This window comes from Streptomyces sp. NPDC030799 (assembly GCF_055572255.1).
The window spans coordinates 516,112-571,491 of record NZ_JBVIDS010000003.1; the positions used below are offsets into that span (position 1 = coordinate 516,112).

A 55,380-nucleotide genomic window follows, 5' to 3' on the forward strand; every position below is an offset into this window, starting at 1 on the left:
AGCATCGAAGTGGATGACGTGGACGCGGTCTACGCGGTCGTGCGGGAGACCGGCGCGGAGATCGTTCATCCCCTGCAGGACGAGGAGTGGGGTGTACGGCGCTTCTTCGTCCGTGATCCCAACGGCCGGGTGGTCAACGTGCTGAGCCATCGCTGAAGGCGGGCGGGAGCGTCCGTTCGTGGACGGGCCCTCACAGGCCGGGGCGTGGAACGCGGCGATCCTGACGCGAGCGTCGGGATCGCCGGCCATGGCGACGAGTTCGCCCATCGACTCGGTGTCGACCAGGTGGTCGAGCAAGCGGCAGCAGCCCTCCCGTACGGCCGGTTCCTCGGCACGCAGCCCGGCGCGGATGGCGTTCAAGGCGGGCTTCCACCTCACTCGCCATAATTCGCTGCCGCCGGTCCGACCAAAGCCCGTGAGCGGGCTGAGCCGGCAGGGTCTCAGGCGAGGCGCTCGTCCCGTGGGGGCGGGGCCGCGCCGGGCGCGCGGGGCCCGACGGGCAGGAGGGTGCGGCCGTGGGACTCGTTGATGACGGTCGCCGCCGATGTGTACCAGGCGACAAGTCCCGTGGCGATGCCGAACCATCCGCCCACCTGGGTCATGGCGTGCGGCTCCGCTCCCGTCTGGAAGGCGCCGATGGCCAGGAAGAGGTAGGTGGGCGCGAGCAGCGCCAGTATCAGCAGGACGGCGAGGCTGACCCGCAGTGCGGCGACGGCCATGTAGGCCGTGAAGATCGCCCATCCGAGCAGGAACAGACCGAGCGCGTTGTGTGCGTCACCGGCGAGTGCCAGGCGCGGTGCGAGCCACCAGTAGGTCAGCCAGAAGGCCCCGTACGAGACGAACGCCGTCGCGCCGAACGTGTTGCCGCGGCGGAACTCGAACAGACCGGCGGCGAACTGGGCGAGTCCGCCGTAGAAGGCGGCCAGGCCCAGGACCGGCAGGATGGCGGCGGTCTCCTTCAGCAGGTGGGTGTTGACGATCGAGAGCAGCAACGTGGTCAGGGCGAAGCCGGCCAGGCCCAGTGGGGCCGGGTCGCCCGCTACCGTCGGGCGCGGGCCGTCCGCGAGTGGCCGCTCCGGGTGGAGGCTCCTCGTGTCCTCGTTCATGTCCGGCATCCCTTCGACCAGAGCAGAGGACCAGCAGCCGACGCTCGCCGAGCCCGTGAACGTGCTGGTCGGAACCCCGAGGCGGGCTGACGACACTCGTGTGTCGCCTGCGTCTACCTTTACGGAAAGTACCCATTTGTCGTATTCGTTAGGCCTTTCCGGGGCTCGTTTGTCGGCCCGGGCCGGACGACGGCGAGCACCCGGCGCGGGTTTCCTGCGGGTCCGGTGGTGCAGCTCAGCGATCTTCCACGAGGTGGTGGGGGTTGGCGGCCGTGCCCTCGGTGCTCAGCAGCACGACCACCGAGGTGGTGTCGAGCCCCAGCGCCGTACGGCGGGCATCGGCGCCCGCTCCGGTGAGCACGAGACGAAGGCCGGCGAGTGCCGCCGCCCCGCAGGGGCCCGAGGAGACGCCGAGAGCCGCGAGACGGGTGGCAGCCCGGGCAGCGGCGGAGTCCGGGACGGCGACGGCGGCGTCCAGTCCGCCGTGCAGGTACGGCCAGGCCAGGCTCGACGGCGTGCCGCAGTTCAGCCCGGCCATGGCGGTCTCGCCGGTGGTGACGCCGACGGCCTCGCCCCGGGTGAGGCTGGCGAGGACACAGGCCGCGGCCTCGGGCTCCACTGCCAGCAGCGCCGGAGCAGGCCCGAAGCCGCGGCTGCGGTAGTGGGTGATGACGGCCTGGGCCAGGGACCCCACGCCCACCGGTACGCAGACGAGGGCGGGCTCTTCCGTCACCCCCTGGACCGCCAACTGCTCGTCGATCTCCGCGCACAGGGTGGAATACCCCTCGACGATCCACTCCGTGATCCGCTCGTGCCCCGGCAAGGCGGTGTCCTGGACCAGGACCGCGTCGGGCGCGGCAGCCGCCTCGGCCGCACGCCGTACCGCCTCGTCGTACGGCGCCGGAACCTCGGTGACCTTTGCCCCTTCGTCGACGATCGCCGCCACCGCCCGCGGATGCACTCCCTGGGGGACGAAAACGTGGGCGTGCTGCCCGTGCCTTCGGGCCATACGGGCCACCGCGCGACCGTGGTTGCCGTCGGTGGCGGCGACGAAGGTGACCGGGTCCGGCTGGATGCCGTCGGCGGCCCGCTCGGCAAGGACGCGGTGGATCGCCCACGACGCCCCGAGCGCCTTGAACGCGGGCAGCCCCAGACGGCACGACTCGTCCTTCACGAAGACCCGGCCGACCCCCAATTCGACGGCCAGCGCCGGGAGTTCCGTCAGCGTTGTCGGTGCGTAGTCGGGCAGCTCGGCGTGGAAGGCCCGTGCCTCGGCGGATGCGGGCGCACAGTGCCAGCCACCGGCGTCCGGGCGCATCCACCACCGCAGGGCCGGGAAGGAGGAGAGGTTCTGGGACACACGAAGAGGATCCGTCGGTCTCGTACGATCGGTCCAGCGAATGTTTCCGACCTATAGTCGTCGGAGAAGCCGATCGTTCGCGACGTCCTCGGCGGCGACGAGGAGGGTGAGCCGGCGATGTTCGACCTGCACCGGCTGCGGCTGTTGCGTGAACTCAAGCACCGCGGCACCCTGGCGTCCGTCGCCGCCGCGCTGTCCTACGCCCCCTCCTCGATCTCCCAGCAGCTCTCCCAGCTGGAATCCGAAGTCGGCGTCCCGCTGCTGGAACCTGTGGGGCGGCGGGTGCGGCTGACCGAACAGGCCGAGATCCTCGTCGCCCACACCGAAGCGGTCCTGGAGCGCCTGGAGCGCGCGGAGGCGGACATCGCCGCCTCCCTGACCGATCTGACCGGCACCCTGCACATCGCCTCGTTCCAGACCGCCGCCCTGGCCCTGATCCCGACCGCCCTCGGCCTGCTGCGCGAGCAGCACCCGCGCCTGCGCGTCCACGTCACCCACATGGAACCGGAAAGGGCGCTGCCCGCCCTGCAGGCCCGTGACTTCGACCTGGTCCTCGCCGAGGAATACCCCGGCAGCCCCAACCCGCGGCCCGCCGAACTGGAGCAGGAGGACCTGCTCGAGGACGCCCTGCACCTCGCGCTGCCCGAAACCGCCCACAGAGCCGGCCTCCGGGGCCCCTTGGCGGTGCTGCGCTCGCTCCAGAGCCATCCCTGGGTGATGGAGCCCGAAGGCACAGCCGCCCGGCACTGGGCCACGACCCTGTGCCGCAACGCCGGTTTCGAACCCGACGTACGGTTCGAGACCTCCGACCTTCTGCTGCACCTCCGCCTCGTCGAGCAGCACCATGCCGCAGCCTTCCTTCCGGCCCTCGTCTGGGACGGCCGGGCTCCGACCGTGCCCCTGCGGCGACTGCCCCGCGGGCAGCGCACTCGCCGCATCTTCACGGTCGTACGCCGCGGCCGCAGCCGGCACCCCGCGGTCCTCGCCTGCAGGGAGGCCCTGCTCCGTGCGGTCGCCCTGCGCTCCGACCTGCCCTAGCCCGTCGTCGGGCTTCCTCCCCCAGCCGGTCTGGCGCTGCGCGGCCGGTGGTCAGGGTTCGCGGTGTTCGTGGGCCGCCTGCTCCAGTGCCTCCGCCTCGGCCTGGGCAATGCGTGTCTCGGCGGCCACGTCGATCGAGCGGGTCAGCCACCAGTACAGCAACGCGGAGACGGGGAGGCCGATGAACAGGGAGATGTCGGCGCCGCCCAGCGCCTTGGCGGCGGGACCGACGTACAGGGTGCCGACGGAGAAGAAGGGGATCATGACGGCGAAGCCGAGCAGGTAGGAGATGATGCCGTGCCAGCCCCACCGGCCGTAGATGCCGTGCGGGTTGAAGATCTCGGCGACGGCGTAGTGCCCGCGGCGCACGACGTAGTAGTCCATCAGGTTCACGGCGGTCCACGGGATGAACAGGTAGAGCACCAGCAGCAGGAAGTTGTTGAAGTTCGCAAGGAAGTTGGAGGTTGCGGCCAGGGCGCCGACCAGGGAGAGCGCGGCGGTCAGACCGAGGGTCAGCAGGCGTACGCCCAGGGTCGGCCGCACCCGCTTGAACGAGTCGATGCCGCTGATCAGGGTCAGCGAACCGCCGTACATGTTCAGCGCGGTGACGGACACCAGGCCCAGTGCGGCGAAGAGCAGCACGACCGCGCCGAAACCGACGAACACCTTGTCTCCGGCCGCGTTGATCGACTTGATGGTGTCGAAGTCCTTGCCCGCCCAGGCGGCCAGCAGCGCACCGAGGACCATCAGCCAGATGCCGCCGAGCGCGGAGCCGAAGTACGTCCAGTAGAAGGTCTTGCGGACGGTCACGTCCGGCGGGAGATAGCGCGAGTAGTCGGAGACATAGATGGCCCAGCTGATCTGGTAGCCGGCGACCACGCCGAACTGGGCGAGGAACGGGGTCCACTTGAAGGCGCCGAGGTCGAAGGAGCCCGCCGGATACTGCAGGGTCACGAGGACGCCCACGGTGAAGACTCCGAAGATGATCAGGAAGGTGTACGTCAGGAACCGCTCGGCCTTGTGGATGATGTCGTAGCCGACCAGCGCGATGACGAGCGCGACCACGGTGACCACGACCACCCACAGCTTGACGCCGCCGTGCAGGGTGGTGTGCAGGGACTCCGCGGCGAGGATGCTGTTGAAGACGTTGAACCCCGCGTACTGCACATAGGCGAAGAGCCACACCAGGAGGGCTCCGACGTAGCCGAACTGGGGGCGCGACTGGATCATCTGCGGCAGGCCCAGCTGGGGTCCCTGCGCCGAGTGGAAGGCCATGAAGAAGGTGCCGATGACCGTACCGGCGACGATGGCCAGCAGGGACCAGATCAGGTTGCCGCCCTCGGTGATGCTGATCAGTCCCACGGCCAGGGTCGCGATCTGGGCGTTGGACATGAACCACAGCGGTCCCAGATGCCAGAGCTTGCCGTGCCGCTCGTCCAGGGGAACGTAGTCGATGGACCGGACCTCGAGGCCGGACACCCTTGGCTCAGCTGATGTGCTCATGACGCCTCCCGGCGGTCCGGTCTCCCTCTGGGACACATTGTTGTCCGCCGGGGACGGCGTGACGAGCGGTGTGTACGGAGATATCGGGAGCGGAAGGGGACGGTGAGGTGGCGACAGGACCGCTGTAGGCGGCTCGTTCACGCTGAGCGATGGATGATTGCGCCGGGTGGGCACCGTCGCCCGCAAGTCCCACGGGCCGGGCGGCCTCAGGTCTGCTCGGTCCCGGGGGCCGTGCCGCCGCCGTTGCGGTGGCTCGTGGTGAAGCGGGACGGGGGCATGCCGAAAGCGCGGGTGAAGGCGGCGGTCAGCGCGGCGGGAGAGGCGTAGCCGAGGCGCCCGGAGACCTCGGTGACCGAGGCCGTACGCAACAGCGGCACGGCGGCCAGCAGACGCGCGCGGGTGCGCCAGACCGCCGGACTCTCGCCGGTCTCGGCTCGGAAGCGCCGGGTGAAGGCCCGTTCGCTCATGGCGGTCCGCGCGGCCCATGCCGCATTGGTGACACCGGCGTCCGGGGCAGCAAGATACTCCCGGCAGATCGACGCGAGGTCGGCGGCGGCGGGGACCGCCACGTGGAACGGCAGCGGGGTGCGCGCGGCGATCTCGTGCAGGAGGAGCGCCACGACGCAGCCTTCCCGGCCGGAGAGGCTGTAGTCGGCCTCGAATTCGACGGCAGCCAGCAGGAGTTCACGCAGCAGCGGCGGAACGTCCACGACCGTGCAGGTGGCCGGCCACCAGGGCACGGCGGCCGGCTCGATGTAGAGGCTTCGGGTGCTCACCTCCAGCATGCGGACCCGGTGCCGGGTGGCGGCCGGGATCAGCACGGCTCGCTCCGGCGGAACGGTCCAGGTGCCCTCGGGCGTGTCGACGACCATCACGCCCGTCGCGCCGTACAGGAACTGCGCGCGCCGGTGCTGGTGCCAGTCGAGCACATGGCCGGACGGGTAGTCGGTGCCGATGGGAAGGACGGCCCGGTCCACATGGTCGAGGCCGTCCAGGGAGACGTTCTTCACGCGGCCACTGTAGGGGGCCGAGTCTCGAAAGAATGGTGCCGGGCATCGCATGCGGGACACTCGTCGCGGCTGGTGAGGTGGCCCTGTGAACGACTTGGCGCTTCTTGGCATCGGACTCCTCACCGGGGTCACAACGGTCCTGTTCGGATTCGGCGGCGGCTTCGTCGCGGTCCCCGTCGTGGTGTGGGCGAACGCGGCACTCGGCGCGGACGCGATACGGGTGGCGACCGCCACCTCGGCGCTGGTGATGCTGGTGAACGCGGGGTTCGCCACGGCCGTCACGCCCCGGCGCGTGCTGTCCGCCCTGCGCGGCAGCGGCACGCTGCTGCTCCTGCTGGCGGCCGGGGCCACGGCCGGTGCGCTCGCCACCCGCCACGCCCCGGCCGGCCAGGCCCACTGGGGCTTCGTCGCGTACGTCGCTGTCACCATCGTCGACCTGCTGCTGCGCCCCGGCTTCCTGCGACGGCGCGGACCGGCCGAGGAGAGCGGCGAGGCTCAGGCGGAGCAGACCCGCACGGGACAGGCCGGGGCGGTCCGCGCTGTGCCTCGGGCCCTGCCCGCGGTCCTCGGCGCACCGATCGGCGCGGTGGCGGCCTTCCTCGGCGTGGGCGGCAGCGTCATGACGGTCCCCGCGCTACGACGCGCCGGACACCCGATGCAGGTGGCGACCGCGCTGGCCAACCCCCTCACCCTCGCCATCGCCCTCCCCGCCACCGCGCTGTCGCTGACGGGCACGGACACCGGCTCGGTCGCCGGACACACCCCCCTGCACCTGGTCGGCCTCGTCGATCTCCGTGCCGCCGGGGCGCTGCTCGTCGGCGCCCTGCCCGTCATCGCTGTGCTGCGACGCCGGCCGCCCCGGATCCCGGACCGCACGTATGCCTGGGCGTATCTCGCGCTGCTCGGCGTCGTGGAGTTCGCGATGCTGTGCGCGGGCTGACGCGGGTCCTCACGGCGGACGGCGAGCCGTCGGCGCACATGTCGGCTCCGGAGTCGCCGTCAGGATGCCTTGCGCCGCCGCCTGATCGGTTCTCCCACTCGGTGCATGTGTGTGAGGGCCTCGCGGTAGGACCGGATCAGGCCGGTTTCGTGGTACGGCACGCCGATCGCCGCGCAGTACTCGCGCACGATGACCTGGGCCCGCCGCAGATGGGGTGTGGGCATGCTCGGGAACAGGTGATGCTCGATCTGGTAGTTGAGCCCGCCGAGCATCACATCGGTGAACCGGCCGCCGCGTACGTTGCGGGAGGTGAGGACCTGACGGCGCAGGAAGTCGGGCCGTTCGTCACCGCTGAAGGTGGGCATGCCCTTGTGGTTCGGTGCGAAGGTGCAGCCGAGGTAGACGCCGAAGAGGCACTGGTGCACGGCGAGGAACGCCACCGCCTTGCCGGGCGGGAGCACGAGGAAGAGCGCAGACACATACGCGGCGAGGTGGAGGAAGAGCAGACCGCCTTCCAGCAGCCGGTGCTTCATGGCCGGCGAGCGCAGCGCGCGCACGCTCGCGACGTGCAGGTTGAAGCCCTCCAGGGTCAGCAGCGGGAAGAACAGCCACGCCTGGTGGCCGCCGATGAGACGGGCCGGACCACGGCTGTCGCGGGCCTGGGCGGTGGACCACACGAGGATGTCCGGGGCGACATCCGGGTCGAGTTCCTCGTGGTTGGGGTTGGCGTGGTGGCGGGTGTGCTTGTTCATCCACCAGCCGTAGCTCATACCGATCCCGAGATTGCCGAAGAGCCGGCCCCATGTCTCGCTCGGCCGGCCGCGCCGGAACACCTGCCGGTGCGCCAGATCATGTGCCACCAGGGCGATCTGACCGAACATGAACGCCAGAAAGGCCGCCACCGCCAACTGCCACCAGGTGTCGCCGAGTGCGAGAAAGGTTCCCCAGCCCGCCACCGTCAGCGCGATCACCAGAGCGAGCCGTGCCGTGTAGTAACCGGGGCGCCGCTTCAGCAGGCCCGCCTCGGTGATACGCCGGGACAGCCGGGCGAAGTCGCTGCCGGCTGTGGATCCGGACGGACGGGAACGGGCGGCCGGCAGCTCGGCCGCGACCGAGGTATGAGGGGAAATCGTCATGCCGTCGAGTCTCGGCCCGCCCCTTCGACCGTAACAGCCGGTCAGGCCCCCGACCGGATGGGGGGCTTTCCCCAGGACGCCCCGGGGGCTGCCCCCCCCTGTCCAGCAGCTGACCTCAGCCTTCTCGGGAGGGCTGCCCGGCGAGGAGTTCGAGCGTGTCGATCACACGGTGGGAGAAGCCCCATTCGTTGTCGTACCAGGCGACCACCTTCACATGACGGCCGTCGACGCGGGTGAGGGCGGAGTCGAAGACCGAGGAAGCCGGATTGCCCGTGATGTCGGAGGACACGAGCGGGTCCTCCGAGTAATCCAGGATGCCGGCGAGTGCTCCCTGGGCCGCGGTGCGGTAGGCCGCCAGCACGTCGTCGCGGGTGACGTCGCGTGCGACGGTCGTGTTGAGTTCGACGATCGAGCCCACCGGTACGGGCACCCGGATCGAGTCGCCCGACAGCTTGCCGTCGAGGTTCGGCAGCACCAGGCCGATCGCCTTCGCCGCGCCCGTCGTGGTCGGCACGATGTTGACGGCGGCGGCGCGGGCCCGGCGGGCATCCCGGTGCGGACCGTCCTGCAGGTTCTGCTCCTGCGTATAGGCGTGCACCGTCGTCATGAACCCGTGCTCGATCCCGGCGAGTTCGTCCAGCACGGCGGCCAGGGGCGCGAGCGCGTTGGTGGTGCAGGAGGCGTTCGAGACGATCGTGTGCAGGGCCGGGTCGTACGCGTCGGTGTTGACCCCGTACGCGAGGGTGACGTCGGCTCCGTCGGACGGCGCGCTCACCAGCACCTTGCGCGCACCTGCGTCGAGGTGTGCGCGGGCGGCCTTCGCCGAAGTGAAGCGGCCGGTCGCCTCGAGGACGATGTCCACTCCGAGTTCGGCCCACGGCAACTGCGCGGGCTCCCGCTCGGCGAGCACGGTGATACGACGGCCGTCGACCACGAGGGCGTCCCCGTCGACGGTCACGGGACGGCCGAGCCGGCCGGCTGTGGTGTCGTAGGCGAGCAGCCGTGCCAGGGTCGCGGGTTCCGTGAGGTCGTTCACGGCGACGATCTCGAGGGTGCTGCCGCGTTCGAGCAGGGCGCGCAGCACGTTGCGTCCGATGCGGCCGAAACCGTTGATGGCGATGCGAGTCATGAGTGGTGTCCCTTGAGTTCCTGCGAGCTTCTGCCGGCTTCTGCTGGTTCCTTCGGTGCGTCACCAGCGTCGCGTGCCGCCCGCGCTCATGACCGTGTCGCAAGCGCCATGGTTCGCAAGGATCGCGCCAGCGGGCCGCCGGGCGGCTACTCGCCCCGGGTGAAGGTGCGCCGGTACTCACTCGGGGTGGTGCCGAGGATCCGCTGGAAGTGCGTCCGCAGATTCGTGCCGGTGCCGAGGCCGACGTCGGCGGCGATCTGCTCGATGCTGCGCTCCGAACGTTCGAGCAGCTCGCGGGCGAGGTCGATACGGGCGCGCATCACCCACTGCATCGGCGTGTACCCGGTGTCCTCCACGAAGCGCCGGGAGAGCGTGCGCGGGGAGACCGCGGCATGCCGGGCGAGCACCGTGAGGGTGAGCGGCTCGCCGAGGCGGTGCAGGGCCCACTCACGGGTCGCGGCGAACCGCTCACCGAGCGGCTCCGGCACACTGCGCGGCACGTACTGGGCCTGACCTCCGCTGCGGTAGGGGGCGGCGACCAGGCGCCGTGCTGCGTGGTTCGACACGGCGATCCCCAGGTCCGTGCGCAGGATGTGCAGGCACAGATCGATACCGGAGGCGGCACCGGCCGATGTCAGGACGCTGCCCTCGTCGACGAAGAGCACATTCTCGTCGACCCGGACGAGCGGGTGCTTCGCCGCGAGGGCCCGCGCGTAGTGCCAGTGCGTCGTCGCCCGCTTGCCGTCGAGCAGACCCGTGGCCGCGAGCGCGAAGGCACCTGTCGAGATGGCGGCGAGCCGCGTGCCCCGTGCGTGGGCGGCGAGCAGTGCGTCGACGACGGACCGCGGCGGATCCTCGCGGTCGGGAAACCGGTACCCGGGGATGAAGACGATGTCCGCCCAGGTCAGCGCGTCCAGGCCGTGGGCGACGTGGTACGACAGCCCGTCACCGCCCGCCACCAGCCCGGGGGCCGCCCCGCACACCCGCACCTCGTACGGCATGCTGGCCCGCGTCGTGAACACCTGCGCGGGGATCCCGACGTCGAGCGGCTTCGCGCCTTCGAGGACGAGGACGGCGACGCGTTGCAGACGGGGAGACGGCACGGGACACAGAGTACGAGGCGGGGGCCGTATGACGGCGGGCCTCTCTCGTCGTACGACGGCGGGCCCCGCCGGTGGGAATCCGACGGGGCCCGCTGCCCAAGGGTGTGGGGCGGTCGGCGGTGTCAGTCCGTGCCGGACTCCATCGCGGCACGGTCCAGGACCGCGTCCTCCTCCGAGACCTCCCCGCGGGAGGCGATCGCCTCGGCACCGCCCTGGGGCATCGCGCCGATCAGACCGGTGGAGGCCGCCTGGGCCGCGCCGATCAGCGCCGGGTGCTCGGTGCCGACCATGCCGAGGCCCGCGTACTGCTCGAGCCGCGCCCGGGAGTCCGCGATGTCGAGGTTGCGCATGGTGAGCTGACCGATCCGGTCCGACGGGCCGAACGCGGAGTCCTCGGTGCGCTCCATGGACAGCTTGTCCGGGTGGTAGCTGAACGCCGGGCCCGTGGTGTCGAGGATCGAGTAGTCCTCACCGCGCCGCAGCCGCAGCGTCACCTCGCCGGTGACCGCCGCGCCGACCCAGCGCTGCAGCGACTCGCGGATCATCAGCGCCTGCGGGTCCAGCCAGCGGCCCTCGTACATCAGGCGGCCGAGCTTGCGGCCCTCGTTGTGGTACTGGGCGAGGGTGTCCTCGTTGTGGATCGCGTTGACCAGCCGCTCGTACGCCGCGTGCAGCAGCGCCATGCCGGGCGCCTCGTAGATGCCACGGCTCTTGGCCTCGATGATCCGGTTCTCGATCTGGTCCGACATGCCGAGACCGTGCCGGCCTCCGATCGCGTTGGCCTCCATGACCAGCTCGACCGGCGAGGCGAACTCCTTGCCGTTGATCGTCACCGGACGGCCCTGGTCGAAGCCGACTGTCACGTCCTCGGGGGCGATCTCGACCGAGGGGTCCCAGAACCGGACACCCATGATCGGCTCAACGGTCTCCACGCCGGTGTCCAGGTGCTCCAGGGTCTTGGCCTCGTGGGTGGCGCCCCAGATGTTGGCGTCGGTCGAGTACGCCTTCTCCGTGCTGTCGCGGTACGGCAGGCCGTGCGCGAGCAGCCACTCGGACATCTCCTTGCGGCCGCCCAGCTCGGTCACGAAGTCGGAGTCCAGCCAGGGCTTGTAGATGCGCAGGTGCGGGTTGGCGAGCAGGCCGTAGCGGTAGAACCGCTCGATGTCGTTGCCCTTGAACGTGGAGCCGTCGCCCCAGATCTGCACGTCGTCCTCGAGCATCGCCCGGACCAGGAGGGTCCCGGTGACGGCGCGGCCGAGTGGCGTGGTGTTGAAGTAGGCACGACCGCCCGAGCGGATGTGGAACGCGCCGCAGGCGAGCGCGGCCAGCCCCTCCTCGACCAGGGCCGCGCGGCAGTCGACCAGGCGCGCGATCTCGGCACCGTAGGTCGTCGCGCGGCCGGGCACCGAGGCGATGTCGGGCTCGTCGTACTGGCCGATGTCGGCGGTGTAGGTGCACGGGACGGCACCCTTGTCGCGCATCCACGCGACGGCGACCGAGGTGTCGAGGCCGCCGGAGAAGGCGATACCGACGCGCTCGCCGACCGGAAGGGAAGTGAGGACCTTGGACATAGGAAGAGTATGCATCATTCCGTATGCCCATGCATAGTGCGCTCTCGTGGCGCTCGCCACCGACCGGCTGGCGGGCCGCCCGGACGGCACGCGCCGCGGCCGGGCCGGTGCCAGGACGAGCCGTGCCGAGCCAGGCGGCCCGCGGCGCCTCAACTGCCGGGACCCCAGGAAAGCCATTGACAGGCCGACGCACTCCTCTAGTACGTTCCCTTTCGGAACTTAGTGAGTACCGAAAGGGAACCTACCGTGTCTCAGCAGACGTGGACCGCAGTCGACGACTACTTCAACGGCCTGCTCGTGGAGGAGGACGACGCCCTGCTCGCGGCAGCCGAGAACAGTGACGCCGCCGGGCTCCCGGCGATACAAGTGGCTCCCAACCAGGGCAAGTTGCTGAACCTGCTCGCCAGGCTCCAGGGCGCTCGCCGGATCCTGGAGATCGGCACCCTCGGCGGCTACAGCACCATCTGGCTCGCGCGCGCCCTTCCGGAGGACGGCCGCATGGTCACGCTGGAGAGCGACCCGGACTACGCCGCCGTCGCAACCGCCAACATCGCCCGCGCCGGGCTGGAGCACGTCGTCGACGTCCGCGTCGGCAAGGCCCAGGACTCGCTGCCCCGGCTCGCAGCCGAAGACGCGGGGCCGTTCGACCTGGTCTTCATCGACGCCGACAAGCCCTCCAACCCGGAGTACCTGGAGTGGTCCCTGAAGCTGACCCGGCCCGGCAGTGTCATCGTCGGCGACAACGTCGTGCGCGACGGCGCCGTCACCGACGCGGGCAGCGACGACCCCCGCGTCCAGGGCGTCCGCCGCTTCATCGAACTCATCGCGGGACACCCCCGGCTGACCGCCACCACACTCCAGACGGTGGGCTCCAAGGGCTACGACGGCTTCACGCTCGCCCTCGTGACCGAGTGAGGGGTGAGGGCGCTGAGGGGTGACGGAAGTCCGGCACCCCCGACCCGCCGCCCCCGATCCGGCGCGCCCGCTCATCGCCGCTCACAGGGACCGGGACACAGCCCCGGCCCCAGTGCGGGCGACGCGCGCCGTCAGCTGCCGGTCAGCAGTCGCCGGACCACGTATCCGGCAGAGTCCACACCGGAGCTGCCGCCTTCGACCAGCGCTGCCGCCGCAATACGGGAGTTGTACGCGGTGAGCCAGCCGTTGGTGTGGTCCCCCTCCTCCGCGGTGCCGGTCTTGGCGCCGACGCCCGCCAGTCCGCCCAGTCGCGGAGCCGCCGTACCGCTGGTGGCCACGTTGCGCATCATCGACTGCAGATAGCCGGCTGTGCGAGCGGAGATGGGCCGGGGCGCGGTGTCCTGGTGCTGTCCCGGCAGGATGACCGGCTGCTCGAAGCCGGTGTTGCGGACGGTGGCCGCCACGGACGCCATGAACAGGGGCGTGGCGGTGACCTTGCCCTGGCCGATGAACTGAGCCGCCTGGTCGCCGCCCTGGACGTCCGCCGGGATGCTCGGGTCGGTGGTGGCGACGCCGCCGCCGATGGACCAGCTGCCCATGCCGAAGACGTTCACGGCCTCGTCGTGCAGGGCGGAGGCGTCGCCGTCGTGCACGAGGTGGTGGAAACCGTCCTTGATGAAGGAGGTGTTGCAGGACACCGTGAACGCCTGCGCGAGGGAGGCGCCCGGGTTGGGCCGCACGCCCGAGTCGTTGTGGAAGAGCTGGCTGTTGGCCATCAGGGAGTCCGTGCACGGTGCGGCACTGCTCGGGGTGAGGCCCGCCTTGTCGAAGAGGGCCGCCGAGGTGATGATCTTCATCGTGGAGCCGGGGGACTTGATGCCGTTGATGGCGATGTCGCCGTCGTCACCCGTGTGCGCCAGCGCGAGGATGTGGCCGTTGCGCCAGTCGAGCGCCACGGTCCCGGCGGGCTTCTGCTGAAGGTGGGCGTCCTTCACGGCGCGTTCGGCCACCGTCTGGAGGCCGGCGTCGATGGTGGTCCTGACGGTCGCCGGCCGGCCCTTGCTGAAGACCTTCAGGGTCTTCACGCCCGCGCCGCCGCCGTCGACCACGGCCACGCCCGTACCGGGAGTGCCGCCGGCGGGCTTCGCGTTCTTGCCGATCGTCGCCGCGACGTCCCGCAGTGACGGGAAGTGGGAGAGGTCGGTCTTTCCGTCGCTCGCGACGACCTTCGCGCTGGTCGAGCCGGCCGGCAGCTTGCCCGCGGTCAGCGACTGGCCGTCGCCCAGGCCCGGAAGGAGCACCGAGTTGTTCCAGTGGACCGCCAGCTGGCCGTTCGTGCTCTTCCTTACCGCCACCGCGCTCGGATAGCTCCAGGTGCCGCCCGCAACCTCGGCGGTGACGTCGAAGGTGACCTTGGTGGCCCCCGGCGTCACGGACGAGGGTCCTGCGGCCAGGATGTGATCGAACGACAGCTTCTTCAGGTGCAGGCCGTCGGCGTAGTCGCGCAGCGCCTGGGAGGCGGTGTCCGGTATGTCGGTGTCGCTTGCCGCGCCGTCCAGGTGCTGCTGGGACCAGCTGTCCAGGAACGCTCGGGTCAGTTTCTCCGCCTCGGCACCCGACGGGGGCGTACTCGACACCGCCGAGGGGTCGAAACCGCGCGCTTCCTTGGTCGTGTCGTCACCCGCTGAACCGGAGGTCAGGCCATGCACGATGTTGTAGGTAGCGATTCCCCCGAGGGCGAGCAGCGCGGTGCACGTACCGGCGAGGCCGATCTTCACAGCTCTGTTCATGAGGAGGATCGTATGTACGTTCCATGAAAGCGCGTGCCGAAAATCGGGAGATCGTTACCGGAACGTCAATCCGCCCAGACCGCCGTTGTGGCCGCGCGTCGCCTACGCGCCCGCGGTCACAGCCTTGAGTGCGGTCAGCGACTCCCGGATCAGCTGTCGCATCGGGCGTTCCTCGACCGGTGCGATCCAGCGCTCGAAGGCGATCTTGAAGACGGCTACGGCCGCCTCGGCGGCGAGGCTCGCGGTCGGCTCCGCGACGCCGCGACCGCGCAGGGCGCCGGCGAGCGCGGCCGCCAACGAGGCGAGCTTGATCAGCTCACGCTCCTGGAGTTCCGCGTTCGCCGTGATCACGGCATGCCGCCGACGGGCGAACTCGTGCCGGTCGGCGAACATCTCCGCGACGGCGTCCAGTCCGACCGTCAGCGCGTCGAGCGGCGCCGCGGACCCGGGAGCCCCGGCGACCGCCCGCACGAACAGATCCTCCAGCTCACCGGCGCCGGCGAACAGCACCTCGCGCTTGTCGGCGTAGTGCCGGAAGAAGGTCCGCTCCGTGAGCCCGGCACGCTTGGCGATCTCCGCCACGGTGGTCTGTTCGTACCCGCGCTCGGCGTAGAGCTCCAGTGCGGCCTTCGCCAGGCGTCCGCGCGCGTCCGGCTGCCATCTCCCCATGCGGAGATCTTACGTGATGACAGGGACTGACATGAGGTGTAGCGTCTATGACAGTCACTGACATCGAGTGGTGGGGGCCTTCCCATGCGCATCTTCGTCACCGGCGCGTCCGGCTGGATCGGATCCGCCGTCGTACCCGAACTCATCGAGGCGGGACACCAGGTCGTCGGGCTCGCCCGCTCCGACGCCTCCGCCGCCGCGCTCACCGCGGCGGGAGCCGAGGTCGTCCGCGGCACCGTCGAAGACCTCGGTGTGCTGCAGGACGCGGCCGCCGCGTCGGACGGGGTGATCCACCTCGCCTTCCAGCACGACATCGCCTTCAGCGGCGATTTCCGGGGCGCCGCCGAGGCGGACCGCCGCGCCGTCGACGCCTTCGGTGAAGCGCTCGCCGGGACCGGTCGGCCCTTCGTGCTCGCCTCCGGCATGGCCGGCCTCGCGCCCGGGCGGGTGGCGACCGAGCGGGACATGCCCGCGTTCGACGGCTCCCCGGTCACCATCCGGGCGGTCACCGCACAGGAGGTGCTCGGGTTCGCCGCGCGCGGCATCCGCTCGTCCGTGGTGCGGCTGTCGCCGACCTGTCACGGCGAAGGAGACAACGGCTTCATGGCCATGCTGGTCACCCTCGCCCGCCAGAAGAGGGTCTCCGGCTACATCGGCGACGGCGCCAACCGCTGGCCGGCCGTCCACCGTCTGGATGCCGCGCATCTCTTCCGCCTGGCGGTCGAACGGGCCCCGGCCGGATCGGTGTTGCACGGTGCCGCGGAGGAGGGCGTCACGATCCGTGCCGTCGCCGAGGTGATCGGCCGGCACCTCGACGTACCGGTGGCCTCCCTCGCTCCCGAGGCCGCGGCCGAGCACTTCACCTGGCTGGCAGGATTCCTCGGCTTCGACGTCCCGGTGTCGAGCGCCCTGACCCGCGAACTGCTGGACTGGGAGCCGACGCAGCCGGGCCTCCTCGCGGACCTCGACAAGGGCCACTATTTCCAGACCTCCGCCGCCGCTGCCTGACAGGACCTCCGGCTGACGGCCCGGGAGAAGCGGGCACCCGCGGGCCGCCCCGTCGCCCTGGGCGGGGTACTGGGGTGCCGTCCCCGGCGTTGATCACGGCCGCGTCGGTCCAGCCGGAGCCGGCGAGTCGGGTACCGCGTCGGCGCTGTCGAGGTGGGTCAGATAGGCGCTGAGACGTGTGGCGGCGTGCAGCATGGCGAGGCCCTGGTCGGTGAGTTTTCGTTGCCAGGTGTCCAGGGAGGCGGCCAGCGCGTCCGTGCCGCCGGCCGTGCGGATCTGCTGGACCACGGTGGCGATGTGGTCGAGGAGATGACCCCCGCGCCGCAGGAGGTGCGCCAGTTCGGCGTCACGGATGTCCTCGGCGTGGAAGACGCGGTATCCGGTCGCCTGGTCCCGGGCGGGGCGGAGGATTCCGGCGCTCTCCCAGTTGCGCAAGGTCGCCGGGGTGACGTCGAGTTGGTGCGCCAGTTCGCCGACGGTTCGGGTTCGGTCGTCCGGGGCCGGACCCGGGGCGGCCGGGGACTCCGCTGTCAGGTGATTCACCGCTGTGCGCACGGCTTCCAGCGTGTCCCGGTCGCGGAGCAGCTGGGCGTGGCCGCGGTCGATGATCGTCAGCGCGTCGTCGCGTCGGTCCCGGTGGACGGCGTTCATGATCTGGCCGGCGGCGGCGTACCCGTACGCGGGGACCAGAGAGAGGTAGGCGCGCAGTGCTGCCGCGTGCACCTCGGTGTAGATCCGGTAGCCGCTGGGGGTGCGCTCGGCGGCCGGGATGAATCCGTGCCGCTCGTAGTTGCGTACGGCCTGGGTCGAGATGCCGTGCTCGCGTGCGAGGTCGGTCGGTCGCAAGGTGCTCACCGGTTGAGACTTTATCCCAGGCCTCACCCTTGAAAAAGACCTCCGCGAGCGCAACAGCTCTCCGAAGTCTCAACCGTTCTTTCAAGGATACGATTGAGGCTCATGAGTCAGGACATCCGAGACTTCGTGACCTCCGCATGCGACCTTCTGGCGCTCGGGGAGCCCACCCACCAGGAACCGGCCTTCGGACGGATCCGCAACGAACTGTTCGCCCAGCTGGCCGACCGTGGCTTCCGGTCGATCGCCCTGGAGACCGACCGCGTGGCAGCCCTCACCGTGAACGACTACATCCAGGAGGGAACCGGAAACCTCGACGCGGTCATGCGTGAAGGTTTCTCCCACGGCTTCGGAGACCAGGATCCCAACAGGCGGCTGGTCAGCTGGATGCGCGACTACAACCGGAACCGGCCGCCCGAGGAACGCCTGGCCTTCCACGGTTTCGACGCGCCGCTGGAGAACTTCAGCGCACCCAGCCCCCGGACCTATCTGGAACACACCCGCGACTACCTGGGACTCGACCTCGATCTCGCGGCACTCACCGGCGAGGACACACGGTGGAGCCGGCCGGAGGCGGTCCTGGACCACACCATGTCACCCGGCGCCACAGCCGAGGCCGAGCGGCTGCGGTTGATCGCGGACGACATGCACCTCGCGCTCCACGGACGCGCTCCGGAGCTGATGGCGGCGACGTCCCGCGAGGACTGGTTCAGGACCAGGACACATCTCACTGCCGGTCTGGGCCTGCTGCGCTACCACAAACAGTCGGCCCAGCCCCTCGAACCGGGTTCCCGGGAAGCCTGCCTGCTCGCCACCCGTGACGCGCTCATGGCCCAGAACCTCCTGGAGATACGAGCCATCGAGGAGGACCGGGGCTCGACGCTGGTGTTCACGCACAATTTCCACCTGCAGCGCAACGCGAGTGCCTGGCGCCCGGGGGACCTCGGCGCGCAGTGGTCCGGTGCCGGCGCCATCGTGGCCGCTCTGCTGGGCGACCGGTACGTCTGCGTGGCCGGCAGCCTGGGCCGCAGTGCGACTCTGGGACTCCAGGACCCCGCTCCGGACACCTACGAGGGCCACCTGCAGAGCCGTATCACCACATGGAGCCTGGAACCGGCCGCCGCGGACCCGTCGGCCCGCACGCGGACGGACACACACCCGAGGCAGGGCTACTTCCCGCTCGACCGGGCGACGCTCGGCGCGGTGGATGCGGTCCTGCACATCAGCGACGGCACGACCGCCGGCGCACCCCCGCACATCTGACGCGGCAGGAGGACCGAAGACCACGGCGCCGGGCCACACATGGGGCATGACGATGCGGATGCACACCCGCCGAAACCCCACGCCCCGACGGCTCGCCTGCCCGGAGTGTGGCCGGTCGCGCCGTAGGCTGGGTCCGTGACCGGCGAGACTGATCTGCAGACACTGCTCAGCGGCATGCGTCCCGAGCTGAATCCGGGCCGCTATGTCTTCACCATGGCCGAGGGAGGCGTGCCGTCCGGTGTCACCCCTGTGGTGACGGTCGCCGAGCAGGAGGGCCTGACTCTCGTCGTTCCGCAGGCGGAGGCGGACGCGGCCGGGATGGCGTACGACTACGTGGCCGGATGGATCACCTTGCGGGTGCACTCCGCGCCGGCCGCGGTGGGACTGACCGCGGCCGTGTCCCGCGCCCTCGCCGACGCGGGCCTGAGCTGCAATGTGGTCGCCGGTTTCCACCACGACCACCTCTTCGTGCCCTACGACGACGCCGAGCAGGCAGTGGACGTCCTCCAGCGGCTGTCGCGCACCTCTGCCTGAGTCGCACCGCCGGACTGTGCCGGCGCACGGCATTGTCCTCCGGGGAGGAATCCGGCGCCGGGCGCGTTGCCGCGCCCGGCGCACTCATGACGGGGCATCAGCGCGGGGTGGAGACCGGTTCGCGGAGCATGAACACATCCACCGGGTCCTCGCTCTCCACGGTGAAGCCGTGGCGCTCGTACAGCCGGCGGGCGTTGCTGCCCCGGAGCACGCTCAACCGGAGCCGGGTGGCCTCCCGGTCGCACCGCTCCGCCAGCATCCGCAGCACGGCCGATCCGATGCCCCTGCCCTGCAGGTCCGGGTCCAGGTAGAAGTGCTCCAGCCAGTGTGCGTCGTGCGCCGGCCGCAGCGCCACACATCCGGCGAAGACTCCGCCCACCTCGATCACCTGGGTGTGGGCCGGCACGAACCGGTCCCGCAGCCGCTGGCGCACCCGGTGTGCGTCGTACCGCCCGAGACGCTCCAGATCCGCCCTCAGCACCACGGCCCGCAGTTCGGCCACCGCCTCGACGTCCGCCGCCGACGCGGGACGTATCTCCCAGTCCGCCATGATCGTGAGGCTAGCGGGTCGGCGCTTCGCGCAGGAAACCGGCGGTCGCCGCCACGAACCGCTCGGCATCGTCCAGCCATGGGAAGTGTCCCGCTCCGGGCTGTACGACGAGTTCGGCGTTCGGGAACAGGGCGGCGAACTCGGCCACCGCGGGCGGCGGGGCGCCCGGGTCGACCTCACCGGCGAGCAGCAACGCCGGTGCATCGAATCGGGCGAGCGCGGCGCGGGCGGCGTCCGGGTCGAACGCGCCCTCGGCGCCGAACGCGGCCACGATGCCCGGGTCCAGCTGTTCCTCCTCGGCCGCCTTGTGGGCCCGGGCCGCATCGTCCCAACGACCGTAGGAGAAGGGTGCGATGGCCCGGAAGTTCTCGGCCGTGACCGCACCCGCTCCGATCGCTTCCAGCGCCGCGAACGCCCCCGGGAACCACGGCTCGTCCCGGCGTGGCCGTACGGTCTCGCGCCGGAGCCGGTCGGGGATGACCAGGCCGACGGCCCTGACGCTCGGTGTGATGAGAGCGAGCCGGCCGATGCGTTCGGGGTGGCGGCCGAGGTACCGCACGGCCAGATTGGCCCCGGCGCTGTGCGCGAGGAGGTCCATCCGTTCCAGGCCCAGGTGCCGGCGCAGGGCTTCCACGTCGTCGACGAGCCGGTCACAGCGGCAGGAAATCAGGTCCTGTGGCACGGCGGACAGCCCGGTACCCCGCAGGTCCAGCCTGATCAGCTTGCGGTGCGCGGACAGCCCGCCCAGGTCGCCCAGGTACGTCGACTGCTGCGGTCCGCCGGGCAGACACACCAGGGGCTTGCCGGTCCCGGAGACGCGGTAGGCGAGTTCGGCGCCGTCGTACGAGATGAAGGATCCCATGGCGGCATTCTGCGGGTGTCGGCCGCCGTCGGCCATCGATCGGCTGTGCCGCGCGCTCGCCCGTACCGGAGAGACGGAAGTTCGTCGAAGCCGCGGTTCTGGCGGCGAGTTGCGGCTGCACCGGATCGACGCGACCCGTACCTCCGCGCAACGCACAGGGTTCACTCAGTAGAAACACGTTGGCCCAGCCGTATCATCCATGTGTCGGGACACCCCCGCAGGAAACCTCCCCGCTCTGCCGGGGAACCCGCAGTACAACTCCCGCTCCCCGCTTGCCGCACCGGAGGCAAAGGAGCGCACCCCCACTCACACCCTCGGAGCGACAGATGCCTGAGCCCACCACCCCCGTCACCGAGTTGACCTCGCAGTATGTCAGCCAGGTGACCAGCGACCTCGAGCGCAACGTCAAGGAACAGGAGCGCATCTCCGCCGAAATCGTGGCGCTGCAGGAGCAGTTGACGTCCCTGCAGCATGATCACACCATTCTGACGAGCATGCAGCAGGCACTCGGTGTGGCCTCGGTGGGCGCATCCGCCACCACGGACGGCGCCGTGGTGCCCGGCCCGCGGAAGAAGACCACCGCCACCTCCGGCACACGCCGGGCGGCGAAGAAGGCGACCGCGGAACAGCCCGAGTCCGGGAAGGAGCAGTCCGAGCCCCGGAAGCGGTCCGCCAAGAAGCCCGCGGCGATCAGGCCCGCGACGACGAAGACCACGGCCGCCAAGCCCGCGGCGAAGAAGGCGGCCGCTCAGGCGGCTCAGCCCACGCTCGTCGAGCTCGTCCGCCGCCACCTCGCGGACCAGCAGGAGCCGCGCTCCGCCGCGGAGGTCACCGAGGCCCTCGAGAAAGCACATCCCGACCGGTCGATCCAGACCAAGGTCATCCGCACCACTCTGGAGAACCTCGTGGCCCGCAACAGCGCCCAGCGCACCAAGCAGGGCTCGTCCGTCTTCTACACCCTTCCCACCGGCTCGGAGCCGGCGGCGGCGAACGCGGAGGAGCCCCAGCCCGACGCCGCCCAGTGACCGTGTTCCCCTCGCCCCGTCGTGACCGTACCTGAGCGCCGTTGAGGTGCTTCGGCCCTCAGCCCGCTCGGGACGGCTTCCGGTCGGCACCCAAGACTGCCGCCGAGCCGGGGGACGGGGCCGGTCCGGCGCGGCCGTACTCCTCGCGCCCCGCCTGAAGCCGCCTGAACCGGCACGACGTCAGACACGGTCGCAGCTGCCCAGGGCTTCACAGGACGGCGCCGGCCCTCTGTCGTGTCTGGTCGAACTCGGCCACCGGGTCGCCTCCGGTCTGCCAGGGCCATGGGGTGACGACACCACCGATCGCCTCGAAGACGGAACGCGCCTCGGCGCGCCGGTCCGCGGCCATCAGCGCATAGGCGAGGAGGTTGAGGTCGGCCAGTGCCTTGGCGTGGCGGAGGAACCCGGGCTGGCCCCATGTGTGGGCCACGCGGTCGAGGGCCTGCGCGGCCATCGCCTGGGACCAGTGGTTGCGTGCGACCAGTGCCTCGAATCCGCCGCGGTCGAGGATCGAGTGGTACTGGAGGACCTGGGCGGTGAGTTCGGTCGCGGCGCACGGCGCGTTGGCGGGCATGCGGGCGCCCAGGCTGTCCACGAACTCCAGGACCTGGATACGCGATCCCGCCTCCTGCGGGCTGAGGTAGGCCAGCATGCTCAGATACGCCTCGCGGTTCCAGCGATCGCGGGCGAGCACCTCGTTCCACACCCCGAAGACCTGGGACTGCTCACGGCGTTCCAGGCGTGCCACCGCGAGCAGGACCACCCAGGGAGTGGGGTCGTCCGGAGCGAGCTCGGCAGCCCGCAGACAGGCGTCAACGGCGTCGGCGGGGTCTTCCAGGCGCCCCTGGGTGCGGGCCTGCGCCACCTGGGTCCAGGCGTGCAGGACGAGCGCGTTCGCACTGCGGGGCTCCCGAGCGACCCAGGACCGCGGCAGATGGGATCCGGTGAGGTATCCCGCCAGGACGTCCATGCGATGCGCCCGGCGGTCCCAGTCGCCCGGGTCCTGCTCCAGGAGCCGGGACATCTGCGCCACACACAGCTCGGTGGTCCCGAAGGTGCCGGTCCTGGAGGTCGCCACGAGAGACTTCAGCAGCTTGCCCAGCTCCTGGTCGTCCAGTTCCGGAGCGAGGCGGGCCCTTCTGCGGCGACTTGAAAGAAATGCCATGGCCGGAGGCTAGGACGGATCGGCGAGGACACAAGGGCTGGGCCGAGATCGTTATGGTTTACACGTATCATCCGACATCTGTCCGGGGGACGGTCGGGTTGCCGGTATTCCGGGTGCCGGGCAGGACCCGGGTGACTGCGATCCGGCGGTGTCCAGCGGTACGGCGCAAAAGACCAGCGCCGCTGCGGCCGCCACGCCCGCTGCCGTTGCCAGGGTGCCCGGGAGGGACCAGGCCGCCAGCGGACCGGCGATCGCCGCGCCGGATGCGAAGCCGGTGATCTTCAGGCTTGCACCGGTGGTGAAGATCTGGCCGCGCAGACGGTCGGGAGCCTCCCGGTGGCGTACCGCGAAAAGAGCGGTGAGCTGCGGTCCTTCGCCGATTCCGGTCAGCAGCAGGGCCAGGACGAGCGCGGTGGGGCGGACCGTCGCCGCCAGGGCGAGCGCGCCGGCCTGGACCAGGGCGCCGGCCCAGACGATCGAGTCGGGAGCCATGGACTGGGGGAACCGGGCCAGCACCGCGTTGGCCGCCAGAGCCGAGACGGCCGCACAGGAGAGCAGCAGCGCACCTCTGCCCGCTCCGCCGAGGACCCGTACACCCAGCATCGGGACGCAGGCCGTCAGCATGCCCTGCGCCGCACAGCACAGGACCGAGAGCAGCGTCGCCCGCGCCAGCCGGCGTTTCGTGACGATGACCCGCATTCCGGCGGCCAGCTCGCCGATCAGCGACCCCCGCTGCACTCCCCGCACCCGCACAGGGCGCCCCGGCAGGGTCCACGCGGCGGGTGCCGCCGAGCCGATGAGCGCGGCCGAGACCACGACGGCCCCCGACGCGCCCAGGGCCTCGGCCAGGCCGCCGGCAAGGCTCGGGCCGGCCAGGCTCGCCATGCCGAAGGTCATGGCATCGAGGGCGTTCGCGCGTGGCAGCCGGTCGCCCGCCGCCACGCGCGGCAGCTGGCCCGTCCAGCCGCCCGACAGCGCGGGCCCCAGCGATCCGGTCAGTACGGCGATCATGAGAGTGACCGTGAACGGAAGCCGGCCGAGGCCCACGAGGACCGCCACCAGCCCGGTCGCGTACAGGAGGAGTGCTGCGCCGAGCAGCCGTCCCGGCCGCTGCTGCCGGTCGAGCACAGCCCCGAGTACCGGTCCCCCTGCTGCCGCCGCGGCCGTGATGCCCGCGAGCAGCACCGACGCTTCGGAGGCCGACCCGGCGACGGCGAATCCCGCCAGCATCAGCGCCGGTCCCGACATCTCGTCCCCGGTCCGGGCCATCCCTGCCCCCACGACATAGGAGGCCATCGCGTAACGCCGTGTCACTCGCACGACGTTACGGAGGTAACTCAAAACCTCGCAATATGCGTTACATTGCGCTGGTGTCCTCCCGCAACGCCGACGGCGGTGACTGGTCCACCCGGCACTCCGTCCTGACCATGGCGCGCCGCACCGCCGCCCTCGTCAATGCCCTGGCCGACGACCGCGCCGACCCCGGCGACGTGGCGGAGGTGCTGCGCGCGTACGGCGAGACGGACCCCGTCGACCTCACGGCCCGTGAGGTCGCGCGGATGCGGGACGCCGCCGACCGGCTGCGGGAGGTCTTCGCCGCCGAGCACGCCGACGAGGCCGCCGACGCCCTCAACCGACTGCTGCGCGAACACACCGGGCCGCTCCGTCTGACCTCCCACGGGGGCGGCACGCCCTGGCATCCCCACCTCGACCGCGACGACGACGCCTCCTGGGACGAGTGGTTCCTCGCGTCGTCCTGCCTGGCCCTGACCGTTCTCGTGTGGGACCGGCAGCTCCCGCCCGGCCGGATCTGCGCGTCGGGTGCCTGCCGGAACGTGTTCATCACCCAGGGGCCGGGCCCCCAACGCCGCTACTGCTCCCGGCGCTGCGCGACCCGCGAGCGGGTCGCGGCACACCGGCGCGCCCGCTCCGCACCCTCACCCGGGTGACCGGGGCCCGGCCGCGCGGCGCCGGTTCCTCACGGGAGCGCGCGGATGAGCCGCACCAGCGCACGGCGGTCGTCCGTGGATGTGGTGTCACGCCGGGAGCCGGGAACCCGCGGCAGCCGGCGCCGGCCGTCACGGGTGAGGCCGGCGTCCCGGTCACCGCCGTGCAGCTTCGGCAGGCGCGGTCCGTCCGCTACGCGCGGTTGCCGTCGCACCGCGACCAGACCTCTCGCAGCAGGGCCGGATAGTCCTCGCCGTACGTGGCGATGCCCGCGTACACCGCGTCGAGGGCCGCCCGCAGCGGGTCGGGTTCGGCGGCGGCGAGCAGCGCGGGTACGGCCATGTGCGGCTGGGAGAAGCGCAGGGAGGGGTCCGGCGCGCCGATGGTGACCCGCAAGGTGTGCTTCGGTGCATCGGCGTCCTGGGCCGCCGGCGACTCGGGCGGCTCCGGCGCCGGTGCCCAGTCCGCCGCGGGCCCCGCGATCAGCGCCGTCGAATCGGCCACGGCAATCGGCAGGGACACCTCGTCCGCGCCGGACGGCGCGCCGAAGGGCGGACGCTCGGGCGGCACGGCCCAGCCGACGGTCCGGTCCGGGACCCTCGGGTCGGTGTCGAGGATCTGCCACGCCTGGGCCTCGTCGTCGAGCGGCGGCGGAAGGGGTCGTCCCTCGGTGACGGCGGTGAGTCCGGCGGCGATCCAGTCCAGCTCCGCGAGACCCGCCGCCTCGCACGCACGGCGCGCGGCCAGCAGGGCCACCGCGCGCTGTGCGGCGGGTCCGGCGGCGTCGATGGCGTGCACGAGCGCCGCGTCGAAGTCGAGCAGGCCGCGTACGTTGCCGTCGACGTCGCGCAGTGCCGGGCTCGGCGACCGCCCGCCCCACTCCCAGCGTTCGTAGGCCAGTTCGCGTTCTCTTTCGGCCTGTTCCTGTGCGAGGCGGGCCTGGCGTTCGGCCTCGGCGCGTTCGGCCGGGGTGGGCGGGGCCGGCAGCGTGCGGGCGTAGTCGTGCCAGTACGCCGCCATGCCCGAGGTCTGCTTCACGACACGGTCCGGCAGGGGCGGGGCGGGCCAGAACTGCAGGAGGTAGCGGTCGAGTTGCGGCTCGTCGCGCAGTCGGGTGTCCTCCTCGTGTGCCGCGTCCATGCCCTGGGCGCAGTAGCGGACGCGGTAGTCGGTCTCTTCCAGGCCCAGCTCCCAGGAGCCCTCGCCTCCCCACAGCACGAGCGCGGTACTGTCCGAGACGGGGCGGAAGGACACCTCCACCACGTCCTCCCAGCTCGGGTCCAACGGCGGGGCGTGGTCGTGCACTTCGACCGTGAAGCCGACGTCGCCCGTGTGCAGTCCGGTCGTCAGCCACAGGGTTCCCGGGATCGCCGCGCCGCACAGCCCGGAGGACTGGCCGGCGAACGCCTCGGCGAGGTCCGGGCCGTAGTTGTCCGGATCGCTCTCGACGTAGAGCTGACCGTAGTGGACGTGGACCTCTCCCTCGACCGGCCTGCGCATCATGACCCCCATCGCCTTCGGAACCGTGCCGTGCTCCGCACCCTACGACCCAGCACTGACAACGCCCGCGCGGACGCCACTCACGCATGCCTCTGACTGGCAGTAGGTCGAGGTCCGTTCGCCGCCAGACTTGCGCATGTCCCGCCGGTGAGATGGAGGCATGACTTCACAGGGAGCTCTGAACGGCAGGAAGGCCCTGGTCACCGGCGGCAGCCGGGGCATCGGCGCGGCGACGGCACTGCGACTGGCGCGGGAGGGCGCGGACGTGGCCGTGACCTTTGTGCAGGGGAAGGAGGCGGCTGAGGGCCTGGTGCGGGAGGTCCAGGCGCTCGGGCGGCGGGCGGTGGCATTGCGTGCCGACGCCGCGGACGCACAGGAGGCAGCGGGCGCGGTGGGGCGTGCGGCCGAGGCACTCGGGGGCCTGGACGTCCTCGTGAACAACGCGGCCGTAGGACTGATGCAGCCGCTGGAGAGCATGTCGCTCGCCGACGTGGACCGCCTGATCGCCGTGAACGTGCGCGGGGTGTACCTGGCCGCCCAGGCAGCCGCCGCACTGATGGCATCGGGGGGACGGATCATCACCGTGGGCAGTTGCATCGCCCGGCGCACGCCGGGCCCCGGTGCCACGCTGTACGCGATGAGCAAGTCGGCCGTCGTCGGACTGACGAGGGCGTTGGCCCGTGAGCTGGGCGGGCGCGGGATCACGGCGAACATCGTGCATCCCGGTCCGACCGACACCGACATGAACCCCGCGGACGGGCCGTTCGCCTCCGGCCAGGCCGCGATGACCGCCCTCGGCCGCTTCGGCACGGCCGAGGAGGTGGCGTCGGCGGTGGCCTACCTGGCGGGACCGGAGGCGGTGTACGTGACGGGCGCGGAGCTCTCGGTGGACGGCGGGTACGCAGCCTGAGCGCGAGGGACAGGAGGCGGCGCCCCGGAGTCACGTCTCGTGCAGCCTGCGTACGTCCTCCTCGTCCCACTTCCTGGTGTCGCGAGGCTGGGTGTAGGGCTCGGCCCGGGGCGGATGGCCTCCGGCGACGGCCCGCTGCCGCACCGTCTCCGCGTCGAACTCCAGGCCCAGCAGGATCGCGAGGTTGCTGATCCACAGCCAGACCAGGAAGACGATGACGCCGGCCATGGTGCCGTAGGCCTTGTTGTAGGAGGCGAAGTTGCCGACGTAGAAGGCGAATCCGGCGGAGGCGATCATCCAGATCGCCAGCGCGAGGACGCTGCCGGGGGTGATCCACTTGAAGCCCTTGACCCTGGCGTTCGGCGTCGCCCAGTACAGGATCGCGATCATCACCGTGACCAGCAGGACCAGCACCGGCCACTTCGCGATCGACCACACCGTCAGGGCCATGTCCCCGACGCCCAGGGCCTGGCCGGCGTGGCGGGCCAGGCCGCCGGTGAAGACGACGATCAGCGCGCTGGCCACCGCGAGGACCATCAGGACGACCGTGACGCCGATCCGCACCGGCAGGATCTTCCACAGCGGGCGGCCCTCCGGCATGTCGTAGACGGCGTTGGCGGCGCGGATGAAGGCCGCCACGTAGCCGGAGGCCGACCACACCGCCAGTACGAGGCCGGCGACGGCCATGACGGAGCCGATGCCGGCGTTGTTCTGCAGCTGCTCCACGGCCCGGGTGAGGATGTCCCGGGCGGAACCGGGCGCCAGGTGCCTGAGGTCGGCCAGCACCTTGTCGGTGACCGACCTGCCGGCGACGGACAGCAGTGACACCAGCACCAGCAGCGCGGGGAACAGGGCGAGGACCCCGTAGTACGTCAGGGCCGCGGCCCGGTCGGTCAGCTCGTCGTCCCGGAACTCGCGCAGCGAGCCCTTGAGCACGGCTCCCCAGGCGCGTCTGGGGAGCTTCGCGGGGGTGTCGGGGGCGGCCCGCTCGACCTGCCGGCCGGGCCCGGCCTCCTCCGGTGCCGGTACCCGGGGCGTCGTAGTGGTGTCGCCACCGAGGCGGTGGCGCCGGGGAAGATGCAGCTTCGCCATGCCGGTCGGGTAACCCGGCCGCGCGGCCTCAAGCCCGGGGACCCGCCGGAATCGGCCATGGCACCCGATTGACCACACCGCCGGGGTGGGTTTGGATGTGGCGCATGTCGGGTGCAGCACAGGCAGGCGGGGCACGGAATGCCGCCGATCCGGTCCTCGCCTTCGCCTCGCAGGAGGCGTGGGAGAAGTGGCTGGAGGAGCATCACGCCGACGTGCGGGGCGTCTGGCTGAAGATCCCGAAGAAGGACTCCGGGATCGCCGGCGTCGACTACGCGGGAGCACTTGAGTCGGCTCTCTGCTTCGGCTGGATCGACGGGCAGAAGAAGAAGCTGGACGAGCGGTACTGGCTTCAGCGCTTCACCCCGCGCCGGCAGGGCAGCAAGTGGTCGCGGGTGAACCGGCAGAAGGCCACCGAACTCGCGGAGCAGGGCCGGATGCGACCGGCCGGCCTGCGGGAGGTGGAGAAGGCCAAGGCGGACGGCCGCTGGGAGGCGGCGTACGCGAACCAGAGCGCTGCCACGGTGCCCGACGACCTCCGGGCTGCCCTGGAGGCCGCCACCCCGGAGGCGCGGGACTTCTTCGCCGCCCTCGACAGCCGGAACCGGTACGCGATCCTCTACCGGGTCCAGGACGCCAAGAAGCCGGAGACCCGGGCGGCGCGCATCGAGAAGTTCGTCGCCATGCTCGCCGCGCAGCAGAAGATCCACCCCTGAAGCGCGGCACTCGGGATCAGCACTGGGGGCGTTTCCCGTGATTGGCGGCATGGCCGCGACGTGACTTCTTCTTCCGGCGTCGCTTCGAGGACATGGGAACCTCCTGAGGGAGAGCAAGACGATACGGACGGACTATCCATAAATACGCTATATCCGGACCAATCACCTCTCCACTGTCCGTCCCCGTTGATACGATGCGAAAAATGCGCCACTGGTGAATATCCTCCCCTGGACCAGAGGAGCCGGAATGGCCGGTGACCCGAAGCCGATCAGTGCCACGGCCCGTCACGCGCTGGAGCAGGAACTGGCCGATCTGCGCGACGAGCGCCGCCTCGTGGCCGGGACGCTGCACGACAGCGCCGATGTGGGCGACCAGGCCGACCAGGCCGACGAGTTGCGGCGCGTCGATCAGCTCGACCGTCTGGACCGCCGTATCGAGGACATCACCGAGCGGCTGCGCCAAGCGGACGTGGCCGGGCCTCCCCCTACGGACGAGGTCGGCGTGGGCAGCACGGTCACGGTCCGCTTCGCGGACGGCTCGCAGGAGACGCTCCAGATCGGCGAGGTCGCCGAGGCCTTCGACCAGACCCTGGTCACCTCGGACAGCCCACTGGGCCTTGCGCTGATCGGGCGTCGCGCCGGTGACTCGGTGCACTTCGACACACCGGACGGCCCGTCGAGCGCGGTGGTGGTGTCGATCGGGGACGGCCAGTCCCCCTAGACGGCAGGCTCGCCGGAGCCGCTGCCCTTGCGCACCGTGCAGTGCAGTGAGTCGTGTTGTACGTCGGCGACGATGGTGTCGCCGGGCCCAGCCTCACCGCTGAGCAGCAGGCTGGCGATGCGGTTGTCCAGTTCCGCCTGGATCGTGCGGCGCAGCGGCCGGGCGCCGAACTCCGGCTGATGGCCGTGCGCGATGAGCAGCTTCTTCGCCGCCTCTGTGACCTGCAGCGCCATGCCCTGGGCGCGGACGCGGCGCTTGCTCTGGTCCAGCAGATGGTCCACGATCTTCCCCAGGTCGTCCTCGGTCAGACCGTGGAAGACGATGATGTCGTCGATCCGGTTGAGGAACTCCGGCAGGAACCTGCCCCGCAGATCCTCCATCAACTCGTCCTTCAGCTGCGACACATCACCCTTGTGGTCCAGAATCCGACGGGCGCCGATGTTGGACGTCATGATGACGACGCAGTGCCGGAAGTCGACGGTGCGGCCCTGGGCGTCGGTCAGCCGACCGTCGTCCAGGATCTGCAACAGCGTGTTGAAGACGTCCGGGTGTGCCTTTTCCACCTCGTCGAACAACACCACGCTGTACGGCTGGCGGCGCACCTTCTCCGTCAGCTGGCCCGCCTCCTCGTATCCCACGTATCCGGGAGGGGCGCCGACGAGCCTGGCGACCGTGTGCTTCTCCTGGAACTCGCTCATGTCGAAGCGGATCATCCGGGCCTCGTCCCCGAACAGCAACGCCGCGAGTGTCTTGGCCAGTTCGGTCTTGCCCACGCCCGTGGGACCGAGGAAGAGGAAGGAACCCACCGGCCGGTTCGGGTCCCCCATGCCGGCGCGGTTGCGGCGCACCGCCTGGGACACGGCCGTGACCGCCTCGTCCTGGCCGACGATCCGGGCGTGCATCTCCTCCTCGAGCCTGAGCAGCTTCTCCCTCTCGCTCGCCGTCAACTGTGACACCGGGATCCCCGTGCGGCGCGAGACGACGTCGGCGATGTCCGCGGCCGTGACGGAGACGACGCCCTCACGGCGTTCCTCGATGCCGGCGAGTTCGCCCTCCACCTCGGCGATCTCCCGCTTCAGCTGCGATGCCTTCTCGAAGTCCTCGACCGAGACGGCCTGTTCGAGTTCACGCCGGAGTCTGGCGATACGGTCCTCACGGCTGACCACCTCCGTGGAGCGCCCCACGCTGCGCAGCCGCACCCGCGCACCGGCCTGATCCATCACGTCGATGGCCTTGTCGGGCAGGAAGCGGTCGGTGACATAGCGGTCGGACAGCTCCGCGGCCGCGACCAGCGCCGCGTCGTCGAACCGGACCTGGTGGTGCGCCTCGTAGGAGTCCCGCAGCCCCTCCAGGATCTGCACGGTCTCCTCCACGGTCGGCTCCGGCACCATCACCGGCTGGAACCGGCGCTCCAACGCCGCGTCCTTCTCGATGTGCTTGCGGTACTCGTCGATCGTCGTGGCCCCCACGACATGGAGTTCCCCGCGCGCGAGCGCGGGCTTGAGCATGTTGCCCGCGTCCATCGAGCCCTCGCCGGTCGCGCCGGCGCCGACGACGGTGTGCACCTCGTCGATGAACAGGATGATCCGGCCCTTGGCCGCCTGGACGTCCTCGATGACCTTCTTCAACCGCTCCTCGAACTGGCCCCGGTACTGCGTCCCCGCCACCAGCCCCGACAGATCGAGCGCCACGACCCTCTTGTCCTTGAGGGTGTCGGGCACCTCACCGGCCACGATCCGCTGCGCCAGCCCCTCCACGATCGCGGTCTTGCCCACCCCGGGCTCACCGATCAGCACGGGGTTGTTCTTCGACCGCCGCGAGAGGATCTCGACCGTCTGCTCGATCTCCTCCGCGCGCCCCACCACCGGGTCCAGCTTCCCGGCCCGGGCCTCCTCGGTCAGGTCCCGGCCGAACTCGTCCAGCGTGGTCGCCGGCGTCTTCTTCCGTTCCGCGGACGGTCCCTCGCCGCGGGCGGCCTGGTCGGTCAGGTCCGTCAGTTTCCTGGTGTCCCTGCCCTCGGCGCGCAGCAGCTTGGCGGCGCCCGTGTCGCTGTCGCCCAGCAGAGCGCCGAGGAGGTGCTCGGGGCCGATGTAGGACACACCGGCCGCCTGCGACCGGGCGTAGGCGGCGCCGAGCGTGCGCTTGGCCGCGGGGGTGAGGCCGGGTTGCGAGGACGGCTCGCCGGACTCCCGGGGCAGGATCTCGGCGATCTCCGCCGCCAGCGCGTCGGGGTCGACGCCCACCTGGGAGAGGAGTCTGCGGGACGGCTCGACCTTGGTGGCCGCCCACAGCAGATGTTCCGTGTCCAGGTCGGGCGTCCCGTCCTCGACCGCCCGCTGCGCGGCCAGGTTCAGCAGTTCCTGCGACGACTCCGTCAGCAGCCGGCCGATCGGCACGCGCTGCACCGCGGGAGGCGACGACGCCGGCGACATCCCGAAGAAGCGGTTGAACAGTTCACTGAAGGGGTCCGACGAACCGAACGGTGCACCGAAGGACATCGACATGTCATCACTCAATCGCGCCGTGCACGGCACCGCAAACGGAAGACACACCTTTGTAGCGTGGGGGCATGCGTCACAAGGTGACCGAGGCCGACACGGCGGTGGCGGTCGGCAGCGGTGATGTGCCTGTCCTCGCCACCCCGCGGCTGATCGCGTGGATGGAAGCGGCCACCGTGCGGGCCGCCGCCCCGTTCACCGGGTCCGGTCGGACCACCGTCGGGACGCAGGTGCGGATCCGGCATCTGCGGGCCACACCCGTCGGGGGGCAGGTGGAGGTGAGTGCCGAGACCGCGGACTCCGGTGCGGGCGGGCGGCTGACGTTCGCGGTGCGGGCCGTCGACGCTTCGGGGCGGCTGGTCGCGACGGGCGAGATCGACCGGGCGATCGTCGACCGGGAGCGGTTCCTGGCCCGCGTGCCCGATCCTGCGGCGGATCGCTGACCCCGGGCCCGGCTGGGCTCATGCGGGCGTGTGACCCCGAAGGTATGCGCGTACGGCTGCCGGGAGCACGGCGTCGGCGGTCTCGGGGATCGGCGCCCAGCGCACGTGCTCCGGCGCGAGGCCGGCTCCGTCCGACGGGGACTCGCTCAGCAGCTGACACACCACCGCCGAGGTCTCGGCCGCCGGGATCGTGTCGTGCGGGGCCAGGGACTCGGTGCCGTCGACGAGGTAGCCGGTGAGTTCGTAGACGACGCGTGCCGCGGTGGCCTCGGCCGGTTCGGCAGGCTGAGGCATGCCCGACGGCAGCGTCCATCCGTCGCCGTCCGCCACCAGCAGCAGCCGTCCGTCGTACAGGACGACCGCCTGCACCAGGCCCTCGGCAGGATCCAGCCTCATGACCGACCACCTTCCCCCGGCGCGCCCGGCCGGGTTCTCCTCCCTTACCCATGGCCGGCCCGTCCTGCACCGACGCCGTGTCATCTCCCGTGAGTGAGTGGTCAGTACAGCACCGGCAGGTCTCCGGGACGTACCCGCAGCGTGACCGGGAGGGTGGCATCGACCTCGCCGTCGGCTCCATAGGGGACGGGCCGGTTCGCCTCGATGCGCAGCTCCCTGCCGCGCAGGACGCGCACTTCGGGGCGGTGGATGTGGGCTCCTGTCCTCAGCTCGTTCATGAGGGCGAAGAACAGCCTGCGCGGTGCCTCGCGGATCATCACCACGTCGAGCAGTCCGTCGTCGACGCGCGCGTCGGGGGCGATGAGCCGACCGGAGCCGTAGTAGGGGGAGTTGGCGGCGACGACCGTGTAGCCGCGGTGGGTGTGCTCCGTGCCGTCGACGGTGACGCGGTAGTCGGCCGCCCGCCAGGTGGTGACGGCGCGCAGGCCGCCCGCGTAGTACGAGGCGGCGCCGCGCAGCAGCCGGGCGTGGTTGGCGTGCCGGTTGGCCACGGCGTCCACGCCGGCGTACACGCTGCCCAGGACCACGGTGCGCGGGTGGACGGCCGACTCCACCTCGATGGTGTCGACCGGCCGGGGCTCGGCGTGCAGCAGCAGGTCGGCGAGTGCGGCGGGGTCGGCGGGCAGTTTCAGGGCGCGGGCGAAGTCGTTGCCGCGTCCCGCGGGTACCAGGCCCAGGACGGTGCCGGTGCCGCTCAGCGCGCCGCCGATGCCGCCGGCGATCCCGTCGCCGCCGACGGCCAGCACGATCCGGCCGCGCTCGCCGGCGCGGCGGGCGATGTCCTGGGCGTGGGCGAGGCTGTGGCTGTACTCCGTCTCCAGCTCGGCTCCTGCCTCACGCAGCAGCCGGGCCAGGTGCAGCAGTGTCGCCGCCCCGGTGGAGCCGCCCGCGGTGGGGTTGACGACGGCGGTGAACTGTCGCATCGGTGTGCCTCCGAAGCAGGCGGGTCTGATGGGTCGGCCGGTCGGGTGGATGAGTCGTGTCAGGGGTCAGTCGGTGGGGAGCAGGACGCCGGGGTTGAGCAGGCCCTCGGGGTCCAGACGGCGCTTCACGGCGCGCAGGGCCGAGATGCCGAGCGGTCCGGCCTCGCGGACATACCAGTCGCGGTGGTCGGTGCCGACCCCGTGGTGGTGGGAGATGGTGCCACCGGCGGCCAGTACGGCTTCGTTGGCGGCGTGTTTGGCGGGCGTCCAGTGGGCCACCGGGTCCTCGCCCTGAGCGCTGACGACGGTGAAGTACAGGGAGGCGCCGTTCTCGTAGACGTGGGAGATGTGGCACATGACCAGGGGCGGGGTGCCGGCCTCGGTGAGGGTGTCGGTGAGTGCGGTGCGTACGGCCGTGTAGAGGCCGGGGATGCGGGACCAGAAGGCCGCGGTCTCCAGGGTCTCGGCGAAGGCGCCGACGTCGAGGAGGGCGTCGCGGAGGTACGGCGCCGAGTAGCGGCCGTGGGCCCAGCGTTCGCCCGGTTCCGCTCCGACGAGGGTGCCGCCGCAGGCGGTGAGGACTGCGGCCGCCTGTTCCCGGCGCAGCGCGGTGTCCTCGGCCGTGCCCTCGTAGCCGGTGATGGCCAGGCAGCCGGCCGCGCTCTGCGCCAGGTCACCGCCGATGGCGTCGGGCTGGGCCAGGCCGATGAGGGTCTCGGTCTCGTCGGACAGCCGCAGCACGGTGGGCCGGGGTCCGTCCTGGGCGAGCCTGCGCAGCGCGGCGGCGCCTTCCTCGAACGAGGCGAACCGCCAGCCCTCGTAGATCCGCTTCTGTGGCAGCGGCCGGATGCGTACGGTGACGGAGGTGATGACGCCGAAGGCGCCCTCCGAGCCGAGGATCAGCTGGCGCAGGTCGGGGCCGGCGGCGGAGCGCGGGGCGCGGCCGGTCTCGATCGTGCCCTCGGGCGTGGCGAGGGTCAGGCCGAGGACCATCTCGTCGAAGCGGCCGTAGCCGGCGGAGGCCTGTCCGCTGGAGCGGGCCGCCGCGAAGCCGCCGATGGTGGCCCACTCGAAGGACTGCGGGAAGTGGCCGAGAGTGAAGCCGTGTCCGGCGAGCAGTGCTTCGGCCTCGGGGGCGCGCAGGCCGGGCTGGAGTACGGCGGTGCGCGAGACGGGGTCCAGGTCGAGCAGAGCGTTCATCCGGCGCAGGTCCAGGGCGATGAACGCGGTGCGCTGCGGGGCGAGTCCGCCGACGACCGAGGTGCCGCCGCCGAAGGGGACGACGGCGAGGCCGTGCGCGGCGCAGGCGCGCAGCACGGCGATGACCTCGTCGTGGGAGGCGGGCAGGACGACGGCCTGCGGGACGTCCGCGAAGTCCCCGGTGCGGATGCGCAGCAGGTCCGGCGTGGACTTGCCGCGGGTGTGGCGGATGCGGCTCTCGCTGTCGGTGCGGACGTGGTCGTCGCCGCCGACGGCCTCGGCGAGCGCCTTCAGCGCGGCCGGGGCGGCCGTGGTGCCCGGCAGGCGGATGTCGTCGAGGGCGAGGGCGGGCGTGGTGCGGGGCTTGACGCCGAGCAGGTCGCGCAGCAGTCCGGTCACCGAGTCGGGCAGCGGTGCCGCCTTGGCCGGGTCGCCCCAGCCGTTCCACAGCATGTCCATTGAACGGTCGTCCTCACAGGTCGGTGTGCTCGGTGCGCTCGGTTCGCGCGACGGCCGGCGGCCGTGTCCGGGGCGACGGTGGCTGCTCCGTCCGGCCCCCGGGGCGTTACACTGTGACACATGACGCCTATTCGTCACAACGGTTCGGACAACGATCATGTGCTCGACGCGGTGCGCGACTGCGTGCTGGCCGTCGGCGTCCGCCGCACCACCCTCGCCGACGTGGCCCGCCGCGCCGGTGTGTCCCGGATGACGCTGTACCGGCGCTGGCCGGACCTGCGGACCCTGGTCGGCGATCTGATGACCCGTGAGTGGATCGACGTGGCCACCCGGGCGATCCCCGAGCCCGCCGACGCCATCGACACGCGCACGCGGATCGTGGACGGACTGGTGGCGGGGGTCGAGGCGTTCCGGGCGCACCCGCTCTTCTGCAAGATCATCGACGTCGATCCGGAGCTGCTGCTGCCGTATGTGCTCGACCGGCGCGGAGCCAGCCAGGAGGCGCTGCTGAACCTGCTGGCCGACGCCGTGCGCGCGGGCCACGCGGACGGGTCGGTACGTCCCGGCCATGTCGAACGGCAGTCCCGCGCCCTGCTGTTGACCGTGCAGTCCTTCACCCTGTCCCTGCGCACGATGACCGACGAGGACGATCCGGAGCTCGACTCCCCCGCCTTTCTCGCCGAGTTGCGCACCCTCCTGGAGAGGACCCTCACGCCATGAGCCACACCAGGGCCCACGCCGGCTCGTCCCTCAGTGCCCGCCGCCGCAGGCGGGAGCTGACCGAGGCCGCGGACGGCAGGGTCACCGACGTCCTGGTCGTCGGCCTCGGCGCCACGGGAGCCGGAGCCGCACTGGACGCGGCGGCACGCGGGCTGGACGTCGTCGCGGTCGACGCCCACGACCTGGCCTTCGGCACCTCCCGCTGGAGCTCGAAGCTCATCCACGGCGGGCTGCGCTATCTGGCCTCCGCGCAGTTCGACGTCGCACATGAGAGCGCGGTGGAACGCGGGGTGCTGATGACCAGGACCGCCCCGCACCTGGTGGCCGCCCAGCCGTTCGTCCTGCCGCTGACCCCGCTGGTGTCCAAGGCCCAGGCCTCGCTGGCCTGGGCCGGGTTCCGGGCCGGGGACATGCTGCGCCTGGCCGCCCGCACTCCGCGCCAGGTGCTGCCCGCGCCCCGCCGGCTGTCGGCGACGGAGGCCCGGCACCTGGCGCCCTCGGTGCGCGCGGCCGGGCTGCGCGGCGGACTGCTGTCCTGGGACGGCAGGGTGACCGACGACGCCCGGCTGGTCACCGCCCTGGCGAGGACCGCCGCCGCGCAGGGCGCACGGGTGCTGACCCGGGTCAGGGTGCTGGAGCTGACCGGCACGGGCGCCCGCATCCGCGACGAACTCACCGGTGAGGAGGGCGAGATCAGGGCCCGCGCCGTCATCAACGCCACCGGGGTGTGGGCGGGTGATCTCGTCGAGGGCATCCGGATCCGGCCGTCCCGCGGCACCCACCTGGTCCTGCGCTCGGAACGGCTCGGCGCCCTGCCGGCCGGGCTGCACATCCCGATCCCCGGCGAGACCAACCGCTTCGTCCTGGTCCTGCCCCAGGGCGACGGCCGGGTGTACGTCGGCCTCACCGACGAGCCGGTCGAGGGCGGGATCCCGGACGTGCCGGAGGTGCCCGAGTCGGACATCGGCTTCCTGCTGGACGTGCTCGGCTCGGTCCTTGACACGCCTGTCGCCCGGGAGGAGGTCGTCGGCGCCTTCGCCGGACTGCGCCCCCTGCTGGACATGTCCGCGCACGACGGCCGCGACGGCGCACCCGCGCGCACCTCCGACATCTCCCGCCGGCACGCGGTGCTGACCTCCCCCGGCGGTGTCACGACGATCGTCGGCGGCAAGCTCACCACCTACCGGCGGATGGCACAGGACGCCGTGGACGCCGCGACCGCCGCCCGGGGCCTTCCCGCCGCGCCCTCCCCCACCGCCGCACTGCCGCTGGTCGGCGCCGCCGCACCCGCCCGGCTGCGTTCCCTGTCGGCACCCGGGCGCCTGGTCCGCCGTTACGGCATCGAGGCCGAGGCCGTCCACGCGCTCGCGGCGGAGGACCCCGCCCTGGCCGAGCCGGTGCTGCCGGGCCACCCGGTCACCCGCGCGGAACTGCTGTGGGCGGTCCTGCACGAGGGCGCGCTGGACGCCTCGGACCTCCTGGACCGCCGTACCCGCATCGGTCTGGTGCCGCAGGACCGCGCCCAGGCGCTCTCCGTGGCGCGGGAGCTGCTGGCGGAGACGGAGGCGGCGCGCCCATGAACCGCACGGCCGCAGGCCGGGGCCCACAGGCCGGCGGCCCCGGCCGGCCGGGGCACTTCGCCAAAGGGGCGGAGCCTCACAGCAGGCGGCGGATGTCGCCGCGGACGCGGTAGAAGCCGCCGGCCGCCGGGTGCAGGGCGTCCACGACGTAGCGGGCGCCCGGCTCGCGTATCGCGCGCGGGAACTGGACCTTCCAGGAAGGGTCGTAGCCCTCGGACACCACGTGCACCCGGAGCCGGCCGCCCTCCTGCACGCACTCGACCACGACGGTTCCGGAGGGAGCCCGGGAGACGGTGGCCACCGCGGCCACGGCGGTGGCGGGTGCGTAGGTCGGCAGGGCGGCGGCGAGTTTGACGTCCCGTGCCACCGGCACCGTGCCCTGCTGGGCCGCGGTGATGGCCGTCTCGCTCGCGTCGACGCACACCAGCGATCCGTCGGTGGTCACCAGGTACAGCCGTTCGTCGCGGTACTGCATGGACAGCGCCGAGCCACCACCCGTGCCGAGCTTCCACAGGCGCGTGCCGTCCTGGTCGAAGCAGTAGACGGACGACGCGGCGTCCCCGGCGAAGACGAACCGCCCGCCCGGGGAGGTGGCGCACGAGTAGACCGCGCTGTCGCAGGCGTACGTCGCCTCGATCGCGCCGGTCGCCTTCGCCAGCCGCTGGACCACGTGGTGCCCGGTGCCCGCGTAGACGGCGTCGTCCTCCTGCCAGCCGAACAGCACGCTGCCGTTGGTGGCCGTGTGCCACAACTCGCCGCCGCCGTCGGGCGCGTAGGCGGTGACGCCCCTTTGGTGGCCGTGGTAGACGGCCTGGTCGTCGGCGCGGACCATCCAGGCGTGTCCGCCCTGGCTGCGGCGGGCCCACTGGTGTTCGTCCTCGTGGTCGATGACGGTGAGCCGGCCGTCACGGTCCGACACGTTCAGGACGCCCTCGTGGATGTCCAGCCAGAAGATGTCGACGTCGGCGGCGATGTCGTACGCGGCGAAGGGCAGTTTGGAGGAGAGGTCGTAGACCTTGCCGTCGTCGCAGCCGGCGTAGATCCAGAAGTCGTCGGCGACCAGGCACTTGACTCCGTCGGGCAGGCTGAACCGGGCGAGGACGGCACCGTCGTGTCCGAGGGTGTAGACGTCACCCGCCTGATTGCCCACCCAGCAGTGCTCGTCGTCGACATGGATGCCGAACGCGGCAGAGCCGGTGCGGAACCGCCACAGCACGGGCGCCACCGCCCGGGCCGTGGAGGGGGCCGAGCTGACCTGACGCCGGGTCACCGCGCGCGGGGCGCGCTGCCCCTGGACAGCCGGGGCATAGCCCTTGCGGACCTTCTCCCCCACCTTCTTCGCGGCGGCCGCCCTGGCCTTCTCGGCGGTGGGGAAGGTCGTCGTCTGGGTCTGTCCTGCTGCGCCGATCCTTCCGTACCGCACCGTCACCACCGAACCGTCGACGGTCACCTCGTAGAACTTGTGGGCGCCGCCGCCCTCCTGCGACAGTTCGAGATACGTCGTCGACACCGCGGACGCCGTGGTCATGGCAGACCCCTCCCCAGGACGGACCCGCGGCCGTTCCGGCAGGTCCTCACTGATGAGACCGTAAGGGCGACCACTGACAACGGGCCGCCGTCGCCGGACCACGGTGCCGCTCCCGGCCCCCCGGCAGGCATCCGCCGGCTGCCCCGCGCTCTCACGGTTCGACCTCAACGCACCTGTGCGGTCAGCCGGTTGACGCATACGGCGAATCGTCACGCGAGGGCGACCAGGGCTCGGTAGTCCTCGCTCCACAGGTCGTCGTCCGCGTCCGGCAGGAGCAGTACGCGGTCGGGGCGGAGGGCGTCGAGGGCGCCCTCGTCGTGGGTGACCATCACGATCGCGCCGGGATAGGAGCCGACCGCGGCCAGGACCTCGTCGCGGGAGACCGGGTCGAGGTTGTTGGTCGGCTCGTCCAGCAGCAGGACGTTCGCCCCGGAGTGGACGAGTGCGGCAAGCGCCAGCCGGGTTCGCTCGCCGCCCGACAGGACACCCGCGGGCTTGTCGGCGTCGTCACCGCCGAACAGGAACGCGCCGAGCACCCGCCGCGCCTCGCCGGTGTCCAGGTGCGGTGCGGCTGCGTGCAGGTTCTCCAGGACCGTGCGGCCGGTGTCGAGTGTGTCGTGCTCCTGGGCCAAGTAGCCGAGGCGCAGTCCGTGCCCGTGCACCACGCGTCCGCTGTCCGGCTGTTCGGCACCTGCGAGGATCCGCAGCAGGGTGGTCTTGCCGGCGCCGTTGAATCCGAGCACGACCATACGGCTGCCCCGGTCCACCGCCAGGTCGACCCCGTCCAGGACGTGGAGGTCGCCGTAGGACTTGGCCAGGCTGATCGCGGCGAGAGGCGTCCGCCCGCACGGGGCGGGCTCGGGCAGCCGGATCCTTGCCGTCTTCTCGGTGCGCCGGGCCGGTTCCAGGCCGGTCAGCATCCGGTCGGCGCGGCGGGCCATGCTCCGTGCCATGGCGGCGGTGGCGGACCGGGCCTTCATGCGGTCCGCCTGTGCGTGCAGGGCGGCGGCCTTGCGTTCGACGCCGGCCCGCTCCCTGGTACGGCGCCGCTCCTCCGTCTCGCGTCGGGTCGTGTACGTGGTCCAGCCGGTGTTGTGGACGTCGATCGCGGCTCGTCCGGGGTCCAGATGGAAGACACGGTTGACGACGTCGGCGAGCAGAGCGGTGTCATGGCTGACGACCACCAGTCCGCCCTGATGGCCTTTCAGGAAGCCGCGCAGCCACCCGAGCGAGTCGGCGTCGAGGTGGTTGGTGGGCTCGTCCAGCAGCAGGGTGCCGTGGCTTCCGGCGAACAGGATGCGGGCGAGTTCCACGCGCCGCTTCTGTCCGCCGGACAGGGTGCCGACCGGCTCGCCCATGACCCGTTCGGGCAGCCCGAGTCCGGCTGCCACCCGGGCGGCCTCGGCTTCGGCCGCATAGCCACCGCCCGCCTGGAAGGCGGCTTCGGCGCGGGCGTAGGCGTTCATCGCCCGCTCCAGCGCCGCCGGACGGGTGGCGTCGGCCATCGCCGCCTCGGCCGTGCGCAGTTCGCGCAGGGCGCTGTCGAGGCCGCGGGCGGACAGGATCCGGTCGGTGACCGTGACGGCGGGGTCGGCGGCACGGGAGTCCTGGGCGAGGAAGCCGACCGGACCGGTGCGGGTGATCGTGCCGGCGGCGGGCCGGGACCGCCCGGCGAGCGCGGTCATCAGGGTGGTCTTGCCGGCGCCGTTGCGGCCGACGAGGCCGATCCGGTCCCCGGGGGAGACGGTGAAGGAGACACCGGAAAGAAGCAGGCGCGCACCGGCGCGCAGCTCGACATCACGAGCGGTGATCATGGGTAACGCTCCGACATAGCAGGAGGACACACTTCTGGCGTGGAAGCGGGTCCTCAGCTAGGAGATTCGGGGCGTGGACATGCCGTCACGGTAACCGACGCGCTCCGGGCGGCGCATCCGTTTTTCCGGGCCGGGGTCCGGGTCCGGCCCGTGCCCGGCGCGGGAAGGCGCGCCCGCGCCGGGCACGGGAACCATCCGTTCCCGAGGCTGGACCAAGTGCCTGGATCAGCCGGTCACTTGAGGTATCCGAGGAGGGTCATCATGCCGCTCTCCGAGTGGTACTGGTTGTGGCAGTGGAGCATCCACAGGCCCGGGTTGTCGGCGTCGAAGTCGACGACGAGTTTGCGGTGGGGCAGCACCAGCGCGGTGTCCTTGCGCGTCCCCACGCCGTCGAGACCGGTGACCGCGAAGGTGTGGCCGTGCAGGTGCAGGGGGTGCCACATGTCGGTGGCGTTGACGAGGGTGAGCCGTACCCGTTCGCCGGCGCGCACCGGGTGGCGTCTGCGAGGGTCGTAGGGCTGGTGGTCGAAGCCCCAGTCGAACCTGCGCATGCCGCCGGTGAGCCGGATGCGCACCTCACGGTCGGGTTCACGGTCGTCCAGCGCCACGGACTCGTCCGGTACGAGACGACGTGCGGGTACGATCTTCCCGGCCAGCTCGTCCGGGCGGACGTTCCGCCCGGGAATGCTTCTGCCCCCGTCGGTGCGCAGCACGGCGAGTGCCTGGCCCTGTTTTCCCTCGGCGAGTGCGACCAGGGGGAACACGCCGTCCTCGGCGGTGATCAGGACGTCGTACCGTTCGGCCATGCCGATGAGGAGCGCGTCCGTCTCCTCGTGTTCCACGGGATAGCCGTCGGTGTGCGTGACGGTCATGGTGTGGCCGCCCAGCGCCACCCGGAAGGCCGTCTCGGAGCCCGCGTTGATGATCCGCAGCCGGACACGGTCGCCCGGGCTGCACCGGAACACCGCGGGATTGGCCGGCAGCCGGCCGTTGACGAGGTAGTACGGGTAGGCCACGCTCCCGCCGGGGCTGTCGAGCATCCGGCTGTACGAGGTGCGCAACACCCGGGAGGGACCGGTCGGCAGACCACCGCGTGCGGGAGCCATGGCCATGCCTGCGCGCCCCATGGACATGCCTGTGCCGGGCTGGAGCTGGTCGAGTACACGGTCCGGGGTGGAGCCGTTCACGCCGTCGACCCAGTCGTCCAGGACGACGACCCACTCCTTGTCGTAGGAGAGGGGTTCCCTGGGGTCGTCGACGATGAGCGGGGCGTACAGCGCCCGGTCGGGCTGGACCCCGACGTGGGAGTGCAGGAGATAGGTGCCCGGGTGGGAGACGGCGAAGCGGTAGGTGAAGTCGGTCCCCGGGCGGATGGCGTTCTGCGTCACGGCGGGGACGCCGTCCATGTCGTTGCGCAGGCGCACGCCGTGGGCGTGGAGCGTGGTGGCGGCCGGCAGCCGGTTGGCGAGGGTGAGGTTCAGGACGTCACCGGCGGTGACGCGCACCACCCGGCCGGGCAGCGTGCCGTCGTACGCCCAGCTCCTGACGGTCCGCCCGCCCAGGTCCAGCGTGGCCGGGCCGGCGGTGAGCGCGAAGCTGCGCAGGGGGCCGGAACCGCGTCTCCGCTCGGCGGCCAGGACCTCCGGACCCGACGGGTCGACATAGGTCCCGGACCGCGGCGGGCCGGAGGCGGACTCGCCGAGCGCGGTGCCCTCGGGGCCGCGGTGGGGGCGGAGAACGAAGTCGGGACGGACAGGCAGGAGTCCCGCGCCGGCAGCAGCGAGCGGGGCACGGAGCAGAGTACGCCGCGAAGGTGTGTGCATGGCTGTAATAAGACACAATTTGCGGCGCGATAGGGGGAAATGCGGCGTACTCATCGGTTATGTCGGACTCCGTGACCCAGTCGGCGGGCGGATGTCTCCCGCCGCGCCGTGGACGGCCGGCGGCGACGGCACCTTCGACCCCCTGGACGTCGGCACGCCCCGCACGGCCCGGCTGTTGAGCGGCTCGGCTCGTGCGACGCCACAACGGCCGTCATCCGCCGACCAGTTCGGTGAACCGCCGGGTGTCGATGTTGCCGCCGGAGGCGATGATGCCGATGCGGGGCGGGACGTTGTCGACGCGGCCGGCCAGGAGTGCGGCCAGGCCGGTGGCGCCGCTGGGTTCCAGGACGATCTTCAGGCGTTCGAAGGCGAAGCGCATGGCGCTCACGATCTCCTCGTCGCTGACCAGCGCGATGGCGTCGACGAGGCGCCGGTTGATCTCGAAGGTGATCTCGCCGGGCGTGGGCAGGGCCTGCCCGTCGGCGATGGTCCGGGGGACGGGCAGGGTGACACGGGCGCCGCTCTCCAGGGAGCGCCGGGTGTCGTCCCCCTCTTCCGGCTCCACACCGATGACCCGGATGCCGGGGTGCAGAGCCTTGGCGGCGGTGGCGCTCCCGGCGATCAGGCCGCCGCCCCCGACGGGTACGACCAGGGCGTCGAGCGGTCCGGTCTCGTCGAGGAGTTCGAGCGCCGCGGTGCCCTGTCCGGCGATGACGTCGGGGTGGTCGTAGGGCGGGATGAGGACGAGGCCGCGGTCCTCGGCCAGTGCGGCACCGAGCGCGGTGCGGTCCTCTGTGTAGCGGTCGTAGGTGACGATCTCGGCGCCGTATCCTGCGGTTGCCTCACGCTTGGAGCGCGGGGCGTCCTCGGGCATCAGGATGACGGCGCTGGTGCCGAGTTCACGGGCGGCCAGGGCGGTGGCCTGGGCGTGGTTGCCGGAGGAGTAGGCGGCGATGCCCTTGGCCAGCTGTTCCGGGGAGAGCCGGGCGGCCGCGTTGTAGGCACCGCGGATCTTGAAGGCGCCGGCGCGCTGGAAGTTCTCGCACTTGATGAACACCTCGGCGCCGACGAGGGCGTTCAGGGTGCGCGAGGTGAGGACAGGAGTGCGGTGGGCGACGCCTTCGATACGCGCGGCGGCCGCACGGACATCGTCGAACGTTACGCGTGAAGCGGCGGCGGCCATGGCGGTCTCCTCGTTTCCGTCCCGGCACCCGCACGCTTGCGGGCCCCCTGCTGGGACTGTGCATCCTTAGACTGATTTTCCATTCCTGGACAGGAACTCTAGATAGGCGCACGCCCGTCTGTCCAGGGGACGGCCGGGCGGGCGTGGGGTGGCGGCGTGACGTGCAGTCGGACTCAATGCCCGCTGATTCCCCTGGCCGTGTACGGCTCCTGAAGTTCCCTCACCTCGTCGTCGGTGAGCCGGAGGTCGAGCGCGGCGAGCGCGTCCGGGATGTGATGGGCCTTGGTGGCGCCGACGATGGGTGCGGTGATGCCCGGGCGGGAGGCGACCCAGGCCAGGGCCACCTGGGCGCGCGGCACACCACGCCGGGCGGCGATCGCGGCGACGGCGTCGACGATCCGCTTGTCGTCCGGCTGGTACAGGGTCCGGCCGAAGGCGTCCGACTCGCTGCGGACGCTGGCGGCGTCCCAGTCGCGGGTGAGGCGGCCGCGGGCGAGCGGGCTCCACGGGATCACGCCGACGCCCTGGTCGGCGCAGAGCGGCAGCATCTCGCGTTCCTCCTCGCGGTAGAGGAGGTTGTAGTGGTTCTGCATGGACACGAACTTCGTCCAGCCGTGCCGCTCGGCGGTGTGCTGCAGCTTGGCGAACTGCCAGGCGTACATCGAACTCGCGCCGATGTAGCGGACCTTGCCCGCCCTGACCAGGTCGTGCAGCGCCTCCATGGTCTCCTCGACTGGGGTGTGCGGGTCGAAGCGGTGGATCTGGTAGAGGTCGACGTAGTCCGTGCCGAGGCGGCGCAGGCTGTGGTCGATCCCGGTCATGATCGCCTTGCGGGACAGGCCCGACCGGTTGGGGCGGTCGCTGCGGGCCGCGCCGTCCTCCACCGCGAAGTAGACCTTGGTGGCGATCACGACGTCCTCGCGCCGGGTCATCTCCCCGAGCGCCCTGCCGACGATCTCCTCGCTGGTGCCGGCGGAGTAGCTGTTGGCCGTGTCGAAGAACGTGATCCCCGCGTCCAGGGCCTGGCGGATGAGCGGGCGGGCGGCGTCCTCGTCCAGGGTCCACGGGTGCGGACCCCGGTCGGGAACGCCGTAGCTCATACAACCGAGCGCCAGCCGGGAGACCTCCAGGCCGCTCGTGCCGAGCTTGACGTACTCCATGGTGCGGTTCCCCTCGTCGGCGTGTCCCGCCGAGTGCACCCCGGCGCGGGCCGGGGGCCGGACGGGACTTCTCCGTCTGCGTGATCATGATCGTATCGACGCGCGCCCGGCCGACGCCGTGTCGCTCCGGGCCACGCTTCCACAGCTTCGGGCCACGCTTCCGCCCCGACCCCGACCTCCGTCAGCCGGCCCGGGTGCCTCCGCTTCGCCACGGCTGCCCCGGGTTCGCGGCCCTCGGCTCCCGGTCCGGCTTCCTTCGCCCAGGGCCCGGCCGCACTGCCTTCGGTTCGCGGAATTCGCTTTCCGGCCCACCTCCCTCCGACCAGGCCGGCCACGCTGCCCTGGCTCCTCCGCCCCGGGCTCACCGCGTTGAGTCAGCTTCCCGGACTTCGGCTCCCGGCCCGACTTCCTCCGACCCCGGGCCGACCGCGTTGCATCGGGTTCCCGGACTTCACTTCCACCTGGCTTCCTGCGGCTTGGGCCGCGCCGGCTTCGGTCCCGGCCGTGTTTCCGTCGCCCGACCCCGTTTCCTTCCGTCCGCCCCGGCGGCAGCCGTTGGTCCGGGTTCTGTTTGCGTCCGGAGAACGCTCTCCCGTCGCCCCAGGACCGCTTCTCTCAGTCAGGCCCCATTCCCGTCGGCCCGCCCCACTCAACTCCTCCGGCCCCCTTCCTCAGCCTGCCCTCCCTCCGCTGCCGCGGCACCTCCCCTCGGGCCGGCCCGCTCCCGTCGGCTCGGCCCGCCTCCTCACCGGTCCTTGGCCAGGGCCACGAGCTCGGCGAAAAGGCCGTCGGCGTGGACGAGGTCGTCGTAGCTGCCCTGCTCGATGACGCGGCCGCCCTGCAGGACGACGATCCTGTCCGCGAGGCGGGTGTTCTCCAGCTGGTGGGTGACCACGATGGTGATGCGCCGGGCGGCGATGCGTTTGATCTCCAGGAAGATCTGGTGCTCGCCACGCGGGTCCATCTGAGATGTCGGCTCGTCCAGGATGAGCAGCGGGGTACGGCGGTACAGCGCACGGCCGCACGCCAGCCGCTGCCACTGTCCGCCGGACAGCTCGGCGCCACCGAAGATCTCGCGTGCGAGCAGGGTGTCGAGCCCGTGCGGAAGCCGCTCGACCGCCTCGCGCATGCCGACGGCGTCGACGGCCTCCCACACCGGCCCGTCCTCATGGGTGCGCGGCTGGCCCAGCGTGATGTTCTCCCGGACGCGCAACGGCCAGCAGGCGAAGTTCTGCGGGACGAGCGCGGTCCGGCTCCAGACGGAGTCGGGCCGGGCGCGCGCGAGGTCGACGCCGTCCCAGAGGACACGGCCCTTGTCCGCCAGGAGGATGCCGGTGATGAGCTTGGTCAGCGTGGATTTGCCGGAGCCGTTCTCACCGACGATCGCGAGGATCTCCCCGCGTCGCAGGGTGAGGGAGACCCCGTCCACGGCGGGCTCGTCCTTGCCGGGGTACCGGTGGACGACCTCCTCGAGCCGGATCTCCTCGACCTGCTCCGGGATGGCCGACTCCCCGCGATTCGGAGCGCGTTCGGCGGCCATGTCGAGGAAGGAGCGCATGTCGGCGAGGTAGAGGGAGGTGTGGAACATCGCGGCGCCGTACTGCACGAACTGGGACAGCGCGGCGAGCGTGGTCTGCACGGCGACCACCGCGGTCGCGGCGACGGGCAGAGCGACCCGCCCCGTCATCGCGAGCCAGGCGAGCGCGGCCCAGGTGAGGAGCAGGAACGCACCGCCGAGGGCGGAGGTCGCGAGGACGATCCGGAGCATGCGGGGCGCGGCGGTCAGGGTGCGCCGGTCGATGCGCTCGGACAACGCGCGGTACCAGTAGACGAGGTAGTCGGTCATGCCGTTCGCGCGGACCTCGTCGCCGTGCCGCGAAAAGGTGGCCCACCAGCGCATCATGCCGCGTACGTTGCGGTCGCCGACGTTGGCGTAGTGCGTCTCGTAGTCGACGCGGGCGGACAGCACGGCCCCGAGACCCGCGGGCAGGACGGCCAGCAGCAACAGCGGGAGCATCAGCCAGTGCAGTGCGGTGATGACCCCGCCGGCGGCGATCATGCGGATGAGTGAGGCCAGGAACTGCTGGGCGTCCTTGACCATCGTGGTGGTGCGGGTGACCCCGACCTCGGCGGCCTCCTGCCGGTCGGCGAACCCGTCCTCGGCCTGGGCGGAGGCCTCCACCCGGCAGACGGCGGAGACGAGGGCGACGTCCGCCTCGGTCACCAGCCGCGGGGTGATCCGTCCGTCGGCGTAGGAGGCCAGGGCCCTGCTGATCCGGCCCACCGCCGCCGCGGCGGTGACCACCGCGAGGGCGGGCAGGGCGCCGTGCAGACGTCCGGACACGGGGCCCGCGCCGAGGATGTGGGTCATGGCCTGTGCGGTGCAGCCGAGGACCACGGCGGCCGCGACGCCGGTGAGGAACTGGCAGCCGAGGAGCAGCACGACCCCGGTCCGGTCGACGGACCAGGCCATGGTCGCGGTGCGGCGCAGCACGGACGGCAGACGCCCGCACATGCTCCGGAAACTGGCTTCTTCCAGGGGGTTCTTGCCGGACTTGCCCGCGTAACTGATCGCGGCCGGCGGTGGAGGGGGCGGCGGGGCATCTTCTGTCGAGGCGTCGGTCACGGTCACCTGCGTCCCTCCTTCGGGCCGGCACCGCACCCGGGTGGTCCGGCGGTGCCAGGCTCAACGAGGGCGCGGGCGAATCGAACGCACGCGTTTCCGGACGAAGAGCGGAGCCGTCAATCCAGGGGCGCCGAACGCGCGGTCGCAGGGATGCAGGGCTTCCCCGGTGGTCGCGGCCGGCCGAAACGCCGGTGCTGGTGACGGCCGTGACGGTTGAGGTTCTGCGGGGACGCAAATCGCGAGCCGTACGTACCCCTTGGCGACTCCGCCCCTTGCCTGATCACCCAGCCGACCGGCATAGTGAGTTTGAAATTCCAACTTACCGGGAGGGGCAGGATGAGCGAGCAGGACAGCGCCGGGGAGGCGGAAGAGCACAGGTTGCCCGCGAAGCTCGCCGCCCACCCGTCCGTGCGGGCCGTGCTGGCCGCTCGGCCCTCCGGCGGCCGGCCCGGGCCGCCGCCGGTGATCGACGCGGCGTGGCTGCGCGCACTGTGCCTGGCGGCCGGCGCGGACGACGCGGCGGCGGTGAGCCTGGACCATCCCGGCCTCGCCGGAGAACGCGAACACGTGCTGGCCGCGCTGCCGGGAACGCGCTCGCTGGTCTCGCTCATGGTCCGCATGAACCGCGACAACACGCGCTCACCCGCGCGCAGTGTGGCCAACCAGGAGTTCCACCAGACCGACGAACAGGTCAACGCGGCGGCCCGTACGGTGACCCGGGCGCTGGAGGACGCCGGCCATCGCGCGCTCAACCCGTCGGCCGGGTTTCCCCAGGAGATGGAGCGCTTTCCCGGTCGTATCTGGGTGGTGGCCCACAAGACGGTCGCCGTGGCGGCCGGCCTGGGTGTGATGGGGCTGCACCGCAACGTCATCCACCCCCGGTTCGGCAACTTCGTGCTGCTGGCCACGGTGCTCGTGGACGCTCCGGTCAGTGCGTACGGACAGGAGCTGGACTACAGCCCCTGTGTGGACTGCAAGTTGTGCGTGGCCGCCTGCCCGGTGGGCGCGATCGGCAAGGACGGCTCGTTCGACGCCCTGGCCTGTACGACCCACAACTACCGGGAGTTCATGAGCGGGTTCACCGACTGGGCGCAGACCGTGGCCGACAGCGAGGACGCCGCCGACTTCCGCTCCAGGGTCACCGACCCGGAGAACGCGTCGATGTGGCAGAGCCTCGCCTTCAAGCCCAGCTACAAGTCCGGCTACTGCGTGGCCGTCTGCCCCGCCGGCGAGGACGTGCTCGGCCCCTACCTCGACGACCGCAGAGCCTACCTGGACACGGTCCTGCGCCCCCTCCAGGACAAGACCGAGACCCTGTACGTCCTGCCGGGCTCGCCGGCACAGCGATACGCCGAACGCCGCTTCCCCCACAAACCGACCAAGGAGGTCTCGGGCGGCTGGCGCGCTCCCGGCAAGCAGCACCCGAACCCGTCCGACCGGCACTGAGCGGGCAGCCGGAGCGGAACGAGGCGCACCGGGCCGGGCGCACGCGGATGGCCTTGGTGCGGCGGGTGGGCGCCGCACCAAGGCCGAGGACGTCCGCTTACGGGATCGTCCAGTGGTGGTCGTCGTTGTCGCTGCAGTAATACAGCGTGAGCCGGGCGTTGTCGCCGCCGGTGCGTACGCCGTCGACGTCGAGGCACAGCCCGCTGGCAAGGTTGACGAGCCAGAAGCCGTCGGAGCGAGCGACTTGAGCATAGAGCTGGTTGTCGCCGGTCGTCTGGTTGCAGTAGAACTCGCTGACCTTGGTGCCGGCGTTCACACTGCCGTAGTTCGGCACGTCGAGGCACAGGTTGTCCTTGACGTTGCGGAGGTTGTAGAGCGCGTAGCCGTTGGAGCTGTAACCGACACGGTCCCAGTAGAACAGCTGGTTGTCGCCGGACGTCCCGTTGCACGTGTACTCGTTGACCGGCCCGTTGACCGTCCCGGCACCGTAGCCGGGAATGTCGATGCATTTGCCGGTGACGACGTTCTTGACGAGGTAGGGCCCGTAGGTGGTAGCCGCGGGCGTTACGCGTCGCGCATCCCGGGGCAGCGTGGTCGTCCCGGCGGGGGACGCGATCCGTACCGGGGTGGCGCCGAGGGCCGCCGGACTTACGGGGGCCGCCTGAGCGGGAACGGCGGTGAACGCGAGCGCGAACAGGGTGACGCCGGCGCTGAGCGTGCCGGCGAACCGTCTGATGGGTCTCATGGTTCGTCCTTGTCTGTGTCCGAGGCTCTGGTTCCGGGCACCGCGACGGGTGAGAAGCAGCGAGCAGGGCGAGGCCGCATTGACCTGCATGGCGCCGTGGTGTGTACGCATCGTTTCGGTTGGACTCGGCCACGGGTAGCTTTCGTCTGCACGTGCAAAAGCCCTGATGGGGACGTCAAGTGCACAGGGGGCCAACCTTGATACGGATTCATCTCGGGTCCGCAGGCCTGGGCAGCGTCAGTGTCTGCGCCCGCCCGGACTACGACGCCGAACTGACAGCAGCCGGGAGGGCTTACGCCCGCAGTGGGCAGCCTCGGGACCCGCTGGTGCAGCTCTACACGCGCAGCATTTCGCCGGACCTCGCCGACGGTGTCAGCCGCCTGTACCTCTCCCACTTGTTCGCCCGCCGCAGTCCCACGCCCTTCACCAAGGCCCTCGCCGAGGGCGAGGAGCGGGCCCGCAGCGTCCTCGCCAACGCCGTCGCCCACCTTCGCAGCACCGCCATCGAGCCATACCGCTCGGGCATCCGATCAGCGGTCGCAGCCCGGGCCGTCGGCCTCTCCCAGATCTACGTCGGCAGTGGCGCCTCGGCGATGCTCCAGCAACTCGGACACGGCATCAGATACCGTCACGGCGTCCTGGAACTGGCGACGGCCTTCGACGCGGACCTCGAACTCGGCCCGCGGTCCCTGCAGATCCAGGCGGTAGCCCTCAGCCGACGGGTCACCTTGGCCGAACCCGCCAGCGATCAGCTGACCGTCCGGATCCCCGCAGGACCCGCGCCACGCATCGGACCCGGCCGGCGGGCAGCCCTGCGACCGCTCCTGGGCACCAGCCGAGCGCAGGCACTCGAGAGCATCGTCATGTCCGGAGGAATCACCGGGCGGCAACTCGCCTCCCTGCTCGGCGTGTCGGACGCCACGGCCAGTCGGCACGCCGCGGTCCTGCGGCGTGCCGGCCTGATCCAGTCCCTGCGGATGGGGCAGAGCGTCGAGCACGTCGCAACTCCCCTGGGCTACCACCTGACGCAGACAGAAACGAGCAGGGGCAGGACGTCTGATTCGGCGTGTTGATGCCCGTCAAGAAGGGTGTGCCCGCGGAGAGTTCGCAATGCCTAGTCGGGCGCGGGAAGCCGTGCGGGTGCGGTGTTGCTCACCTGTTGAAAAATGACCGAGGTACGGAAGCCGGTGATTTCGCCGCGCTTGCTGAGCCGGTCGGTGAGGAAGGCGTGCAGGTGGTCGAGATCCTGCACGGCGACGTGGAGGAGGAAGTCGTCGCCTCCGGAGAGCACGAACACATGGAGGACTTCCGGCATGCCGCTGGCGAAGGCCTTGAAGGCGTCGATGACGCCGCGGCTGAGGGGACGTACCTGAACCGACACCAGCGCCTGAACGCTGCGGTTGAGAGCCGCGGGGTCGATGTCGGCGTGGTAGCCGCGAATGACGCCCCGGCGGTGGAGCGCGCGAACCCGCTCCAGGCAGGTCGAGGGGGCAACGCCGAGCTTCCGGGCGAGTTCGCGGTTGGACTGCCGCGCATCTGTCTGGAGAAGCCGGACAATCTCCGAATCAAGTTCGTCCATGGCCGTCAACCGTATCCCATCTTCATGCAAACGTTCGGTGAGCACACCGCTCGATGGATCGTTCGTGCAGCATGGCGTCATCGAACCGAACGAATGAAGGGACAGCAGGCTCATGCTCGATCATGAGCAGGTCGCGATCCACACCGGCCGTCGCTCGGGGCTTCCGGTCATCGTGGCTGTTCACTCCACGGCACTCGGCCCGGCAGCAGGCGGCCTGCGCGTCTGGCACTACCCCGACTGGCGGGACGGCCTCACCGACGCCCTTCGGCTGTCGGCCGCGATGACCTCGAAGTTCGCCATGGCGGGGTTGCCCAACGGTGGTGGGAAGACCGTCGTGGCCCTGCCGCAGGGGACGGAGCTGGATGCCGGCCGACGCCATGACATGCTGCGGGACGTGGCAGATGTCATCGACTCGCTCGGCGGGGCGTACGCCACCGGGCCGGATGTCGGGACGGGCCCCGACGACATGGCGGTGATCGGGGAAGTCACCCCTCATGTGTTCTGCAGGCCGACGCGTCTGGGCGGCAGCGGCGACTCGTCCCCGCACACCGCGCAGGGGACGCTCGCCGCACTGCGGGCCGTCAGCCGACGGCTGTACGGCAGCAGGAGTCTGGACGGCCGCAGTCTGGCCGTGATCGGTCTGGGCCGCGTCGGCACACACCTGGCACGCCTGCTGGCCGCCGAGGGAGCCGTCCTGACGGTCACCGACATCGACGCGGACAAGCACGGCACCGCCGACGAACTCGGCGCTGTCTGGCGGTCGTCGGAAGAGATCCTCGCCGCGGACGTGGACATCGTGGTCCCCTCGGCGCTCGGCTCCGTTCTGACCCGTCAGAACGTGGCACGGCTGCGCTGCCGTGCCGTGGTCGGGCCGGCGAACAACCAGCTCGCCACCCCCGATGTCGCAGACCTGCTGCACCGGCGCGGCATCATCTGGGTGCCGGATTACGTCGCCGGCGCCGGAGGGGTCATCAACGCCATCAGCACCGAACTCCACCGCCTCGGTGCCGACGAGGCACACGCACGTGTCCGCGCGATCGAGGACACCGTTGACGCCCTGCTGGACACGGCGCAGAGCCACGGCCGGACCCCCGCGCAGGCGGCCGAGGAGCTGGCCATGCGCCGCCTGCGCGCCGCCTCGGCCCGGCTGGGCTCACCCAGGCCGTCGTCGCGGCTGCGGACAGCGGAGCCCCGCGACCCCGAGAACATCTCCCTGCTGCCCGCCGACAGCTCGCGTCGGCACGACCCGAGGAACACGCCATGACCGCCGATACGGGAACCGCCGTCGCCCACTACGAGGGGCTGCTCGCCGAGCACTACACCTGGATGCTCGGCGGAGACGTCCACGAAGTCGCGGACCGGCAGGCCGCGCTGTTCTGCGAACTCGGCCTGGCGGCCGCCGAAGACGGAGGCCCGGCCATCGACCTGGGCTGCGGCTCCGGCGCGCAGACACTGGCCCTGGTCCGCCTCGGTTTCTCCCCGGTGATCGCCGTGGACACCAGCCGCCGCCTGCTCGACGAACTCGTCACCCACACCGAGGACACCGGTGCGGTGCGGCCGGTGCACGGTGACATCCGTACCGTGTGGCCCGAGGCGGCCGCGCCGGGCACGGCCGCGGCCGTCGTCTGCATGGGTGACACGCTTCCCCACCTCCCGTCAAAGGCGGACGTCCCCGTCCTGCTCGGCCACATCGGCCGTGCCCTCGCCCCGGGCGGCCACCTCGTCGTCACCTACCGCGACCTCACAGCGGAGCTGCGCGGCACCGACCGCTTCATCCCGGTACGCAGCAGCGACGACCGGCTGCTCACCTGCTTCCTCGAATACCGCGACGAAGACACGGTGATCGTCCACGACCTGCTCCACACCCGTACGAACGGCTCCTGGCAGCAGCAGACCGGCAGCTATCCCAAGCTGCGGATCGCGTCCTCCTGGCTTGTTCAGCAGTGCCGGGCGGCGGGGCTGGACGTCCGCCGCGACGCGGCCGACTCCAGAGGCATGCGGATCCTGCACGCCGTAAAGCCCTGAGTGCGACACGCGACCGTTGCGGTCACGGCCCCGTGAACCAGCGTGAACTGAAAGGCGGACATGAGCGACCCCTCCACCCGGAGTTGTCCCCGCGAACCCTGGACTGCAGGGCGGCGGTGCGGATCCGGATCATCTGCTGTCCTTGTCCTGACCGCGGTGACCGCGCACCAGCAGGCCGAGCCGGGGACGATCCTGGCTCGGGAAGGGCAGCAGGCATGACGCTCCGCGACGCAGCGCCGGCACAGGCGACCCGAGCCGGAACCGGCAGGGCCCTCGTCGCCTCCGGTGTCACCATCGGCTACGACGTTCTCGGCCCGTCCGACGGGGCACCGGTGCTGCTCGTCCACGGCCACCCGTTCAACCGCAGCATGTGGACGCCGCAGGCCGCCGCATTGTCCGGGGCGGGATACCGGGTCATCGCACCGGACCTGCGCGGGTACGGCGACAGCGTGGTGGTGCCCGGCCGGACGCTGCTGTCGGACTTCGCGCAGGATCTCGCGGGCCTGCTCGACCACCTGGGTGTGCCGCGCGCGGTGGTCGCCGGGCTGTCCATGGGTGGGCAGATCGCCATGCACTTCCACCTGCGGCACCCCGACCGGATTGCGGCACTCGTACTGGCCGACACCTCACCGATCGCCGAGACCGACGAGGGCAAGGCGCTCCGTAACGCCCTCGCCGACCGGCTGCTCGCGGAAGGGATGGACGGCTATGCCGCCGAGGTGATCGACAAGATGATCGCCCCGCACCATGTGACGGGCCTGCCCGAGGTCGCCGAGCATGTGCTGGGCATGATGCGCGGCACGGACCCGGCCGGAGCCGCGGCGGCCCTGCGCGGGCGCGCCGAACGACCCGACTACCGCGACACGCTGCGCGCCGTACGCGTGCCCACCCTCCTGGTGGTCGGCGCGGATGACCCGTACACACCGGTGGACCAGGCCGAGCTCATGCACGCGCTCGTCCCCGGCGCCACGCTCGCCCTCATCGACGACGCCGCCCATCTGCCGAACCTGGAGCAGCCGCAGCGATTCAACGCCGTGCTGCTGGACTTCCTCCGCGCGCACCGGTATTGATTCGGGCCTCCGCATCCGCTGTTGGGGTCCTGCTGCGCGCCGTCGACGGGCATTTCCCACCCGCCGGCGGGGCGGTGACGGTCCTGCCCCAGTTGCCCGGTGGCCTGGAGTGCTCGGCGGCCTCAACCGGCATGCGCTGACCTGCACCGCGCTGCCCGCCGCCGAGGTCCACGCCCACCGTGGACGGCCAGGGCGACGATCCATGCGCCGGGATTTCGTCTTCGTCCGGGCGCGCCCCGTGTGGAAAGGACGCCTGGTCGTCGCCCCGCAGGCGGGGCCTGATGAAGGGGGGATGAAAGGGGCGGGGAACGACCCGAGCGCATGGATTTACCGTTCCCCGCCCCGGCGCGTCGGCCCGCCTCGTCACAACACGGGGGGACGACCCTGCGACCGGTCGGACGAAGCTTCGACTCACCGATCTTGTTACAGACCCTCCGACGCCGGCCGCCCGCGGGCCAGCGGAGCCGGTCCGGCCGGGTGACGCGCCGTATGGCACACCGGTGCCGTGGGCCGCCGCGGCTGAGCACCGGCACCCGCGTTCCCCGGCTCGCTGCACCGCCGGCGTCTCCTACCGCCACCGTCTCGGGTGTCCTGGACGCCGAAGGCGGGGAACGGACCGCCCTGGGCCGCGGCGTGAGCGGCACTTGGTCAAGAGCTCCGGCATGACCGTTGGGCCGGCCGACCGGAGGC

50 protein-coding genes (1 of these 50 only partly in view) are annotated in these 55,380 nt (G+C 71.4%); 20 read left to right on the top strand and 30 right to left on the bottom strand.

All coding sequences use genetic code 11. The annotated features are described in order from the left end of the window. Window positions 1-156 carry the 3' end of a VOC family protein gene (locus ACZ41I_RS09850; RefSeq protein ID WP_468513735.1) on the top strand. The gene continues 192 nt to the left of window position 1, outside the view, so only the last 156 of its 348 coding nucleotides appear in the window; its start codon lies off the left edge, out of view; the stop codon is at window positions 154-156. A 284-nt stretch (window positions 157-440) separates the two neighbouring features. Here the strand turns inward: ACZ41I_RS09850 and ACZ41I_RS09855 are convergent, their stop codons facing one another. Both ACZ41I_RS09855 and ACZ41I_RS09860 read right to left on the bottom strand, forming a co-directional pair. Then, entirely contained in the window at window positions 441-1,106 is a 666-nt protein-coding gene (locus tag ACZ41I_RS09855) for an acetate uptake transporter (RefSeq protein WP_363219807.1), read from the bottom strand. Between the two features lie 235 nt (window positions 1,107-1,341). Further along, entirely contained in the window at window positions 1,342-2,424 is a 1,083-nt protein-coding gene (locus ACZ41I_RS09860; protein WP_468513871.1) for a diaminopropionate ammonia-lyase, read from the bottom strand. Between the two features lie 159 nt (window positions 2,425-2,583). Between ACZ41I_RS09860 and ACZ41I_RS09865 the strand changes: the two genes are divergently transcribed. Beyond that, window positions 2,584-3,504: a LysR substrate-binding domain-containing protein gene (locus ACZ41I_RS09865; RefSeq protein ID WP_468513736.1), complete on the top strand. Its 921-nt coding sequence runs from the start codon at window positions 2,584-2,586 to the stop codon at window positions 3,502-3,504. A gap of 51 nt (window positions 3,505-3,555) precedes the next feature. Here the strand turns inward: ACZ41I_RS09865 and ACZ41I_RS09870 are convergent, their stop codons facing one another. Continuing rightward, complete coding sequence (locus ACZ41I_RS09870; protein WP_468513737.1) at window positions 3,556-5,007, bottom strand: purine-cytosine permease family protein; 1,452 nt, start codon at window positions 5,005-5,007, stop codon at window positions 3,556-3,558. A 206-nt stretch (window positions 5,008-5,213) separates the two neighbouring features. Further along, the gene (locus tag ACZ41I_RS09875; protein WP_468513738.1) at window positions 5,214-6,017 is read right to left on the bottom strand and encodes an AraC family transcriptional regulator; all 804 of its coding nucleotides are present in this window, start codon (window positions 6,015-6,017) and stop codon (window positions 5,214-5,216) included. Between the two features lie 85 nt (window positions 6,018-6,102). On the opposite strand from ACZ41I_RS09875, the gene ACZ41I_RS09880 reads away from it, so the two are divergent. Beyond that, a complete protein-coding gene (locus tag ACZ41I_RS09880) occupies window positions 6,103-6,957 on the top strand; it encodes a TSUP family transporter (RefSeq protein WP_468513739.1) in 855 nt (284 codons plus the stop codon). Between the two features lie 59 nt (window positions 6,958-7,016). Here the strand turns inward: ACZ41I_RS09880 and ACZ41I_RS09885 are convergent, their stop codons facing one another. The 4 genes from ACZ41I_RS09885 to argG form a co-directional block, all read right to left on the bottom strand. Next, window positions 7,017-8,093 (bottom strand): fatty acid desaturase family protein, encoded by a 1,077-nt coding sequence (locus ACZ41I_RS09885; protein ID WP_363219802.1) that lies wholly within the window; start codon window positions 8,091-8,093, stop codon window positions 7,017-7,019. Window positions 8,094-8,208: 115 nt separating this feature from the next. Next, window positions 8,209-9,222, bottom strand: a complete 1,014-nt coding sequence (gap, locus tag ACZ41I_RS09890) for a type I glyceraldehyde-3-phosphate dehydrogenase (protein WP_468513740.1) — start codon at window positions 9,220-9,222, stop codon at window positions 8,209-8,211. 146 nt (window positions 9,223-9,368) lie between these two features. Beyond that, window positions 9,369-10,325 carry a GlxA family transcriptional regulator gene (locus ACZ41I_RS09895; protein ID WP_468321859.1) on the bottom strand — a complete coding sequence of 319 codons (957 nt, stop codon included), beginning with the start codon at window positions 10,323-10,325 and terminating at the stop codon, window positions 9,369-9,371. Window positions 10,326-10,447: 122 nt separating this feature from the next. Further along, entirely contained in the window at window positions 10,448-11,896 is a 1,449-nt protein-coding gene (argG, locus tag ACZ41I_RS09900; RefSeq protein ID WP_399769485.1) for an argininosuccinate synthase, read from the bottom strand. A 246-nt stretch (window positions 11,897-12,142) separates the two neighbouring features. On the opposite strand from argG, the gene ACZ41I_RS09905 reads away from it, so the two are divergent. Beyond that, complete coding sequence (locus ACZ41I_RS09905) at window positions 12,143-12,811, top strand: O-methyltransferase (RefSeq protein WP_468513741.1); 669 nt, start codon at window positions 12,143-12,145, stop codon at window positions 12,809-12,811. A 131-nt stretch (window positions 12,812-12,942) separates the two neighbouring features. On the opposite strand, the gene ACZ41I_RS09910 is transcribed toward ACZ41I_RS09905, so the two are convergent. Together ACZ41I_RS09910 and ACZ41I_RS09915 are read right to left on the bottom strand one after the other, a co-directional pair. After that, complete coding sequence (locus ACZ41I_RS09910) at window positions 12,943-14,601, bottom strand: penicillin-binding transpeptidase domain-containing protein (protein ID WP_399769489.1); 1,659 nt, start codon at window positions 14,599-14,601, stop codon at window positions 12,943-12,945. 102 nt (window positions 14,602-14,703) lie between these two features. Continuing rightward, window positions 14,704-15,270 carry a TetR/AcrR family transcriptional regulator gene (locus ACZ41I_RS09915; RefSeq protein ID WP_468513742.1) on the bottom strand — a complete coding sequence of 189 codons (567 nt, stop codon included), beginning with the start codon at window positions 15,268-15,270 and terminating at the stop codon, window positions 14,704-14,706. Between the two features lie 84 nt (window positions 15,271-15,354). Here ACZ41I_RS09915 and ACZ41I_RS09920 point away from each other — a divergent pair, with 84 nt between their 5' ends. Next, window positions 15,355-16,278 carry an SDR family oxidoreductase gene (locus ACZ41I_RS09920; RefSeq protein ID WP_468513743.1) on the top strand — a complete coding sequence of 308 codons (924 nt, stop codon included), beginning with the start codon at window positions 15,355-15,357 and terminating at the stop codon, window positions 16,276-16,278. Between the two features lie 93 nt (window positions 16,279-16,371). Here the strand turns inward: ACZ41I_RS09920 and ACZ41I_RS09925 are convergent, their stop codons facing one another. Further along, complete coding sequence (locus ACZ41I_RS09925; RefSeq protein ID WP_399769495.1) at window positions 16,372-17,133, bottom strand: TioE family transcriptional regulator; 762 nt, start codon at window positions 17,131-17,133, stop codon at window positions 16,372-16,374. Window positions 17,134-17,235: 102 nt separating this feature from the next. Between ACZ41I_RS09925 and ACZ41I_RS09930 the strand changes: the two genes are divergently transcribed. Together ACZ41I_RS09930 and ACZ41I_RS09935 are read left to right on the top strand one after the other, a co-directional pair. Next, on the top strand, window positions 17,236-18,393 hold the full coding sequence (locus tag ACZ41I_RS09930; protein ID WP_468513744.1) for an erythromycin esterase family protein: 1,158 nt from the start codon (window positions 17,236-17,238) through the stop codon (window positions 18,391-18,393). Window positions 18,394-18,528: 135 nt separating this feature from the next. Then, a complete protein-coding gene (locus tag ACZ41I_RS09935) occupies window positions 18,529-18,927 on the top strand; it encodes an ACT domain-containing protein (RefSeq protein WP_399769499.1) in 399 nt (132 codons plus the stop codon). A gap of 97 nt (window positions 18,928-19,024) precedes the next feature. Here the strand turns inward: ACZ41I_RS09935 and ACZ41I_RS09940 are convergent, their stop codons facing one another. Beyond that, window positions 19,025-19,477, bottom strand: a complete 453-nt coding sequence (locus ACZ41I_RS09940) for a GNAT family N-acetyltransferase (RefSeq protein ID WP_399769501.1) — start codon at window positions 19,475-19,477, stop codon at window positions 19,025-19,027. A 10-nt stretch (window positions 19,478-19,487) separates the two neighbouring features. Further along, the gene (locus tag ACZ41I_RS09945; RefSeq protein WP_468513745.1) at window positions 19,488-20,339 is read right to left on the bottom strand and encodes an alpha/beta fold hydrolase; all 852 of its coding nucleotides are present in this window, start codon (window positions 20,337-20,339) and stop codon (window positions 19,488-19,490) included. A gap of 326 nt (window positions 20,340-20,665) precedes the next feature. Between ACZ41I_RS09945 and ACZ41I_RS09950 the strand changes: the two genes are divergently transcribed. Continuing rightward, entirely contained in the window at window positions 20,666-21,364 is a 699-nt protein-coding gene (locus ACZ41I_RS09950; protein ID WP_468513746.1) for a hypothetical protein, read from the top strand. Window positions 21,365-21,572: 208 nt separating this feature from the next. Here ACZ41I_RS09950 and ACZ41I_RS09955 read toward each other — a convergent pair whose 3' ends face one another. Beyond that, window positions 21,573-22,529, bottom strand: coding sequence for a tetratricopeptide repeat protein (locus ACZ41I_RS09955; RefSeq protein ID WP_468513747.1), 957 nt, complete (start codon window positions 22,527-22,529; stop codon window positions 21,573-21,575). A 51-nt stretch (window positions 22,530-22,580) separates the two neighbouring features. Then, on the bottom strand, window positions 22,581-23,825 hold the full coding sequence (locus ACZ41I_RS09960; protein ID WP_468513872.1) for an MFS transporter: 1,245 nt from the start codon (window positions 23,823-23,825) through the stop codon (window positions 22,581-22,583). 56 nt (window positions 23,826-23,881) lie between these two features. On the opposite strand from ACZ41I_RS09960, the gene ACZ41I_RS09965 reads away from it, so the two are divergent. After that, on the top strand, window positions 23,882-24,478 hold the full coding sequence (locus ACZ41I_RS09965) for a CGNR zinc finger domain-containing protein (protein ID WP_363220981.1): 597 nt from the start codon (window positions 23,882-23,884) through the stop codon (window positions 24,476-24,478). Between the two features lie 190 nt (window positions 24,479-24,668). On the opposite strand, the gene ACZ41I_RS09970 is transcribed toward ACZ41I_RS09965, so the two are convergent. Next, entirely contained in the window at window positions 24,669-25,976 is a 1,308-nt protein-coding gene (locus ACZ41I_RS09970; protein ID WP_468513873.1) for a hypothetical protein, read from the bottom strand. Between the two features lie 160 nt (window positions 25,977-26,136). Here ACZ41I_RS09970 and ACZ41I_RS09975 point away from each other — a divergent pair, with 160 nt between their 5' ends. Continuing rightward, window positions 26,137-26,886, top strand: coding sequence for an SDR family oxidoreductase (locus tag ACZ41I_RS09975; RefSeq protein WP_363220959.1), 750 nt, complete (start codon window positions 26,137-26,139; stop codon window positions 26,884-26,886). A 30-nt stretch (window positions 26,887-26,916) separates the two neighbouring features. Here ACZ41I_RS09975 and ACZ41I_RS09980 read toward each other — a convergent pair whose 3' ends face one another. Further along, window positions 26,917-27,978: a YihY/virulence factor BrkB family protein gene (locus tag ACZ41I_RS09980; protein WP_399769513.1), complete on the bottom strand. Its 1,062-nt coding sequence runs from the start codon at window positions 27,976-27,978 to the stop codon at window positions 26,917-26,919. Between the two features lie 104 nt (window positions 27,979-28,082). Between ACZ41I_RS09980 and ACZ41I_RS09985 the strand changes: the two genes are divergently transcribed. Further along, window positions 28,083-28,691 (top strand): YdeI/OmpD-associated family protein, encoded by a 609-nt coding sequence (locus tag ACZ41I_RS09985; protein WP_468513748.1) that lies wholly within the window; start codon window positions 28,083-28,085, stop codon window positions 28,689-28,691. Between the two features lie 16 nt (window positions 28,692-28,707). Here ACZ41I_RS09985 and ACZ41I_RS09990 read toward each other — a convergent pair whose 3' ends face one another. Further along, the gene (locus ACZ41I_RS09990) at window positions 28,708-28,785 is read right to left on the bottom strand and encodes a 50S ribosomal protein bL37 (protein WP_373305753.1); all 78 of its coding nucleotides are present in this window, start codon (window positions 28,783-28,785) and stop codon (window positions 28,708-28,710) included. A 153-nt stretch (window positions 28,786-28,938) separates the two neighbouring features. Between ACZ41I_RS09990 and ACZ41I_RS09995 the strand changes: the two genes are divergently transcribed. Continuing rightward, window positions 28,939-29,412 carry a GreA/GreB family elongation factor gene (locus ACZ41I_RS09995; RefSeq protein WP_399769517.1) on the top strand — a complete coding sequence of 158 codons (474 nt, stop codon included), beginning with the start codon at window positions 28,939-28,941 and terminating at the stop codon, window positions 29,410-29,412. Here ACZ41I_RS09995 and ACZ41I_RS10000 read toward each other — a convergent pair. Beyond that, a complete protein-coding gene (locus ACZ41I_RS10000) occupies window positions 29,409-31,916 on the bottom strand; it encodes an ATP-dependent Clp protease ATP-binding subunit (protein WP_399769519.1) in 2,508 nt (835 codons plus the stop codon). The genes ACZ41I_RS09995 and ACZ41I_RS10000 overlap by 4 nt on opposite strands. Before the next feature lie 65 nt (window positions 31,917-31,981). Between ACZ41I_RS10000 and ACZ41I_RS10005 the strand changes: the two genes are divergently transcribed. Then, window positions 31,982-32,353: a thioesterase family protein gene (locus tag ACZ41I_RS10005; protein WP_363220612.1), complete on the top strand. Its 372-nt coding sequence runs from the start codon at window positions 31,982-31,984 to the stop codon at window positions 32,351-32,353. An 18-nt stretch (window positions 32,354-32,371) separates the two neighbouring features. Here ACZ41I_RS10005 and ACZ41I_RS10010 read toward each other — a convergent pair whose 3' ends face one another. The 3 genes from ACZ41I_RS10010 to ACZ41I_RS10020 all read right to left on the bottom strand — a co-directional run bounded on the left by ACZ41I_RS10010 (window position 32,372) and on the right by ACZ41I_RS10020 (window position 35,391). After that, a complete protein-coding gene (locus ACZ41I_RS10010) occupies window positions 32,372-32,749 on the bottom strand; it encodes an NUDIX domain-containing protein (RefSeq protein WP_363220611.1) in 378 nt (125 codons plus the stop codon). A gap of 101 nt (window positions 32,750-32,850) precedes the next feature. Next, entirely contained in the window at window positions 32,851-33,732 is an 882-nt protein-coding gene (locus ACZ41I_RS10015) for a diacylglycerol kinase family protein (protein ID WP_363220610.1), read from the bottom strand. Window positions 33,733-33,798: 66 nt separating this feature from the next. Beyond that, window positions 33,799-35,391, bottom strand: a complete 1,593-nt coding sequence (locus ACZ41I_RS10020) for an FAD-binding oxidoreductase (protein WP_468513749.1) — start codon at window positions 35,389-35,391, stop codon at window positions 33,799-33,801. Between the two features lie 120 nt (window positions 35,392-35,511). Here ACZ41I_RS10020 and ACZ41I_RS10025 point away from each other — a divergent pair, with 120 nt between their 5' ends. Further along, window positions 35,512-36,111, top strand: coding sequence for a TetR/AcrR family transcriptional regulator (locus ACZ41I_RS10025; protein WP_363220608.1), 600 nt, complete (start codon window positions 35,512-35,514; stop codon window positions 36,109-36,111). After that, window positions 36,108-37,691: a glycerol-3-phosphate dehydrogenase/oxidase gene (locus tag ACZ41I_RS10030; RefSeq protein ID WP_468513750.1), complete on the top strand. Its 1,584-nt coding sequence runs from the start codon at window positions 36,108-36,110 to the stop codon at window positions 37,689-37,691. The genes ACZ41I_RS10025 and ACZ41I_RS10030 overlap by 4 nt, the downstream gene beginning before the upstream one ends. A gap of 76 nt (window positions 37,692-37,767) precedes the next feature. Here the strand turns inward: ACZ41I_RS10030 and ACZ41I_RS10035 are convergent, their stop codons facing one another. From ACZ41I_RS10035 to ACZ41I_RS10060, 6 genes are all read right to left on the bottom strand, one after another. Continuing rightward, window positions 37,768-39,219, bottom strand: a complete 1,452-nt coding sequence (locus ACZ41I_RS10035) for a WGR domain-containing protein (protein ID WP_468513751.1) — start codon at window positions 39,217-39,219, stop codon at window positions 37,768-37,770. A 209-nt stretch (window positions 39,220-39,428) separates the two neighbouring features. After that, complete coding sequence (locus ACZ41I_RS10040; RefSeq protein ID WP_468513752.1) at window positions 39,429-41,033, bottom strand: ABC-F family ATP-binding cassette domain-containing protein; 1,605 nt, start codon at window positions 41,031-41,033, stop codon at window positions 39,429-39,431. Window positions 41,034-41,266: 233 nt separating this feature from the next. Beyond that, window positions 41,267-42,856 carry a multicopper oxidase family protein gene (locus ACZ41I_RS10045; protein WP_399769535.1) on the bottom strand — a complete coding sequence of 530 codons (1,590 nt, stop codon included), beginning with the start codon at window positions 42,854-42,856 and terminating at the stop codon, window positions 41,267-41,269. Window positions 42,857-43,067: 211 nt separating this feature from the next. Continuing rightward, complete coding sequence (locus ACZ41I_RS10050) at window positions 43,068-44,039, bottom strand: threo-3-hydroxy-L-aspartate ammonia-lyase (RefSeq protein WP_468513753.1); 972 nt, start codon at window positions 44,037-44,039, stop codon at window positions 43,068-43,070. A gap of 173 nt (window positions 44,040-44,212) precedes the next feature. After that, the gene (locus tag ACZ41I_RS10055) at window positions 44,213-45,199 is read right to left on the bottom strand and encodes an aldo/keto reductase (protein WP_468513754.1); all 987 of its coding nucleotides are present in this window, start codon (window positions 45,197-45,199) and stop codon (window positions 44,213-44,215) included. 745 nt (window positions 45,200-45,944) lie between these two features. Next, window positions 45,945-47,825: an ATP-binding cassette domain-containing protein gene (locus ACZ41I_RS10060; RefSeq protein WP_468513874.1), complete on the bottom strand. Its 1,881-nt coding sequence runs from the start codon at window positions 47,823-47,825 to the stop codon at window positions 45,945-45,947. A 336-nt stretch (window positions 47,826-48,161) separates the two neighbouring features. On the opposite strand from ACZ41I_RS10060, the gene ACZ41I_RS10065 reads away from it, so the two are divergent. Next, window positions 48,162-49,271 (top strand): 4Fe-4S binding protein, encoded by a 1,110-nt coding sequence (locus tag ACZ41I_RS10065; protein ID WP_468513755.1) that lies wholly within the window; start codon window positions 48,162-48,164, stop codon window positions 49,269-49,271. 97 nt (window positions 49,272-49,368) lie between these two features. Here ACZ41I_RS10065 and ACZ41I_RS10070 read toward each other — a convergent pair whose 3' ends face one another. After that, window positions 49,369-50,016, bottom strand: coding sequence for an RICIN domain-containing protein (locus ACZ41I_RS10070; RefSeq protein WP_468513756.1), 648 nt, complete (start codon window positions 50,014-50,016; stop codon window positions 49,369-49,371). 326 nt (window positions 50,017-50,342) lie between these two features. Between ACZ41I_RS10070 and ACZ41I_RS10075 the strand changes: the two genes are divergently transcribed. After that, window positions 50,343-51,089: a winged helix-turn-helix domain-containing protein gene (locus tag ACZ41I_RS10075; RefSeq protein WP_468513757.1), complete on the top strand. Its 747-nt coding sequence runs from the start codon at window positions 50,343-50,345 to the stop codon at window positions 51,087-51,089. A 41-nt stretch (window positions 51,090-51,130) separates the two neighbouring features. Here the strand turns inward: ACZ41I_RS10075 and ACZ41I_RS10080 are convergent, their stop codons facing one another. Next, complete coding sequence (locus ACZ41I_RS10080) at window positions 51,131-51,595, bottom strand: Lrp/AsnC family transcriptional regulator (protein ID WP_399769866.1); 465 nt, start codon at window positions 51,593-51,595, stop codon at window positions 51,131-51,133. Window positions 51,596-51,707: 112 nt separating this feature from the next. On the opposite strand from ACZ41I_RS10080, the gene ACZ41I_RS10085 reads away from it, so the two are divergent. From ACZ41I_RS10085 to ACZ41I_RS10095, 3 genes are all read left to right on the top strand, one after another. Continuing rightward, entirely contained in the window at window positions 51,708-52,859 is a 1,152-nt protein-coding gene (locus ACZ41I_RS10085) for a Glu/Leu/Phe/Val family dehydrogenase (RefSeq protein ID WP_468513758.1), read from the top strand. Beyond that, window positions 52,856-53,620 carry a class I SAM-dependent methyltransferase gene (locus tag ACZ41I_RS10090; protein WP_468513759.1) on the top strand — a complete coding sequence of 255 codons (765 nt, stop codon included), beginning with the start codon at window positions 52,856-52,858 and terminating at the stop codon, window positions 53,618-53,620. Before ACZ41I_RS10085 ends, ACZ41I_RS10090 begins: the two co-directional genes overlap by 4 nt. Window positions 53,621-53,835: 215 nt before the next feature. Next, complete coding sequence (locus ACZ41I_RS10095) at window positions 53,836-54,690, top strand: alpha/beta fold hydrolase (RefSeq protein WP_468513760.1); 855 nt, start codon at window positions 53,836-53,838, stop codon at window positions 54,688-54,690. Window positions 54,691-55,380: the final 690 nt, after the last annotated feature.

What these genes read in the sequence shown, in the direction of transcription:
- ACZ41I_RS09855 (WP_363219807.1), bottom strand. Translation starts at nt 1,106, where the DNA reads ATGAACGAGGACACGAGGAGCCTCCACCCGGAGCGGCCACTCGCGGAC.
- ACZ41I_RS09860 (WP_468513871.1), bottom strand. Translation starts at nt 2,424, where the DNA reads ATGCGCCCGGACGCCGGTGGCTGGCACTGTGCGCCCGCATCCGCCGAG.
- ACZ41I_RS09865 (WP_468513736.1), top strand. Translation starts at nt 2,584, where the DNA reads ATGTTCGACCTGCACCGGCTGCGGCTGTTGCGTGAACTCAAGCACCGC.
- ACZ41I_RS09870 (WP_468513737.1), bottom strand. Translation starts at nt 5,007, where the DNA reads ATGAGCACATCAGCTGAGCCAAGGGTGTCCGGCCTCGAGGTCCGGTCC.
- ACZ41I_RS09885 (WP_363219802.1), bottom strand. Translation starts at nt 8,093, where the DNA reads ATGACGATTTCCCCTCATACCTCGGTCGCGGCCGAGCTGCCGGCCGCC.
- gap (WP_468513740.1), bottom strand. Translation starts at nt 9,222, where the DNA reads ATGACTCGCATCGCCATCAACGGTTTCGGCCGCATCGGACGCAACGTG.
- argG (WP_399769485.1), bottom strand. Translation starts at nt 11,896, where the DNA reads ATGTCCAAGGTCCTCACTTCCCTTCCGGTCGGCGAGCGCGTCGGTATC.
- ACZ41I_RS09910 (WP_399769489.1), bottom strand. Translation starts at nt 14,601, where the DNA reads ATGAACAGAGCTGTGAAGATCGGCCTCGCCGGTACGTGCACCGCGCTG.
- ACZ41I_RS09915 (WP_468513742.1), bottom strand. Translation starts at nt 15,270, where the DNA reads ATGGGGAGATGGCAGCCGGACGCGCGCGGACGCCTGGCGAAGGCCGCA.
- ACZ41I_RS09920 (WP_468513743.1), top strand. Translation starts at nt 15,355, where the DNA reads ATGCGCATCTTCGTCACCGGCGCGTCCGGCTGGATCGGATCCGCCGTC.
- ACZ41I_RS09930 (WP_468513744.1), top strand. Translation starts at nt 17,236, where the DNA reads ATGAGTCAGGACATCCGAGACTTCGTGACCTCCGCATGCGACCTTCTG.
- ACZ41I_RS09940 (WP_399769501.1), bottom strand. Translation starts at nt 19,477, where the DNA reads ATGGCGGACTGGGAGATACGTCCCGCGTCGGCGGCGGACGTCGAGGCG.
- ACZ41I_RS09945 (WP_468513745.1), bottom strand. Translation starts at nt 20,339, where the DNA reads ATGGGATCCTTCATCTCGTACGACGGCGCCGAACTCGCCTACCGCGTC.
- ACZ41I_RS09950 (WP_468513746.1), top strand. Translation starts at nt 20,666, where the DNA reads ATGCCTGAGCCCACCACCCCCGTCACCGAGTTGACCTCGCAGTATGTC.
- ACZ41I_RS09955 (WP_468513747.1), bottom strand. Translation starts at nt 22,529, where the DNA reads ATGGCATTTCTTTCAAGTCGCCGCAGAAGGGCCCGCCTCGCTCCGGAA.
- ACZ41I_RS09960 (WP_468513872.1), bottom strand. Translation starts at nt 23,825, where the DNA reads ATGGCCTCCTATGTCGTGGGGGCAGGGATGGCCCGGACCGGGGACGAG.
- ACZ41I_RS09965 (WP_363220981.1), top strand. Translation starts at nt 23,882, where the DNA reads ATGCGTTACATTGCGCTGGTGTCCTCCCGCAACGCCGACGGCGGTGAC.
- ACZ41I_RS09970 (WP_468513873.1), bottom strand. Translation starts at nt 25,976, where the DNA reads ATGCGCAGGCCGGTCGAGGGAGAGGTCCACGTCCACTACGGTCAGCTC.
- ACZ41I_RS09975 (WP_363220959.1), top strand. Translation starts at nt 26,137, where the DNA reads ATGACTTCACAGGGAGCTCTGAACGGCAGGAAGGCCCTGGTCACCGGC.
- ACZ41I_RS09980 (WP_399769513.1), bottom strand. Translation starts at nt 27,978, where the DNA reads ATGGCGAAGCTGCATCTTCCCCGGCGCCACCGCCTCGGTGGCGACACC.
- ACZ41I_RS09985 (WP_468513748.1), top strand. Translation starts at nt 28,083, where the DNA reads ATGTCGGGTGCAGCACAGGCAGGCGGGGCACGGAATGCCGCCGATCCG.
- ACZ41I_RS09990 (WP_373305753.1), bottom strand. Translation starts at nt 28,785, where the DNA reads ATGTCCTCGAAGCGACGCCGGAAGAAGAAGTCACGTCGCGGCCATGCC.
- ACZ41I_RS09995 (WP_399769517.1), top strand. Translation starts at nt 28,939, where the DNA reads ATGGCCGGTGACCCGAAGCCGATCAGTGCCACGGCCCGTCACGCGCTG.
- ACZ41I_RS10000 (WP_399769519.1), bottom strand. Translation starts at nt 31,916, where the DNA reads ATGTCGATGTCCTTCGGTGCACCGTTCGGTTCGTCGGACCCCTTCAGT.
- ACZ41I_RS10005 (WP_363220612.1), top strand. Translation starts at nt 31,982, where the DNA reads ATGCGTCACAAGGTGACCGAGGCCGACACGGCGGTGGCGGTCGGCAGC.
- ACZ41I_RS10010 (WP_363220611.1), bottom strand. Translation starts at nt 32,749, where the DNA reads ATGAGGCTGGATCCTGCCGAGGGCCTGGTGCAGGCGGTCGTCCTGTAC.
- ACZ41I_RS10015 (WP_363220610.1), bottom strand. Translation starts at nt 33,732, where the DNA reads ATGCGACAGTTCACCGCCGTCGTCAACCCCACCGCGGGCGGCTCCACC.
- ACZ41I_RS10020 (WP_468513749.1), bottom strand. Translation starts at nt 35,391, where the DNA reads ATGGACATGCTGTGGAACGGCTGGGGCGACCCGGCCAAGGCGGCACCG.
- ACZ41I_RS10025 (WP_363220608.1), top strand. Translation starts at nt 35,512, where the DNA reads ATGACGCCTATTCGTCACAACGGTTCGGACAACGATCATGTGCTCGAC.
- ACZ41I_RS10030 (WP_468513750.1), top strand. Translation starts at nt 36,108, where the DNA reads ATGAGCCACACCAGGGCCCACGCCGGCTCGTCCCTCAGTGCCCGCCGC.
- ACZ41I_RS10035 (WP_468513751.1), bottom strand. Translation starts at nt 39,219, where the DNA reads ATGACCACGGCGTCCGCGGTGTCGACGACGTATCTCGAACTGTCGCAG.
- ACZ41I_RS10040 (WP_468513752.1), bottom strand. Translation starts at nt 41,033, where the DNA reads ATGATCACCGCTCGTGATGTCGAGCTGCGCGCCGGTGCGCGCCTGCTT.
- ACZ41I_RS10045 (WP_399769535.1), bottom strand. Translation starts at nt 42,856, where the DNA reads ATGCACACACCTTCGCGGCGTACTCTGCTCCGTGCCCCGCTCGCTGCT.
- ACZ41I_RS10050 (WP_468513753.1), bottom strand. Translation starts at nt 44,039, where the DNA reads ATGGCCGCCGCCGCTTCACGCGTAACGTTCGACGATGTCCGTGCGGCC.
- ACZ41I_RS10055 (WP_468513754.1), bottom strand. Translation starts at nt 45,199, where the DNA reads ATGGAGTACGTCAAGCTCGGCACGAGCGGCCTGGAGGTCTCCCGGCTG.
- ACZ41I_RS10065 (WP_468513755.1), top strand. Translation starts at nt 48,162, where the DNA reads ATGAGCGAGCAGGACAGCGCCGGGGAGGCGGAAGAGCACAGGTTGCCC.
- ACZ41I_RS10070 (WP_468513756.1), bottom strand. Translation starts at nt 50,016, where the DNA reads ATGAGACCCATCAGACGGTTCGCCGGCACGCTCAGCGCCGGCGTCACC.
- ACZ41I_RS10080 (WP_399769866.1), bottom strand. Translation starts at nt 51,595, where the DNA reads ATGGACGAACTTGATTCGGAGATTGTCCGGCTTCTCCAGACAGATGCG.
- ACZ41I_RS10085 (WP_468513758.1), top strand. Translation starts at nt 51,708, where the DNA reads ATGCTCGATCATGAGCAGGTCGCGATCCACACCGGCCGTCGCTCGGGG.
- ACZ41I_RS10090 (WP_468513759.1), top strand. Translation starts at nt 52,856, where the DNA reads ATGACCGCCGATACGGGAACCGCCGTCGCCCACTACGAGGGGCTGCTC.
- ACZ41I_RS10095 (WP_468513760.1), top strand. Translation starts at nt 53,836, where the DNA reads ATGACGCTCCGCGACGCAGCGCCGGCACAGGCGACCCGAGCCGGAACC.